The 57,671-nt window shown below is 69.4% G+C and carries 47 protein-coding genes, 2 tRNA genes and 3 rRNA genes (2 of these 52 cut by a window edge); 29 read left to right on the top strand and 23 right to left on the bottom strand.

Going from position 1 to position 57,671, the window contains the following annotated elements:
* Nucleotides 1-860, top strand: partial view of a peptide deformylase gene (locus tag O7631_RS04330; protein ID WP_278143118.1) — the 3' portion only. 670 nt of this gene lie to the left of the window's left edge; 860 of the gene's 1,530 nt are visible here — the last part of the coding sequence; the start codon falls outside the window, past its left edge; its stop codon occupies nt 858-860.
* Nucleotides 861-927: 67 nt separating this feature from the next.
* On the opposite strand, the gene O7631_RS04325 is transcribed toward O7631_RS04330, so the two are convergent.
* A complete protein-coding gene (locus tag O7631_RS04325; RefSeq protein ID WP_278143117.1) occupies nt 928-2,043 on the bottom strand; it encodes a globin domain-containing protein in 1,116 nt (371 codons plus the stop codon).
* A 144-nt stretch (nt 2,044-2,187) separates the two neighbouring features.
* Between O7631_RS04325 and O7631_RS04320 the strand changes: the two genes are divergently transcribed.
* Nucleotides 2,188-2,958: a CPBP family intramembrane glutamic endopeptidase gene (locus O7631_RS04320; RefSeq protein ID WP_278143116.1), complete on the top strand. Its 771-nt coding sequence runs from the start codon at nt 2,188-2,190 to the stop codon at nt 2,956-2,958.
* A gap of 30 nt (nt 2,959-2,988) precedes the next feature.
* Here the strand turns inward: O7631_RS04320 and O7631_RS04315 are convergent, their stop codons facing one another.
* Nucleotides 2,989-3,879 carry a hypothetical protein gene (locus tag O7631_RS04315; protein ID WP_278143115.1) on the bottom strand — a complete coding sequence of 297 codons (891 nt, stop codon included), beginning with the start codon at nt 3,877-3,879 and terminating at the stop codon, nt 2,989-2,991.
* Between the two features lie 662 nt (nt 3,880-4,541).
* Between O7631_RS04315 and O7631_RS04310 the strand changes: the two genes are divergently transcribed.
* Both O7631_RS04310 and O7631_RS04305 read left to right on the top strand, forming a co-directional pair.
* Nucleotides 4,542-4,632, top strand: a tRNA-Ser gene (locus O7631_RS04310).
* A 35-nt stretch (nt 4,633-4,667) separates the two neighbouring features.
* Nucleotides 4,668-4,740 (top strand) — tRNA-Arg (locus O7631_RS04305).
* 319 nt (nt 4,741-5,059) lie between these two features.
* Here the strand turns inward: O7631_RS04305 and O7631_RS04300 are convergent.
* Entirely contained in the window at nt 5,060-5,527 is a 468-nt protein-coding gene (locus tag O7631_RS04300) for a carboxymuconolactone decarboxylase family protein (protein WP_088987167.1), read from the bottom strand.
* Between the two features lie 186 nt (nt 5,528-5,713).
* On the opposite strand from O7631_RS04300, the gene O7631_RS04295 reads away from it, so the two are divergent.
* Nucleotides 5,714-6,181: an Rrf2 family transcriptional regulator gene (locus O7631_RS04295; RefSeq protein ID WP_278147838.1), complete on the top strand. Its 468-nt coding sequence runs from the start codon at nt 5,714-5,716 to the stop codon at nt 6,179-6,181.
* Nucleotides 6,182-6,504: 323 nt separating this feature from the next.
* Here the strand turns inward: O7631_RS04295 and O7631_RS04290 are convergent, their stop codons facing one another.
* Nucleotides 6,505-6,813, bottom strand: coding sequence for a hypothetical protein (locus O7631_RS04290; RefSeq protein WP_278143114.1), 309 nt, complete (start codon nt 6,811-6,813; stop codon nt 6,505-6,507).
* Between the two features lie 330 nt (nt 6,814-7,143).
* Here O7631_RS04290 and O7631_RS04285 point away from each other — a divergent pair, with 330 nt between their 5' ends.
* From O7631_RS04285 to O7631_RS04255, 7 genes are all read left to right on the top strand, one after another.
* Nucleotides 7,144-8,673 (top strand): non-reducing end alpha-L-arabinofuranosidase family hydrolase, encoded by a 1,530-nt coding sequence (locus tag O7631_RS04285; protein ID WP_278143112.1) that lies wholly within the window; start codon nt 7,144-7,146, stop codon nt 8,671-8,673.
* Nucleotides 8,674-8,829: 156 nt separating this feature from the next.
* Complete coding sequence (locus tag O7631_RS04280) at nt 8,830-9,084, top strand: hypothetical protein (protein ID WP_278143111.1); 255 nt, start codon at nt 8,830-8,832, stop codon at nt 9,082-9,084.
* Nucleotides 9,081-10,409, top strand: coding sequence for a type VII secretion integral membrane protein EccD (eccD, locus tag O7631_RS04275; protein WP_278143109.1), 1,329 nt, complete (start codon nt 9,081-9,083; stop codon nt 10,407-10,409). Before O7631_RS04280 ends, eccD begins: the two co-directional genes overlap by 4 nt.
* A gap of 268 nt (nt 10,410-10,677) precedes the next feature.
* Nucleotides 10,678-11,481 (top strand): hypothetical protein, encoded by an 804-nt coding sequence (locus O7631_RS04270; RefSeq protein WP_278143108.1) that lies wholly within the window; start codon nt 10,678-10,680, stop codon nt 11,479-11,481.
* Between the two features lie 78 nt (nt 11,482-11,559).
* Entirely contained in the window at nt 11,560-15,456 is a 3,897-nt protein-coding gene (gene eccCa / locus O7631_RS04265) for a type VII secretion protein EccCa (RefSeq protein ID WP_278143106.1), read from the top strand.
* Nucleotides 15,456-15,815 carry a hypothetical protein gene (locus O7631_RS04260; protein WP_278143105.1) on the top strand — a complete coding sequence of 120 codons (360 nt, stop codon included), beginning with the start codon at nt 15,456-15,458 and terminating at the stop codon, nt 15,813-15,815. Before eccCa ends, O7631_RS04260 begins: the two co-directional genes overlap by 1 nt.
* Nucleotides 15,800-16,777: a DUF6177 family protein gene (locus O7631_RS04255; RefSeq protein ID WP_278143104.1), complete on the top strand. Its 978-nt coding sequence runs from the start codon at nt 15,800-15,802 to the stop codon at nt 16,775-16,777. Before O7631_RS04260 ends, O7631_RS04255 begins: the two co-directional genes overlap by 16 nt.
* A 4-nt stretch (nt 16,778-16,781) precedes the next feature.
* Here the strand turns inward: O7631_RS04255 and O7631_RS04250 are convergent, their stop codons facing one another.
* The 8 genes from O7631_RS04250 to O7631_RS04215 form a co-directional block, all read right to left on the bottom strand.
* Nucleotides 16,782-17,477, bottom strand: coding sequence for a hypothetical protein (locus tag O7631_RS04250; RefSeq protein ID WP_278143103.1), 696 nt, complete (start codon nt 17,475-17,477; stop codon nt 16,782-16,784).
* Nucleotides 17,478-17,608: 131 nt separating this feature from the next.
* Nucleotides 17,609-17,944 (bottom strand): hypothetical protein, encoded by a 336-nt coding sequence (locus O7631_RS04245; protein ID WP_278143102.1) that lies wholly within the window; start codon nt 17,942-17,944, stop codon nt 17,609-17,611.
* 5 nt (nt 17,945-17,949) lie between these two features.
* Nucleotides 17,950-20,244, bottom strand: coding sequence for a YwqJ-related putative deaminase (locus tag O7631_RS04240; RefSeq protein WP_278143101.1), 2,295 nt, complete (start codon nt 20,242-20,244; stop codon nt 17,950-17,952).
* Nucleotides 20,241-20,600: a DUF6507 family protein gene (locus tag O7631_RS04235; protein ID WP_145778476.1), complete on the bottom strand. Its 360-nt coding sequence runs from the start codon at nt 20,598-20,600 to the stop codon at nt 20,241-20,243. The genes O7631_RS04240 and O7631_RS04235 overlap by 4 nt, the downstream gene beginning before the upstream one ends.
* Before the next feature lie 41 nt (nt 20,601-20,641).
* The gene (locus tag O7631_RS04230; protein ID WP_278143100.1) at nt 20,642-20,947 is read right to left on the bottom strand and encodes a pore-forming ESAT-6 family protein; all 306 of its coding nucleotides are present in this window, start codon (nt 20,945-20,947) and stop codon (nt 20,642-20,644) included.
* 21 nt (nt 20,948-20,968) lie between these two features.
* Complete coding sequence (locus O7631_RS04225) at nt 20,969-21,304, bottom strand: hypothetical protein (RefSeq protein ID WP_088987184.1); 336 nt, start codon at nt 21,302-21,304, stop codon at nt 20,969-20,971.
* Between the two features lie 152 nt (nt 21,305-21,456).
* The gene (locus tag O7631_RS04220) at nt 21,457-21,984 is read right to left on the bottom strand and encodes a class I SAM-dependent methyltransferase (protein ID WP_278143098.1); all 528 of its coding nucleotides are present in this window, start codon (nt 21,982-21,984) and stop codon (nt 21,457-21,459) included.
* A 222-nt stretch (nt 21,985-22,206) separates the two neighbouring features.
* A complete protein-coding gene (locus tag O7631_RS04215) occupies nt 22,207-25,431 on the bottom strand; it encodes a S8 family serine peptidase (protein WP_278143097.1) in 3,225 nt (1,074 codons plus the stop codon).
* Nucleotides 25,432-25,613: 182 nt separating this feature from the next.
* On the opposite strand from O7631_RS04215, the gene O7631_RS04210 reads away from it, so the two are divergent.
* Together O7631_RS04210 and O7631_RS04205 are read left to right on the top strand one after the other, a co-directional pair.
* Nucleotides 25,614-26,114: a sigma-70 family RNA polymerase sigma factor gene (locus tag O7631_RS04210; protein WP_278143095.1), complete on the top strand. Its 501-nt coding sequence runs from the start codon at nt 25,614-25,616 to the stop codon at nt 26,112-26,114.
* A complete protein-coding gene (locus O7631_RS04205) occupies nt 26,107-26,802 on the top strand; it encodes a hypothetical protein (RefSeq protein WP_278143093.1) in 696 nt (231 codons plus the stop codon). Before O7631_RS04210 ends, O7631_RS04205 begins: the two co-directional genes overlap by 8 nt.
* A 15-nt stretch (nt 26,803-26,817) precedes the next feature.
* Here O7631_RS04205 and O7631_RS04200 read toward each other — a convergent pair whose 3' ends face one another.
* A complete protein-coding gene (locus O7631_RS04200) occupies nt 26,818-27,453 on the bottom strand; it encodes a hypothetical protein (RefSeq protein ID WP_278143092.1) in 636 nt (211 codons plus the stop codon).
* On the opposite strand from O7631_RS04200, the gene O7631_RS04195 reads away from it, so the two are divergent.
* From O7631_RS04195 to O7631_RS04185, 3 genes are all read left to right on the top strand, one after another.
* Complete coding sequence (locus O7631_RS04195) at nt 27,425-28,879, top strand: HupE/UreJ family protein (protein ID WP_278143091.1); 1,455 nt, start codon at nt 27,425-27,427, stop codon at nt 28,877-28,879. The genes O7631_RS04200 and O7631_RS04195 overlap by 29 nt on opposite strands.
* 143 nt (nt 28,880-29,022) lie before the next feature.
* Nucleotides 29,023-31,002 (top strand): FN3 domain-containing metallophosphoesterase family protein, encoded by a 1,980-nt coding sequence (locus O7631_RS04190; protein ID WP_278143090.1) that lies wholly within the window; start codon nt 29,023-29,025, stop codon nt 31,000-31,002.
* Between the two features lie 91 nt (nt 31,003-31,093).
* Nucleotides 31,094-32,161, top strand: a complete 1,068-nt coding sequence (locus tag O7631_RS04185) for a DUF916 domain-containing protein (protein ID WP_278143089.1) — start codon at nt 31,094-31,096, stop codon at nt 32,159-32,161.
* Nucleotides 32,162-32,173: 12 nt separating this feature from the next.
* On the opposite strand, the gene O7631_RS04180 is transcribed toward O7631_RS04185, so the two are convergent.
* Nucleotides 32,174-32,872 carry a YoaK family protein gene (locus O7631_RS04180; RefSeq protein WP_278143088.1) on the bottom strand — a complete coding sequence of 233 codons (699 nt, stop codon included), beginning with the start codon at nt 32,870-32,872 and terminating at the stop codon, nt 32,174-32,176.
* A gap of 187 nt (nt 32,873-33,059) precedes the next feature.
* Between O7631_RS04180 and O7631_RS04175 the strand changes: the two genes are divergently transcribed.
* Nucleotides 33,060-34,031 (top strand): NADP-dependent oxidoreductase, encoded by a 972-nt coding sequence (locus tag O7631_RS04175; protein WP_278143087.1) that lies wholly within the window; start codon nt 33,060-33,062, stop codon nt 34,029-34,031.
* A 4-nt stretch (nt 34,032-34,035) separates the two neighbouring features.
* Here the strand turns inward: O7631_RS04175 and O7631_RS04170 are convergent, their stop codons facing one another.
* The 7 genes from O7631_RS04170 to O7631_RS04140 all read right to left on the bottom strand — a co-directional run bounded on the left by O7631_RS04170 (nt 34,036) and on the right by O7631_RS04140 (nt 39,438).
* Nucleotides 34,036-34,626, bottom strand: a complete 591-nt coding sequence (locus tag O7631_RS04170) for an HAD family phosphatase (protein WP_278143086.1) — start codon at nt 34,624-34,626, stop codon at nt 34,036-34,038.
* Between the two features lie 17 nt (nt 34,627-34,643).
* On the bottom strand, nt 34,644-35,900 hold the full coding sequence (locus O7631_RS04165) for a DUF6596 domain-containing protein (RefSeq protein ID WP_278143085.1): 1,257 nt from the start codon (nt 35,898-35,900) through the stop codon (nt 34,644-34,646).
* Nucleotides 35,901-35,902: 2 nt separating this feature from the next.
* Nucleotides 35,903-36,250: a YciI family protein gene (locus tag O7631_RS04160; RefSeq protein ID WP_278147837.1), complete on the bottom strand. Its 348-nt coding sequence runs from the start codon at nt 36,248-36,250 to the stop codon at nt 35,903-35,905.
* An 86-nt stretch (nt 36,251-36,336) separates the two neighbouring features.
* Nucleotides 36,337-37,557: a low temperature requirement protein A gene (locus O7631_RS04155; protein ID WP_278143083.1), complete on the bottom strand. Its 1,221-nt coding sequence runs from the start codon at nt 37,555-37,557 to the stop codon at nt 36,337-36,339.
* An 81-nt stretch (nt 37,558-37,638) separates the two neighbouring features.
* On the bottom strand, nt 37,639-38,697 hold the full coding sequence (gene trpS, locus O7631_RS04150) for a tryptophan--tRNA ligase (RefSeq protein ID WP_278143082.1): 1,059 nt from the start codon (nt 38,695-38,697) through the stop codon (nt 37,639-37,641).
* Nucleotides 38,698-38,786: 89 nt separating this feature from the next.
* Nucleotides 38,787-38,963 carry a hypothetical protein gene (locus O7631_RS04145; protein WP_278143080.1) on the bottom strand — a complete coding sequence of 59 codons (177 nt, stop codon included), beginning with the start codon at nt 38,961-38,963 and terminating at the stop codon, nt 38,787-38,789.
* 4 nt (nt 38,964-38,967) lie between these two features.
* Entirely contained in the window at nt 38,968-39,438 is a 471-nt protein-coding gene (locus tag O7631_RS04140) for a PRC-barrel domain-containing protein (RefSeq protein WP_278143079.1), read from the bottom strand.
* Between the two features lie 357 nt (nt 39,439-39,795).
* On the opposite strand from O7631_RS04140, the gene O7631_RS04135 reads away from it, so the two are divergent.
* The 4 genes from O7631_RS04135 to rrf all read left to right on the top strand — a co-directional run bounded on the left by O7631_RS04135 (nt 39,796) and on the right by rrf (nt 45,952).
* Nucleotides 39,796-40,050, top strand: coding sequence for a hypothetical protein (locus O7631_RS04135; protein ID WP_278143078.1), 255 nt, complete (start codon nt 39,796-39,798; stop codon nt 40,048-40,050).
* 698 nt (nt 40,051-40,748) lie between these two features.
* Nucleotides 40,749-42,263: ribosomal RNA gene (locus O7631_RS04130) — 16S ribosomal RNA — on the top strand.
* 377 nt (nt 42,264-42,640) lie between these two features.
* Nucleotides 42,641-45,749, top strand: a 23S ribosomal RNA gene (locus tag O7631_RS04125).
* A gap of 86 nt (nt 45,750-45,835) precedes the next feature.
* Nucleotides 45,836-45,952: ribosomal RNA gene (rrf, locus tag O7631_RS04120) — 5S ribosomal RNA — on the top strand.
* The 16S, 23S and 5S rRNA genes sit together here, the layout of an rRNA operon.
* Nucleotides 45,953-46,724: 772 nt before the next feature.
* On the opposite strand, the gene O7631_RS04115 is transcribed toward rrf, so the two are convergent.
* Entirely contained in the window at nt 46,725-48,545 is a 1,821-nt protein-coding gene (locus O7631_RS04115) for a VanW family protein (protein ID WP_278147836.1), read from the bottom strand.
* Between the two features lie 181 nt (nt 48,546-48,726).
* Between O7631_RS04115 and nudC the strand changes: the two genes are divergently transcribed.
* Both nudC and O7631_RS04105 read left to right on the top strand, forming a co-directional pair.
* Entirely contained in the window at nt 48,727-49,647 is a 921-nt protein-coding gene (nudC, locus tag O7631_RS04110; protein WP_278143077.1) for an NAD(+) diphosphatase, read from the top strand.
* A 73-nt stretch (nt 49,648-49,720) separates the two neighbouring features.
* Nucleotides 49,721-50,488 (top strand): FkbM family methyltransferase, encoded by a 768-nt coding sequence (locus tag O7631_RS04105; protein WP_278143076.1) that lies wholly within the window; start codon nt 49,721-49,723, stop codon nt 50,486-50,488.
* 9 nt (nt 50,489-50,497) lie between these two features.
* On the opposite strand, the gene O7631_RS04100 is transcribed toward O7631_RS04105, so the two are convergent.
* On the bottom strand, nt 50,498-51,745 hold the full coding sequence (locus O7631_RS04100) for a polysaccharide biosynthesis protein (RefSeq protein WP_278143075.1): 1,248 nt from the start codon (nt 51,743-51,745) through the stop codon (nt 50,498-50,500).
* 410 nt (nt 51,746-52,155) lie between these two features.
* Here O7631_RS04100 and O7631_RS04095 point away from each other — a divergent pair, with 410 nt between their 5' ends.
* The 5 genes in view from O7631_RS04095 to O7631_RS04075 are tightly spaced (at most 47 nt apart) and all read left to right on the top strand, a layout consistent with a single transcriptional unit that may run on beyond the window.
* Nucleotides 52,156-53,946: a hypothetical protein gene (locus O7631_RS04095; RefSeq protein ID WP_278143074.1), complete on the top strand. Its 1,791-nt coding sequence runs from the start codon at nt 52,156-52,158 to the stop codon at nt 53,944-53,946.
* Nucleotides 53,943-54,104: a hypothetical protein gene (locus tag O7631_RS04090; RefSeq protein ID WP_157742438.1), complete on the top strand. Its 162-nt coding sequence runs from the start codon at nt 53,943-53,945 to the stop codon at nt 54,102-54,104. The genes O7631_RS04095 and O7631_RS04090 overlap by 4 nt, the downstream gene beginning before the upstream one ends.
* Before the next feature lie 30 nt (nt 54,105-54,134).
* Nucleotides 54,135-54,944 (top strand): glycosyltransferase, encoded by an 810-nt coding sequence (locus O7631_RS04085; protein WP_278143073.1) that lies wholly within the window; start codon nt 54,135-54,137, stop codon nt 54,942-54,944.
* Nucleotides 54,941-56,383: a glycosyltransferase family 4 protein gene (locus O7631_RS04080; RefSeq protein WP_278143072.1), complete on the top strand. Its 1,443-nt coding sequence runs from the start codon at nt 54,941-54,943 to the stop codon at nt 56,381-56,383. Before O7631_RS04085 ends, O7631_RS04080 begins: the two co-directional genes overlap by 4 nt.
* 47 nt (nt 56,384-56,430) lie before the next feature.
* Nucleotides 56,431-57,671: the 5' portion of an alpha-(1->3)-arabinofuranosyltransferase family protein gene (locus O7631_RS04075; protein WP_278143071.1), read on the top strand. Its footprint extends 3,622 nt past the window's final position; only the first 1,241 of its 4,863 coding nucleotides appear in the window; its start codon is at nt 56,431-56,433; its stop codon lies off the right edge, out of view.

Below are 57,671 nucleotides of genomic sequence, written 5' to 3'. Positions count from 1 at the left end.
CGTACAGCGTCGGTCACGAGAAGTGGGGGCCCTGGTTCCAACGGGCGGTCCGGCTGCCCACCCGACAGCTCGCCGTACGCCTCGACCTGCCCGCGCCGCTCGACCCGCAGGTCTGGGGCGTGGAAACCTCCCTCTCCGCGGAGGAAGGCCCCCTGCGCACGGCACCGCAACGGCACGACGAGGGCGACCGGGCGATCTACGACTGGCAGACCGACGACCCCCCGCTCAACGCCCGCTACCGGATGCAGTGGCGTTTCCGGGCCCGACCGGAAACGGAACCCGACAGCGACCCCGGCGGTGCCCGGGTACGCCCCAGCGACCGGATGCGCGGTCTCGGCATCGTGCAACGCGGCGACGACCTGCTCCGCCAACACGTCCGCCCGTTCGACCTCCCCGTCGAGGAACCCGTCGCCCGGGACCTGGTCGACCGGCTCACCACGGCCCTGGCCCGGCTCGACGAACTGCACCCGTTCAGCAAGGGGGTGGGGGTTGCCGCACCGCAACTCGGCGTCGGCCGGGCGGCGGCGGTGGTCCGACCCCCGGACCGCTCAGCGGACCCGGTCGTGCTGCTCAACCCCCGGGTGGTCGACGCCGGCCCGGACACCGACGAGCAGTACGAGGGCTGCCTCTCCTTCTTCGACCACCGAGGTCTGGTGCCCCGACCGCTCCGGCTCGACGTGGAGCACGCCCAGTGGGACGGCAGCCGGGTCATCACGTCGTTCGAGTTCGGCATGGCCCGGCTGGTGGCTCACGAGATCGACCACCTGGAGGGCCGGCTCTACGTCGACCGGATGGCGCCCGGGGTGCCGCTGGTGCCGGTGGAGGAATACCGCGAGACCGGGCACCCCTGGCGCTACTGACCGTTGGGGACCGGGGCGCGTGCCCCAGGGGGCAGGGGCACGCGCCCCGGTGTGGGGGGAGGAACGTCTAGAGGTCACCGAAGGTGTCGTAGCGGATGTGCGGCGGCGGCACCTCGTCCGCGGCGAGCACCCGCAGCGTGGAGCGGACCATCCGGGCGGAGCCGGAGACGTAGCAGTCGTGCGTCGTCCACGGGCCGTACCGGGCCACCACGTCCGGGATGTCGCCCTGCTCCCCGTCGAAGTCCGGCTCCTCGCTGCACGCCGGCGTGACCGACAACCACGGGTGTACGGCCACCAACTCCTGCAACCCGGCCAGGCCGTACAGGTCCGCCGCCTGCCGGGCGCCGTAGAAGACGTGCACCCACCGGGTCCGGTTGTAGGTGGCCAACTCCTCGACGAGTGCCTTGATCGGCGCCAGGCCGACCCCGCCGGCGACGCACAGGACGTCCCGTTCGGAGTCGCGGTCCAGGGTCATCGACCCCATCGGCGCCGCCACGCGCAGCAGCTCACCCGGCCGCACCCGACGGACCAGCGCGCCGGACAGCCAACCGGCTCCGGGCGACCGCACGTGGAACTCCAGCAGGTTGTCGTCGTTCGGGGCGTTCGCGATCGAGTAGTTCCGCCACACCCGGGGGTGGTGGCGCGGCGCCTCCAGGCTCACGTACTGCCCGGCCTGCCACCGCAGCGGATGCTGGAGCGCCCGACAGGTCAGCACGGCGGTGTCCGGGCCGTACCGCTCGTGGGTCAGCACCTCGGCGTGCCAGAACGGCGGGTCGTCGTCGGCCTTCGCGCCGGCCACCATCAGGGCGGTGATCGCCGCGTACGCCTCCCGCCACGCCTGGTCGTACTCCAGGTTCCAGCCGTCGCCGGCGGTGCTACGAAGGGCATCCAGCAAGGCGACTCCCATCGTCGCGTAGTGCGAGTCGTCGACGTGGTACTTGCGGTGGTCGCGGCCCAACGCCCGGAGGAACTCGTCGAAGCTCTCCGGGTCGTCGACCGTGTGGATCGCCGTGATGATCGCTTCCAACAGGCGGTCGCCCTGGCCGGTCATCTGCACCGGGAAGAGTTGCCGCAGGGCGGGGTCGAGCAGGAACAGCCGGGCGTAGAAGTGCCCGCTCAGCCGGACCCGGTCGTCCTCGACCAGGGCCCAGCTCTCCTTCAGCAACCGCGCGAGGTTGTCCACGGGCGCTCCTTCTCCTGACGGCAGCGGATCGGGCGCCCATAGAATCTCCACGGAGAGTGTCGACTGGTCGCACAGAATGTGCGATCGGCTCATGCTGGCTGGTCGGCCGTGTCACCGGCGCCACCCGTCGGGCAGAGTGGTGCGGTGACCGTTGAGCTGTCCCGCCCGGTGTCCCGCCGACTGCTCGGCACCGAGACGTTGCTGGTCCTCGGCCTGTCCCTCGGCCAGTCCGCCGTCTACGCGGTCGTCTCGATCATCGCGAAGCTGACCGCTGACGGCCCGCTCTCCAAGCAGACCGCCTCGCTGAACACCTCGGCGTCGTCCCGACCCTGGCTGGACCTCACCTACCAACTGCTCGGCATCGTGTTCGCCCTGCTGCCGGTGCTGCTCGCCGCACACCTGCTCAGCCGGGACCCCGGCGACCCGGTTCGCACCCTCGGCCTGGACGCCCGGCGGCCCGGTCTGGACCTGGCCCGGGGTGCCGGCCTGGCGGCGCTGATCGGCCTGCCCGGGCTGGCGCTGTTCTGGGTGGCCGCCCAGTTGGGGGTCAACGCCACGCTGGTGCCGGCCGCGCTGCCGGACCTCTGGTGGACGGTCCCGGTGCTGATCCTCGCCGCCGTGCAGAACGCCGTGCTGGAGGAGGTGATCGTGGTCGGTTACCTGGTCACCCGGCTACGCCAGCTCCACTGGCGGTTGGCGGCGATCATCGCGGCCAGCGCGCTGCTGCGTGGCTCGTACCACCTCTATCAGGGCTTCGGCGCGTTCGTCGGCAACGCGGTGATGGGCGTCGTGTTCAGCCTCTTCTACCTGCGTACCCGCCGGGTGATGCCGTTGATCATCGCGCACACGCTGCTCGACGTGTTCGCCTTCGTCGGCTACGCGTTGCTGCCCCGGGAATGGTTCGACTGGCTCTGACCGGTCAGCCGGCCCTGATTCGTCGGCTGGTCAGCTTCGCCCCGGCCGGTAGACGGCCACCGCGCGGGCCGCGAGCCGGTCGGCCGCCGCCGCGTCGCCCAGTGCCGCCGCGAGCACCGCCGCGCCCGGCAGCAGTCGCGCCACCAGCCGCAACGCCACCCAGCCGCCGGCCTGCGCGGTGAGCGGTGCGGCCAGCCGCCAGGCGGCCTCCGCAGCCCGGGGCCAGCCTCCCTCGACGGGGTCGCCCGCCGCCCGCGCGGCCGCCAGTGCCGCCTCCGCGCTCGCCGCGTCCGGGTGGACCTGGGTGAGCACCAGCAACTCGACGGCCCGGTCGGGATGCGCCGGATCCTTCCCGTACGCGGCGGCCAGGTGCAGCACCAGATTCGCGTGCGTCCAGAGCACCGCGGCCAGCTCCGCCACCGGCGCGAACAGGCCGGCCAGCGCCGCCGCCGCCCCACCCGCGCCCGCCGAGCGGACGAACCGGCGGGTGGCCAACCGGGCCAGACCGTCCGCCGGCGCGTCCGGATACCGGTTCCGCAGCCGCGCGGCCCACTCGGCCGCGCCGGGCCCGAGCGCCCGCACCGCGGCCAGCGCCAGCAGCTCCGGCGCGAAGCCCGGGTGGTCGAGCACGCGCGTGGCCACCGCCCGCAGTTCCGATTCCGGGGTACGCCCCAAAGCCGGCACCGCCTGCTGCTCGGCGGGGCGTTCCAGTGCCGGGTGTTGCTCGACCACGGGTGCCGGGGTGGCCTTCTTCGGCGTGGCGCTCTTCCGAGGGGCCACCGCCCGCTTGGCGGGGGTCGCGGCGCGCCTGGTCGGTGCCGGTGTGGTCGGCGTCACCTCGGTGGCCGTCTCTGTCGCCTTCCTGCTGGCTGCCTTGCGGACGGGAGTGGTCCGGGCCTTCGGCGCCTGAGCCTTCGGCACCTGAGCCTTCGGAACCTGGTCCTCCGGCGCCTGGGCCTTCGATGTCCGGGCTTTCGGTGTCGCGGTCCTGGGTGCCGTGACCTTGGGCGTTGCGGTCGTCGCGTCTGGCTGCTCTGCGGTCGACGGGCTCGACTGGCCGGGCTCCGCGCTCACCCCGGCGGTCGGTGTCATCGACTGCTCAGCGTTCGTCTCGGTGGTCGAAGACGTTGGCTGCTGGGCGTTCGTGGTACTGCCGGTGGGGGTGTCGCTGGTCACGGCGGTCGGGGCGCGTCTTGGCTGCGGGGGCACGGCGCGGTCCGGCTCCGGTGGCTGGAAGAGCACCGGTGGGGCAGCCTTGGCCCGTCGAGGACGCTGGCCTGCCGGAGGCGCAGCCGGCGTCGCCTCCGCAGACGGCTCGGCGGACGTGGCGGTCTGCTCGGCGGCGACCGGCGGCGTGAAGGTGGCCCGTGGGGAGCGTCGACGCGCCCTCTCAGCAGGCTCTCGACGGGACGGCTCGCTCGGCGGCTGCTCCTGCATATCGATGGAGCGTAGTCCTGATCACCCGGTCGCACAGCGCGAAAAAACGGGGGCGGGCGGACCCGGTCGGCGTACCCCGGAAGTCGTTTTGCTCCCGGTGGGTGGCGACCTGTATCCTCGGGCGCGGTGGTCTGCAGGGCCACCAGGGAGACTTCGCCTAGTCTGGTCTATGGCGCCGCACTGCTAATGCGGTTGGGGTCTTAAAGCCCCTCCCGGGTTCGAATCCCGGAGTCTCCGCGCGAAAGCCGGGTGTGTATGCTGGCTGAGCACGAGCGCCCGTAGCTCAATGGATAGAGCATCTGACTACGGATCAGAAGGTTAGGGGTTCGAGTCCCTTCGGGCGCACAAACGATCAAGGCCGTGACCTGTGGACACATGGGTCACGGCCTTTTTCTTTCCCGCTTTTGGTCAACGCTGCGTGGATCTCGCAGCTCATGGTCACCCTAGATCTGACCTTGCCCGGCAAGTGCACGCCACGGGCGGGCGAGATTCAGCGCGATATGTGGCTGCGGGTTGTCGTAGGCCATCCGGATCAGCCGGGGCGGCACCGAACGTAGGCCGTCGCAAGGTGTTCTTCGCGGCCGAGACGCCGCCTTTCGGCTGGGTGTTAGGCCGGTCTGGCCCGCGGGCCCCGGGGCGGGCCCGCAAGGCCGTGGCCGGCGGGTCAGTCGCGCTGCTTGGCGGGCATGTGCAGCGGGACTCCGAATCGGTTGAAGGCGTTCATCAGGGCGACTTGGACGACCAGGGCGCCGAGTTCCTCGTCGCTCATGATGTCGCGGACGCCGGCCCAGATCTCGTCGCTGACGCCGTGTTCGGTGAGCTTGGTCGCGGCCTCGGCATACTCGAGTGCCGCCCGCTCGGCCGGGGTGAACAGCGCCGATTCACGCCACGCGCTGAGCTGGAGGATGCGGTCGAGTTTTTCGCCCATGTCCAGGGCGTCGTGGCTGTGCAGGTCGATGCAGTGCACGCAGTGGTTGAGCTGGGAGACGCGCAGCTTGATCAGTTCACGCAGGGTGGGATCGAGTGGCGAGGTGAGGATGGCCTGGTCGGCGGCGTACAGCGCTTTGGCCGCCTTGGGTGCGGCTGTCCGCAGGTCGAGGCGGGGCTGGCCGGTGTGCGCTGGCGTGGTCATGGGTTTCTCCTTGGTGGGGGTCGGTGGTTAAGCGTGGATCGTGGATCTAGGCGGCCTGCGCGGCGGACCAGTCTTCGAAGGTCGTCCGGCCGATGCGCATGACCTCACCTGTCATTGCGGATAACTCTTGTCCGTGATTCTATCCGGATAGTTTTTGTCCGAGTCAAGTAAGATGTGACGGTGAAGATGTCTGGTGGGGTCGAGTGGGGGCTGCACTGCTGCGTCGTGCTCAGCACGGCCGACGAGCCCGTCGTGGCGGCCAAGCTCGCCGAACTGCACGACGTATCGCCCACCTACCTGGCCAAACAGCTCCAACTGCTGTCGCGGGCGGGCCTCGTGCGTGCAGTGCCGGGGCAGTCGGGCGGCTATCTGCTTACCCGGCCTGCGACCGAGATCACGGTGCTCGACGTCGTCGAAGCGATCGACGGATCACAGCCGGCGTTCCGGTGCACCGAAGTGCGACAGCGTGGACCGATGGCTATCCCCCCGGAGCGGTGCGACACGCCGTGCCCGATCGCGCAGGTCATGGATTCCGCCGACCGGGCCTGGCGCGAATCCCTGCGCACGGTCACCATCGGCGCGCTTGCCGCCACTGTCGCCGCCACCACACCCCGCGAAGTGCTCGACAGCGCCCGCGCCTGGCTCTCCGCTTAGTGTCACCCTGAGAAGAAGCCGGCCTGAGGAGCCGCACCAGCGCTTTGCCCAGGTAGGAGGCGTGCCGTGAAGCTCTTCGAGAGTGGTGACCTCCTCCACTTCACCCGAGCGGCGAGCGTGCAGTTCTTGGATCGAGGGGTACGAGCTCGACGCGCGGGGTGAGGCGGTGGCCCGCGGGAACTCCTCGTCCAGCCGTCCGGCCTGAAGGTGCTCTCCCGTCATCCCGCAGGCAGCGGTGAGCCGGCGACCGGGTGCGCCCGCACCCCGGCCGACGCGGCCTGGACTGAGGCCGGACATCCCCCGTCCGCGCCCGGTCGCGCTGGTCACCGGAGGTCGCCCTCCGTCGCGCCGGACCTGCCCATGACGGTATGGGCGAAGGGGCGCGGGAGTGCCGTTCGGAGGGGCCGTCCCTCATGTAGGAGGCAGGGGTTAGTCCGCCAGGCGACGCGTCGGATCTGCCGCACGTCGGTGATCGTGATACCGGCCAGCGCGGTCGCGCTGGCGATCATGGTCAGTACCGGGGCCAGCATGGTCAGCACCGGCGTCGTGGCGAGCAACAGCGCCAGCCAGGCCAAGCGGGTGGGCGGTAGCTGGTTGAGGAGTACGTACTCCGAGCCCACCCGTCCGAGCACGAACAGGACCGGCCCGCCGGCGATGAGGAGGACCCAGCTCCACGGGGTGGTGCCGTGCGATCACGTCGCACCCAGCGCGGTGGCAGCCATCGATGTTCCCAGCACGTTACGTCTTGACGAACGCCATGTTATCGCTCACAGTCGATGCCTAAGGACGACGAGATGCTGGCTTCCCGGGCAAGCCCTGCTTCGTCGATCTCGAATCAGGCGTGCGTTGGGGCATCCAGGCGTCTTGTTAACGCTAACGCTGGGATGTCTGGTCCCGGCCACGCGTCGCGGTGGGCCCAGCTCCGGGCAGGCCGTTCGGCTCTTGGTCATTTGAGGAGGATCATGTCTGCCCTAGATAGGTCTCCGTCGATCGCGCCGCCCGCGCGGCGGCGCTCATGGCTGCCCCGGCTTCTCGCCGCCGGCGCGGCGGCGGTGATGGCCGGTGGTGTCGCCGTGGCGGTGGTGCAGTCACCCGCCGCCGCCGCGACTGTCGACACGAGCGCGTGGTACGTGTTGGTCAACCGCAACAGCGGTAAGGCCCTGGACGTGTACAACCTGGCCACGAACGACGGTGCCCGGATCACCCAGTGGACCCGCAACAACGGCAACCAGCAGCAGTGGCAGTTCGTGGATTCCGGTGGCGGTTACTACCGGCTGAAGTCGCGGCTGTCGAGCAAGGTGCTCGACGTCTACCAGCGTTCGACGGCCAACGGCGCGAGCGTCGTGCAGTGGAGCGACAACAACGGCACCAACCAGCAGTTCCGGTTGGCCGACTCGGACGGTGGCTACGTCCGGCTGATCAACCGGAACAGCAACCGGGTCATGGAGGTGCAGGGCGCCTCGACCGCCGACGGCGGCAACATCGTGCAGTACGACGACTGGAACGGCGCCAACCAGCAGTGGCAGCTCGTCCGCGTCGACGGGAGCACCCCGCCCACCACCACGCCGCCGCCGACCGGCACCTGCGACCTTCCCTCGTCGTACCGGTGGTCGTCGACGGGTGCGTTGGCGCAGCCGAGGCCCGGGTGGGTGTCGCTGAAGGACTTCACCGTCGCGCCGTACAACGGGCAGCAGCTCGTCTACGCGACCACGCACGACTTCGGGTCGAGCTGGGGTTCGATGAACTTCGGCCTCTTCAGCAACTACAACCAGATGGGCTCGGCCAGCCAGAACGCGATGAACTCGGGAACCGTCGCGCCGTCGCTGTTCTACTTCGCGCCGCGCAACATCTGGGTGCTGGCCTACCAGTGGGGTGGACCGGCGTTCTCGTACCGGACGTCGACTGATCCGACGAACCCGAACGGGTGGTCGTCGCCGCAGACGCTGTTCAGCGGCAGCATCTCCAACTCGGGGACGGGACCGATCGACCAGGCGGTCATCGGTGACGACCAGAACATGTACCTGTTCTTCGCCGGTGACAACGGCCGGATCTACCGGGCGAGCATGCCGATCGGGAACTTCCCGGGCAGCTTCGGGTCCAACTACACGACGATCATGACCGACACGACGAACAACCTCTTCGAGGCCGTCCAGGTCTACAAGCTCCAGGGCCTGAACAAGTACCTGATGATCGTCGAGGCCATCGGTTCGCAGGGCCGCTACTTCCGGTCGTTCACCGCCAGCAGCCTGGGTGGTTCGTGGACGCCGCAGGCCACGTCCGAGAGCAACCCGTTCGCGGGCAAGGCCAACAGCGGTGCCACCTGGACCAACGACATCAGCCACGGTGAGCTGCTGCGGACCAGCGCGGACCAGACGATGACCGTCAACGCCTGCAACCTGCAACTGCTCTACCAGGGTCGTTCGCCCAACTCCAACGGCGTCGACTACGGGCTGCTGCCGTACCGGCCGGGTCTGCTGACCCTGCAACGCTGAGCCGGGTCTGGTGGCCCTGCGACGCTGATCAATGCAAGGTGGCCCGCGACGGACGACTCCGTCGCGGGCCCATCCTTGAGGAACGACCAGATGGAGGGGCCGCCGCCACCCGATCGTCACCTCCGGTGGATTAGCGATCGTGGATAGAATCGGGCCGTGGCTCGTGAATACGACACCCAGCTCATCGAGTCGGTCGCGGTCCGCCGTGCCCGAATGCGTGAGTTGCTGCTGTGGGGCAGGCAGCGCCGCGTCCGGGCCACCGGTGACGGGTTGCGCTGGTTGCGGATCGGGCTCGTGTTGACGGCCGTGGCCTGCGCGGGGTGTGTGGGCTGGTCCTTCCTCAAGGGTGTCATCGCCGACCAGCAGAAGGCGCGCAACCCACCATCGGTCCAGTCGGAGGGGGCGCGATGACCCAGACGCAGCCCTCCACCGCCGCTGGCCAACTCAGCCGGGTGACCCTGGCCGGGGCGCGCCGTCGCATCGACCTCGTGCTGCCGGCCGACGAGCCGCTGGGCCTCCTGCTGCCCGAGATCGTCGCCATGGTCGGGCACCAGCCGGTGGACGACTCCCGGGGCTACCAGATCAGCACCCTCGACGGCACGGTGCTCGATCCCGCCGGCAGCCTGCGGCAGGCGGCCGTCGCCGACGGCGCGATGCTGCGGGTCGACCCGATCTCCGAAGCGCCACCGGCGGCGATCGTGCACGACGTCGCCGACGAGGTCGGCGACGACCTTGCCCGGCGCCACGGACGATGGGGGCTCGCCCCACGAATGTGGACCGCCACCGCCGTCTGCCTGGTCGCCGCCAGCCTGGCGGCGGTGCTCGCCGCCCCGCAGCTCGGGCCCGTGGGGGTCAGCGTCGTCGGGGGCGTTGTCGCACTGACCGGCCTTGTCGTCGGGCTGGTGGGCAGGCGGGCCGTCGGGATCGCGGCCCTGCTCAGCGGTGCCGCGATGACCATGACCATGGTGCCCGGGTTGACGAGCGGGGGCACCCTGCGCTGGGCGCTCTGGGCCATCGGCGTCGGCTGCATCGTCATCACCGTGGGAGCGGTGACGGGCAACCGCCGTGCTGGCGTCCTCGGTGGCGGCACGCTGCTGATCCTGGTGGCCGGTTGGGGCGTACCCCTGGCGTTCGCCGTGCCCGCCGAGCGCGTCGCTGCGGTGCTGACTGTCGTGTCCGTGGGAATGCTGGGGTTGCTGCCCCGGATCGCGATGATCGCGTCCGGGCTCACCCGCCTCGACGACCGGCGGAGCAACGACGACGTGGTGAGCCGCGTCGCGGTGTTGGCCGCAGTCGACTCCGCACATCGTGGGCTGGCCGTGGCGACGCTGGCGACGGCGACGTCGGCCGCGCTCGGCGGCCTCGTCCTGGCCGTCGCAGCGGGTCCCTGGGTTCTGGTGTTGGCCGCCCTGGTGGCGGCCGCGCTGCTGCTGCGGATGCGGGCGTTCCCGCTGACCGTCGAGGTGGTGGGGCTGGTGGCTGCCGCGCTGGTGATCGCGGGCGGCCTGCTGACGCGCTGGGCACGGGATGCGCCCGGCCTGTGGTGGGGCCCGCCGCTCGTGGCGCTGGCCTTCTGCGCGGCGACTCTCGTGATCCTGGCCTACCGGCCGCCGTCGCACGCTCTGGCCCGAGCCCGGCAGTACGCCGACCGCGTCGAGGCGCTGACGGTGATGGCACTGGTCCCCGTCGCGGTCGGGGTGTTCGGGCTCTACTCGCGACTACTCGACACGTTCTGATTAAGGCGGTGGCATGAGTGCTCCACCGGTTCCCGGGCCGACCCATTCCGGGGGGCACGGATCGCACCCACCTCAGCGGCGGCTGACGAGAGGCTCGACCACCCCCGCCGCGGCCCCCCGCCCGCCGTCGTCGGCGCCGGCCCGACCGGCTCCGACCCCTCGGACGCCCGGCGAGCCGGCGAGGTCGGAGGCGGACGACCTGTCGCTCGTGCGGCGCGTCCTCCCCGGCGACCCGGCCCTGCGGCGTTTGTGGCGCACCGCCAGCCGCATGTTCACAAGTGGCCGGGCAACCCGGGAGCTCGCCGACCTCGCGGCCGAGGTGCAGGTGCCGGTCCACACCGGCCGGCGCATCGCGGTGGCCTCCGTGCACGGCGGGGCGGGAAAGACCACGGTGGCCGCGGTGTTGGCGTCGGTCTTCGCGACGCGGCGGGCGGATCCGGTGCTCGTCGCCGACGCCGACCCGTACGAGGGGTCGTTGACCTGGCGGCTCGGCGCGCCCGGCGAGCCGCCCCTGGAACGGCTTGCGCCCGACCTGATCGCGGCGCGGGGCGGCGACCTCCGCGCTCTCGAGCCACTCCTTCCGCGTACCGGAACGGGTTTGTGGGTGTTGCCGAGCGGCACCTCGAACCCGACGCTGTGCAGCGAGGTGACGCGGGCGTTGTCGCGGCTCTTCGCTGTCGCCGTCGTCGACTGCCCGCCCGGCCTGGAGTCCCGCACCTCGGCGGCGGCCATGGCCGACGCCCACTCGGTGGTGCTCGTCGCCGCCGGGACGCCGGACGGGGTCCGGGCCACCTACCAGGCGCTGCGCCGGATCGTCGACGGCGGGTACGGGGCGTGGCTGGCACGGGTGGTGGTCGTCCTGAGCACCAGTAACCCCGACGGGCGCACCGCGCTCCTCGGCGACGCCGCCCGCGAGCTGATCGAGAACACCGGCGTACCGGTGGTGGTGTTGCCCTACGACCGTCACCTGGCGGCCGGGGCGCTCATCACACCGTCGCGGATCGGCGAGGCGACGCTCGTCGAGGCGACCCGCGCGGCCGGCCTCGCGCTGGCCACGGCCCGGCGGACGTGACCGGAGGACGCCCTGATGTCGACGCGTATGGTGCACCGCCCAACCCGGGTTGCGAGGCCCGTGTCCACGATGGAACCAATGGTGCTGGACGCGCCACCGCAGCTCCCCGACGGCCGATCCGCGGTGGGGCTCCAGGCGCTGCTGCCGATGGCCGGCGCGGGCGTGGCGATGAGCATGATGATGTTCATGCGCGGCTCCGGCTTCGCGGCGCTGGGCGCGGTCGTCATGGTCGTCGCGCTGGCCGCCGCCGGGGCGATGTACCTCACCCAGCTCGGTAAGGCCGGTCGACAGCGTCGGGTGCAGCGCGAGCGGTACCAGGACTACCTGGAGGAGCTACGCGAGCAGCTCCGCGAGGACGAGCAGCGCCTCCAGGAACAGGCGACGGTGCTGGATCCGCCGGTCAGCCGGCTGCTCGACGTGATCCGCAGCCCGGCGCGCCTGTGGGAGCGTCGTCGCGCGGACATCGACTTCCTGCAGGTACGGGTGGGCATGGGCGCGCTACCCGTGCGGCCGATCCAACTGCGCGAACAGAGCACACCGACGAACCCGCTCGACCCCTTCATGCGTCACGAGGCGCAGTCGCTGATGCGCCGATTCGAACTGACTCCAGGGCTGCCGCTCCGGGTCGACCTGGACTGCGCCGGCGATGTCAGCGTGATCTCACCGGACCGGGACGCGGTGGTGGCCCTCGCCAGCGCCATCCTCGTCCAGGTCGCCGCGTTCCACGCCCCGGACGACGTGACGCTCGCGATCGTCACCACGCCGGAGCGGGCGACGAGCTGGCAGTGGGCGCGTTGGCTGCCGCACCTGCTCGACCGGTCCTCGATCGGTCCGAGCGGCCCGACCCCGCTGCTGGTCACCGCACCCGAGACGCTTGCCGAACTCCTCGCCGGGGATCTGGAGGAGCGGGCCACGAGCGCGCTCAAGTCGTTCCGCCACAACGCCGGACGGGCCGAGGCCCGTACGCGCTCGCGGCTGCTGGTCATCGACGACGCCCACGGGCAGGTTGCCCGGGCGCTGGCGAGCCCCGACCAGTTCGTGGGCCTCGGGAGCCTCGGTGTCACAGTGGTCCACCTGCTCGCCGACCGGCTGCACGAGCCCGGTGACATCTCCCGGCGAATCACCATCGACTCCGGTTCGCTCGTCCTGGAGGATCTCACGGCGTCGCCGCCGATGACAGTGGTCGGCGCTGTCGACGAGGTGCCGGTGCCCCTGGTGGAGGGCCTCGCACGGGGGATCGCACCGCTGCGGCTGTCGGCCGACTCGTACGACGACGGCACCGGCACGCCGCCGGCCGACTTCCAGGACCTCCTGGGGTTGTCCGATCCGACGAACCTGGACCTGGCCACGCTGTGGCGGCCCAGGGGCGAGCGGGACTTCCTGCGTGTACCGATCGGCGTCGACCCGGTAGGACGCCCGGTGATGCTCGACCTGAAGGAATCCGCGCAGCTCGGCATGGGCCCGCATGGCCTGTGCGTCGGCGCCACCGGGTCGGGCAAGAGCGAGTTGCTGCGGACGCTCGTCCTCGCCCTGGCGGCGAGCCACCCACCCGAACGGTTGGCGATGGTGCTCGTCGACTACAAGGGTGGTGCGACGTTCGCACCGTTCGCCGAGATGCCGCACGTGTCCGGGCTGATCACCAACCTGGTCGCCGACGCCGCGCTCGTGGAACGGATGTACACGAGCCTCGACGGTGAGGTGCAGCGGCGCCAGCAGTTGCTCGCCGACGCGGGCAAGGTCACCGACATCGTCGAGTACCACCTGCTGCGCGCGGTGCAGGGCGAGCGCAGCACCCTGCCCCCGCTGCCGCACCTGCTCGTGCTCATCGACGAGTTCGGCGAACTGCTCGCCGCCAAGTCGGAGTTCATCGACCTGTTCCTCCGGATCGGGCGGATCGGCAGGTCCATCGGGGTGCACCTGCTGCTGTCGAGCCAACGGGTCGAGCAGGGCAAGATGCGCGGCCTGGAAAACTACCTGGCCTACCGCCTCGGGTTGCGCACCCTCACCGAGATGGAGTCGCGCACCGTTCTGGACACTGTCGACGCGTTCCAGCTTCCACCTCTGCCCGGCAACGGGTACCTGAAGGTCGACGTTTCCATCTACCAGCGGTTCAAGGCCGCCTACGTGTCCGGTCCCCTCACCGACGGAGCGGACGCCGAACTCGCCCCGATCGTCGGCCCGATGGCGAAGCCGATGCCGGTGTTCGGCACCGTCCGCCGGGACACCGACGACGACATCCCCGAGGAGCCGAAGGCGACCAGGCGCACCACCGGCCCGACGTTGCTGTCGACCGTGGTCGAGCAGATGGCCACGAGTGACCAGCGCGTCCAGGCGATCTGGCTGCCGCCGCTGCCACCCGCACTCACCCTCGACCAGGTGGCCGACGGGATCCGCAGCACCCCCGAAGGTCTCCGGCTGGACCTCGCCGGGCAGTCCGGCACCGGGCTGCGGGTACCACTCGGACGCCTCGACGACCCGGCCCGTCAGTGGCAGGGCCCCTGGCTGGTCGACCTGGCCGGCAGCGGTGGCAACGCACTCGTGCTCGGTGGCCCCGGCACCGGCAAGACGACAGCGCTGCGCACCCTGGCGCTGGGTCTGGCCACCACCTACCGTCCGACCGACGTCGGCATCTACGGCATCGACCTGCTCGGCAACGGACTGGCGGGCCTGGGCGGGTTGCCCCACGTCGGCGGCGTCGCCGCTCGCGAGGACCGGGAGCGCATCCGCCGCACCGTCGACGAGGTGCACGCGATGCTCGCGCAACGCCAGCGGATCTACACCCAGCACCAGTTCGACACCATCGACGACCTCCGGGCCGCCGACGAACGCGTACGCGCGGAGGTCGGCTGTGTCGACGTGGTGCTGCTGATCGACGGGTACGGCCAGCTCAACACCGAGTTCGAGAGCCTCGAACCCAAGGTGCACGACCTGCTCGCCAGAGGCGGCCGCTACGGCATCCACGTGATCGGCACCGCCCGGCGGTGGAACGAGGTTCGCGCCGCCCAACAGGTCGCCTTCGCCAACCGCATCGAGCTGCGGCTCACCGAACCCGCCGAGTCCAGCATCGACGGCAGGCTGGCCCGGGGCATCCCGTCGGACCAGGCCGGCCGGGCGCTGACCAGCGGCAAGCTGTTCGCCCAGATCGCTCTGCCGCGCCTCGACGGTCAGCCGGATCCGGCGAACGCCGGCCTGGTCGCGGCGGCCGAATCGGTACGGGGATCGTGGTCGGGGCCACTGCCGCCACCCGTGCGGGTGCTCCCCGCGGTGCTTCCGCTGGCCGACCTCGCCGGCACCCCCGCCGGGCACGGAGTGGTGCCCTTCGGCCGGTTCGAGAGCGACTTCACCCCCGCCGTGCTCGACCTCTTCGGTCAGGACCAGCACTTCTTCGTCCTCGGCGACCCCCGTACCGGTAAGACGAACCTGTTGCGGCTCGTGGCCGAGGAGTTGATGGGGCAGTACACCTCCGACGAGTTGGTGTTCGCCGTGTTCGATCCACGTCGAGGGCTCGCCGACGTGGTGCCGGACGCCTACTGCGGTGGGTACGCCACCAACGCGACGCTCGCCCAGCAGTTGTCGGCAGCGGTGTGCAAGGAACTCGCGACGAGGCAGCCGTCCGAGTCGGCGCGGCCACGGATCGTGCTGCTCATCGACGACTACGACATCCTCGCCGCGTCGGCCAGCCAACCGCTCGGCGCGTTCGTCCCCTACGTGGCGGCCGCGCGCGACACCGGGCTGCACGTCGTCATGTCACGTCGGGTGGCCGGCGCCTCGCGCGGCCTGTTCGAGCCGTTCCCACTGGCCGTGCGCGAGGCCGGTTGCCTGAGCCTGCTCATGTCCGGTGACCGCACCGAGGGGCAACTGTTCACCGGGGTCCGGCCGACGGTCCTGCCGGTGGGGCGCGGGCAGCTCATCCGCCCCGGTCACCCCCCACGCATGACGCAGACCGCGTACCTCGGCGAGACCAAGGAGCGCTGATGACGTACGACACGGTGGCCCTGTGCCGCTCCGAGCCCGACGCCGCCACGATGATCGGTGCCCTGGTCGCTGTCGGTTCCGACCTCAAGATGGACACTGTCGACTCTGCCGGGTTGGTGCAGTTGTTCGACCCTGCCGACGGTCGGTTGTTGCTGACCGTCGAGACCGCGCGGCTGGTTCAGGTGCCGGGGGAGGCGGAACGGTTGCTCGGTGTCACGCTCGACGACTCCTTCGGCGGCAGAGTCTGGTGGGTGGAGAGCCGGGCACCGGACGGTGACCCGCGGGCCGCCGAGGTGACCCGCCGCTTCACCACCGCGCTGGTCTCGATAACGGGAGGACTGACATGGGCGGACCGATGACCGGCGCGACCGACACGATCACCGACCGGGCCGTCGTCCTGCACCAGAACCGCGCGGTGGTCGGCCTCTCGCCGTGGCTCGCCGAGGCGGCCGTCGACGCGGTCCGCAACGGGTTGCTGCTCCAACTCGTCACACCGGCCGACGGCGCCATCACGTACCCGCTCGAAGTGATGCTGGCGCAGGCACAGGGGCAGTGGGTGGTGCGCGCCGGCGACCAGTACCGCGACGGGCTCACCGGGCTGCCCCTGCGCTGGGACGGCCGATGCTTCTCGGCGTCCAACGGGTCGCCTACCGGTGGTCCGCTGCCCACCGCCGTACCCTGGTCCGGCGGCCTGGAGATCCAGATCGTCACGCTGCACCCGGCCACCGAGGCCCTGGACCTCGGCGCCAGCACCGAGGCCGCCGTACGCGCCCTCACCGGCAACGATCCGGTCGGGTGGGGCGTCGCCGAGCCGGTCACCGAGCGGTGGTCGCGCCGTGAGCTCACCTCGTTCTGCCGTACGCGGGCACCGGCACCATCCAGCGTGGCGATCGTCGGCGGGGAGCGACGTTCGGCGCTGCTCGGGGTCCTGACGGTCGAGCGGGTCGACGTCGGCGTCCGCGAACAGCTCCGACTCGCCGGCCCTCCGCTGTCGGAGGTCGATGAGGAAACGGTCGAGGCACTCGCCGAGAAGCTGGCGACGACAGTACGCAGCATGATCGTGACCGTGCACCCGGGCCGATCCGGCGGGCTGCGGTCGAGCACGCCGAGCCTCCCCGCGCTGCCGCTGGGCATCCTGGTCGGCCGTCAGGAACAGGCGCTCGACTCCGAGCCGGAGGTTATCCCGGGCCGGGCGCTCGGCCGGGGCGCGCGTCGCGCGTGGTGGTACAGGGTGGACAGGGGGCCGGGCGCCCCGTACGAGAACCTCACCGCCGTGTTGCGCAGGTACGGCCTGAGCACCGCCGGCCAGGGCGCCGGCTGACCGACTAGATCGGTTCGGGTGCGCGGTCGATGCACGAGCTGACACTCTCCGCCTCGGCACGGGTCCTCTCGTGCAGACCCGGCTCGTTGGCCAGGCGATCGAAGTAGCCCTTTTCGTCGGGGCCGCCGAGATCGAGGATCGTCGGGATAGTGATGATCGTCAGGCGCCACTGCAGACGAGGAGTCACCTCCTTGAGCAGGTCGACCACTCGGGCTCGGTCCGACTCGTCCAGGTGTTCGGGCCCGACCCGGCGGAGCCACCGAACCAGGCTCTCCGTCGCCCCTCGGAGGATGAAGAAGACCCAGGACCGACCGATGCGGTCGATGACGTCGTCCGGCGGCGTCGTCCAGGTGGCGCCGAAGACGGCCCCCGCGTCCAGGTACGCCTCAGCCCAGTCACGGACCCTCTCGGGTGTGACGTCGGCGAGGGTCGGCATCGACTGCTTGAGCCTCGCGTACAAGACGAACCAGTAGTCGTCGAAGAACGCCCGGGGAAGACCCCAGTCGGTCTCGTCGCCGTATCGGTCCTTGACGTCCATCAGGTAGGCGAGACACAACTCCAACGCCCGTACGGCGTCGGCCCGCTGCTGCGGGTCGGGCGGCAGTTGTCGCGTCGCTTTGCCGCGCGCGACGGGATCCGCCAAGCCCCAGGGTGCTGGCAGGGCGGCCAGCAACTCGGGGGCAACCCAGGGACCGGTCACAGGAAATCAACTCCGTAAGGGCTGACGACGTCACAGGCTGCGCGTCGGGCTCCCCGCGAGCACTTGCGGGACTTCGACGCGCAGCCTGTTCATCGGATGCGTCCAGGCGGACGTGCTCAGCTTCCTGTCACCTAGCTCTCGATCGGAGTGCCGTCCTCGGCCCAGCGTTGCTGGCTGAGCATCCTGCCCTGGTCGTCGAACTCGACCCGGCTGGCAAGGTTGCCGTTGCGGTGCCACTCCTCGTGGACGCCGACAGCCGTGCCGTAACGAACGCTGCCCTCAGCCTTGCGCTCGCCGGTCGGGTACCACTCGGCCGAAGGGCCGTCCTCCATGCCCTCGAAGTACGTGGTGAGGGCGACGACCTGACCCTGCGGCGAACGTTCGACCACCTCGCCGGTGAACGGCTCGCCCTGGTAGGTCACCCGCAGGTCGTCCTCGGTCTCGACGTCGTCGTAATCGACTCGCATAGTGCTTACTCCGGGATGAACGCGCTGTCGGGGTGGCCACTGTCATAGGTGAGACGCCCGGCGTTGCTGGGCGTGCCCGCCAGCAGCCTATGGCAGTTCGCGCAGCATGGTGCGGGCACTGGCCCCTCGTTTCGGAACGGGAATCGGTTGTCGACACGGAACTCGGACATCACTGAGGCATCGACGTCCGGACCACGCCTATTCAACATTTCATTGACGGCTTTGACCTCTGCGTGCCGCAGCGGGTTGTCACCGTGCGGGTACGGGGTCATTACCTGCTCACCGTCGCGCATCATCGGAGTGCCGTCGCGGTTGTACTGCGGGTACGGGCCGTTGGCGCGCATCTCCTCGAGGCGCTCCCGGAGAATCGGATGCAGTTTGTCGTCGGGGATGACGTCTCGGGGACGCCCGTTGATGCCCTCGAAGATCTCGCCGGTACGCAGGTCCACCGCGACCGAGTTGACCGGCCCCGCGTCCTTCGCCGAGAACGCGCCGTTGGTGCGCATGTCCCGGATCTCGTCCGTGCGTCGGGTGGCCGTGTCACGCAGGTACTCGTCCAGTGGCTTGCCGTCGACGTGTGTGATGAGACCGTCGGCGTCACGGGTGAGGTCGCCCTCCACTCGGCCGATTACCTGTGGCTTGGTGCGGTCTTCCGGGATGCGCTGTGGCGCCTCGGCCGATCCGTTGTCGTCGGGAGTGGTGCCCGGGCTGTCGTCCGGGAGGTTGCCGGGGGTGTCGTCGGGAAGGTTGCCGGGGGTGTCGTCCGGGAGGTTGCCGGGGGTGTCGTCGGGAAGGTTGCCGGGGGTGTCGTCGGGAAGGTTGCCGGGGGTGTCGTCCGGGAGGTTGCCGGGGGTGTCGTCGGGAAGGTTGCCCGGGGTGTTGTCCTCCGGCAGGTTCCTGGTCGGTGGGGTGTCGCCGGGCAGGTCTCGGACGGGTGGGGTGTCGCCGGGCAGGTCTCGGACGGGTGGGGTGTCGCCGGGCAGGTCCCTGAGGGGTGGGGTGTCGCCTGGGAGGTTGGTGCCGGGGCCGGGGTTGTTGCCTCCGGGACGGTTGCCGCCGTCCATGTTCATCTGATTGCCGCCGCGCTCGTTCGGCATCTCGACGTCGAAGCCGCGGGTGGTGGGTACGTCGCCCGCGATCGAGGGCACCAGCCCGAGCTGCGGAATCTGGATGTCGAACTTCTTGGCGAAGTTGATGGCGACCTCGCCCACGGTGGGGAGGTTGTCGAGCCAGTTGCCGGCGCGGACCAAGCCGGCGCTGATGCGGGCGGCGGTCGCGCTGCCCCGGATGCCGTTGACGGCTGCGCCGGCGCCGCGCAGACCGGAGGCGGCGCCCTTGGTGCCGACGACGGCGGAGACGATGTTGAACGCGGCGAGGCCACCTGCCCTCGACTTGTCCTCACCCCACATGTCGTAGGCGATGATGGTCTTACCCGCGTTGAGCAGGAGGTTGCCGGCTTCGCGTTTCTCCATGAACGGCATGCCGACCGTCTGGTCGATCACGATGGTGACCGGGTTGACGTAGATGGAGACCGCCCAGACGAACTTGCCGAGGCCCAACCATGACTGACCGGCGGTGCCCCAGCTCCATTCGCCGGTGGTGGGGTCGCGGCCGATCAGCGCACCGAGGTCTCCGAGCATGGTGACGAAGCCTTCGCCGATGCCGCCGAAGAACGCGCCGACGTCACCGAGGAAGCCACGGTCGTGTTCCTCGGTGCTGCCCCAGGGCAGCGCCCCATCCTCACCCGCCGCGGCGTTCAGGGTGTTGGCGTCGAAGCCGTACTCGCCGTCTTCGACTGTGCCGTCGGCGTTGTCGGCCCGGTACTGGCGGCCACCGTAGAGGGCGTTGATGGTGTTGGCGCACTTGCGTTGCGCTTCGAAGAACGCGGCGACCTGCGTGTTCACCGCGGAGATCAACCCGTTGTGCTTGTCGACCTTGCCTTCGTCCTCGCGCCAGTCCTCGTCGCCGTTGGTGGAGGCGACGAACTGTTCGGCTTGACCCTTGAGCGCGGCGAGTTGGGCCTTGATCTCCTTGACCTCGCTGGCGTACGTGGCCAGGGCGGTGCCGACGGCCTGGACGTCCTCGCCGACCGACGCTGACACGGTGCGGATCGGGCCGGAGGCGGCGAACAACTGCGCCGCCTCCGGTGCCTCGTAGACCGCGGCCAGACCCTGCCAGGTGGTGTCGACAGCCTGGCCGGTGTTGGCGAAGTCGACGCCGGTCGTCTTGATCGTTTGTGCGTGGCTGGCCAACAACTCCATGTTGCCGGGGATCTGCGGGATCTCACCCGGATTGATCATCGTGGCACCGCCTGACGGCCCGGGCCCGGCATCGTGGCCGACGGGTCGGGTGCCGCCGAGGCGCTGCGCTGCGCGTTGGCTGCCATGTCCAGATCGCCCTGGACATAGGCGTTCGTCGCCTGCGCCGCCGCATTCATACACGCCCCCGTGCGAGTGAACACGAACTCGAGGTCCTTACGGATCGACTCCACGAAGCCCTGAAGCGCCTGCCCGACGATCTCCGAACTCGACTGGACGGCAGAACCCTCCAGTGCCGAGTTGAAGTTCTTCATCTGCCCCTCGAACGGGGCGGCCGCGGCATGCGTGCGATTCAGGACGTCACGCACTCCACCGGGGGAGATATCCCAGGCGCTCACGCTAGTGCTCCCTCGTCAACACTGGTAAGTAGAAGCCGGGCTCAGCCGATGGACTGCACCGCCGTGCGCGCCTTGGCCAACGTGGTCGTCGCCGTGTCGTCGTTCTTCACCATGGTGGTCTTGACCAGATCGATGATCGTGCGCACCTCACTCGCGGCGCGGTTCCACCGATCCTCGACCGTCCGGTACTCGTCCGAGACGCCATCGGCCTGGAAGTCCGCCATCGCCGCCGAGACGTCGGCGCTGCGTTGCGAGATCACCGCCTCCAACCGGGCGATGATCCCGGCGAGGTCACCCTGAACCTGCTGCGAGGTGCTCACGTCAAAACTGCGTCGGTCCGTGCTCATAACCTGCCCACTCCCCCGGGATCAGCGGCTGCTCGAGAACCTGGCGGCGTCGAAGTTGGCGGTCCCCGCCGCCGACGACGCGTTGTCGGCCATCTCGGTGTCACCCTGACCGAACGCGGAATCCATTCCGCTCTGACCGCCGAGAATCGCGCCCAACGCAGAATTCAGCGCGGCGGTGATCGAATCAGCGTTGGCCTTGAACGAGTCGAAAGCCACCCGACCCGCACCGTTGAAGTTGCCCTGCAACGGCTCGGCGGCGGCAATCAGCTGCTTGATCAGACTTCCGAGATCATCTGACGAACCCTGCGTCTGCTTCGTGAGGCTGCCGAGAGTCTGCGCCCCCATGTCGAACTTCATGCCGATCCCTCCCCGAGCCGGGATGAATAACGTTCGCGGTCAATGCTACGACACCTCTGCAAGCCGGATAGGGCATGCACCGGGGGTGATAGATCAAATTGACGGTTGCCCCGCTGAGTCCCGGAAATGGCGGCGGCCAGTGGGGCCCTGGCCTAATCGTTCGGTGTGCCGCTGACGCAGGTGAGCACACGGCCCTTGCCGCGAACGACGCTCGACCTGGTTGTCGCGAAGCCGTGGGCTTGGAGCAGCAGCTCGGTAGCGGTGAGATTCGCGGTGGCGTGTGCGGCGCTGGGTCGCTCGCCGAAGACGTAGAGCTGGCCACCGGGCGCGAGCAGGCTTCGTGCCCGGTTGACGTGCTGGGTCGCGTCGCCCAACCAGAAGAGGCTGACGTTCACCGCGAAGATCTTGGTGAAGCGGTGAGCGGCGAGGTCGGCAGACTCGAAGCCGGCACATCGGATCTCGGCCCTACCGGCGTCGATGTGGCTCGCGTTCCGTTCGACGGCGAGTCGGACCATCGTCGCCGAGCGATCGACGGCGATGATCCGACCGGCCTTGAGCTGGTCGGCGACCAGGGAGACGGCAGCTCCTCGACCGCAGCCGATTTCCAACACCTGGTCGTCGGGTGCGACGGCCATCATCTCCACCGCCCAGCGTTGTCGGTGCGCTGCGGTCTCTCGCACCGGTTCGTCCGGCGTGGGGGCGTCGTCACCGTCGGTGGAAGCCGGAGGGCGGTTCGGCAGAGCGCGCGTCCCATCCTCACTCGTGGTGTTTGCTCTGCTCACGCATCTGATTCCACCCTGCCGGACGGATCCGCGCACCGTGTCCTCGGTCACCGGTGCGGCGTGTCGGGGGTCGATCCGGGGCGGCGGCCGACGCGGGCACCGCCCCGGACCCGGCTGCCGTCAGGTGATCCGGTACGCCCGTTTGATCGTCTGGGTGACCGTGTTGCCGGCCGTGTCGGTGGCGGTCATTCGCAGCGCGACGAATCCGGGCCGGCGTGGATGGCTGATCAGGGCGACGTCCCGGAGCACCGGCAACGCGACCCACGTGCGGCCGTCGTCGAACGACGCGGACACCGTGAGCGAGCGGTTGGCCGCCGCCTTCGAGTCAGCCTGCCGGTCCAGCGTCACCGGAATCGTCATGATCCGGCCCGCGCGGGCCGTGTTGGTGTCGTCGAGCACGGGCATCGGCCGGACCGTCGTCAGTGGCAGCCGTTGTGGCGACGCCGTGTACGCCGAGGTGAAGGTCCAGGCCACCGAGACCGACGTCGACAGGGTGTCCGGGGCACCCCGGGTGATGGTGGCCTCCAGACGGTAGGCGGCCTTGGCGGCGGGTACCGCGAACTCCGCCCAGGGGCTGTCCGAGGTGCCGACCTCCTTACCGTCGCGCAGCAGGCGGATCTGCGTCGGCCGGTCGTCGCGGCTCGCCGGGCGGCCCATGGCGTCGCCGAACAGGGGCAGCGCCGCGACCGAGATGGTGTCACCGTCGCGGCCGGCGTACCCCAGGGGTGCGAGGGCCGGGGCCTGGGCCACGGTGGGGCCGAAGGGCGCCGCGTTCCAGGTCTGGGTGTACGACCTACCCGCCGTGAAGGTCGACTCCTGGGTGGTGCTGTTGTCCCCCTCGACGAGGGTGGACGTCCAGGTGATGCCACCGTCGGTGTTGTAGTACTCGGTACCGTGGAACGGCAGGTCGACCGGGGTGCGCGAACCGATCGGGCCGGAGCCGCCGGGTGCCGAGGCGCGGTGGAACCGGGTGGCCGTCGTCGTCGTGGACTGGCTGCGGTAGGTCGTCCGGACGGTGGCGAGGTTCTTCGGTGACAGCTTCCTGGCGAGGCCCGTGAACATGTCGCCCTTGCTGACGTACGCCATGTCGTAGGTGTAGGGGCTGTTCCGGAAGGTGCCGTCGCGGCCCGGCCGGGCGAGCCCGACGCCCAGTGTGGCGGTGAACTCGGGTGCGGTGACGGCCGGTCCGATCCGGCCGAAGAAGACATCCGCGACTGACGTCCCGCTGAGTTGCACGCCCGGGTAACGGAAGCCGTCGTCCCAGTTGGCGCTCACGTTGATCGAGGTTGCTGCGGCGTCGCGCTCGGGCACGGTCACCGCCACCGGCTTGGCGCTGCGGGCGTCGACCGCCTCGGTGACCGGGCCGCCTACGTCCAGCACCGGCTGGACGAGCATGGTCGAGACGTCACCCTCGTGGATGGTGCTGTACAGCGCGTAGCGGCCCTTGGGAAGCCGTAGGGTGCCGCCGCCCGGGGCGAGGGTGCTGAACTCTCCGGTGGTCAGGTTCGCCGCCACCGTCGTGTACTCGGTGGCGGGCTTGCCGTCCCGGCCGGTGTGGTCGAGTCGTACGTCGTAGCTCTCGATCTCACGGTTGAGCACGAAGGGTGTGCGTACCCGCAGGTCGCCTGCGCCGCTCGCGGTCAGCGCCCCCTGGTAGACACCGTCCGGGGCGTCCGCCCGGGTGTCCACTGTGATCGTCGCCTCGGCACGGCCACCGGCCGGCACCACGAGCGTTGCCGGGCTGACGGTGAGCATGCCGGCCGGAGCGGGAGCGACGGACAGGGTCAGGGTGACCGGGATGTTTCCCGTGTTGCGGTAGCCGACGACCTGGGTGAGCGGGGTGTCGTCGGCGTGCGGCCAGCGTTGGACCGGAAAGTCGATGGCGGCGACGTCGGCGGCGACCGGCTGGGCGACAGCCCGGGCGATGTCGACCCGGCCGGCGCCCTGCTCGTAGACGGTGTCCTCGCCGGTCGGTCTGGCCGAGCCCATGAGGGCGGCCTTGAGCTGCGGGCCGGTCCAGTCCGGGTGCTGCCCGGAGAGGATGGCGGCGGTGCCGGCCACGTGCGGGGTCGCCATCGACGTACCCGACATGGTGGCGTAGTCGCCGCCGGGGGCGGCGGCCACGATGTCGACGCCGGGCGCGCTGATCTCGGGCTTGATGTGGTTGTCGCCGACGCGCGGACCCCGGCTGGAGAAGTAGGCCCGCTGGTCGTCGGCGTCGACGGCGGCGACGGCGAGGGCGTCGTCGGCGGAGGCCGGCGAGGAGATCGACTTCGGCTTGCCCTCGTTGCCGGCCGCCACCACGAAGAGGGTGCCGTGGCGGTGGCTCAGCTCCTGGACCGCGGTCTCCAGCGGGTCGAGACCTGGTGCGTCGGTGCCGCCCACGCTCAGGTTGACCACCCGTGCCTGCGGCGCGAGCCACTGCATGCCGGTGATGATGTCCGAGTCCTGGCATTCGGTGGTGGCGCAGACCTTGCCGACCAGCAGCTTCGCTCCCGGTGCCACACCTCGGTACCTGCCACCGGACGCGGCGCCACTGCCGACGATCGTCGACGCCACGTGGGTGCCGTGGCCGACCGCATCGCTCGGGTCGTTGCCGCCGGTGAAGTCCCGGACCTCGGTGAGGTGCCCGGCGAAGTCGGGGTGGTCGACGTCGATCCCGGTGTCCAGCACGCCGACGGTGACGCCGGTTCCGTCGAACCCTGCCTGCCAGGCCGCCGGCGCGCCGATCTGCGGCACGCTGCGATCGAGAGAGACCTCGCGCTTGCCGTCCAGCCAGACGTGCGTGACCCCGGCGGCGAGGGTGCGCGCCGACGTCGTACCGCGGGTGAGCGAGGTCCAGAGCGTGACCCGGTCGTCGCGGTCGGCCCGGACCGCCAGTGCGTGCGCGGCCGGCAGGTCGGCCCGCACCCGCCCGTCACCCTCGGCGGTCGCGGTCCGCGCCTGCGCCGGCCTGTTCTCGGGGTACGCGACCAGCAGCGGCAGTTCGGCCGCCCGGTCGTCGTAGCCGAACTCGCCGAGCGTGGTGAGGTCGAACAGCCGCCGGTCGAGCCGGCCGTCGCGCAGCAGTGGCATCGCGTCGACCGGGACGACGTACTGGTGGCCGTCCTCCCGGCTGCTGACGAAACGCATGCCGGCCCGCCCAGGTCCCCGCTGGATCTCCGGGTGGCCTGTCGCGTCCAGCGAAACCCGGTCGCCGGTGATCAGGGTGAACGTCCCGGGAGTGCCGGAGACCGCAGCCGTCGGCTGCTCCTGCGCGCTCGCCGGTTGGGCCGTCAGGCTCACCGTGACCAGCACGGTCGCGAGTACGCCGGCTGTCAGGGCGCGTCGTTGCCGTCGTCGCACATCGTCCTCTCCGCCACGGGCCTCTCCCGGGGCGGCACGTTGACGTCTGGCTGGGTCGTCAGGTTGATCACTTCGGTGTGACGGTGGTCACAAATCCGCCCCGCGCTGCTCGGGCCGGTCCACCCCGGCGGGTTGCATGCGGGCGGTGACCAGGGGACGAGGCGTGGGAGGGCACCGGTCGGATGCGTGACGCCGAGGAGTTCGACGCCCTCTACGCGGCCTGTGCGGGGCGGGTCGTCGGTCACGTGTACGCGCTGACCGGCAACCGTGCCGAGGCGGAGGACGCTGTCGCGGAGGCGTTCATGCGAGCCTGGCAGCGTTGGCGGACGGTCCGGGAGACGGACAGCCCGGAGGCCTGGGTCCGCCGGGTGGCCTCACGGATCGCGGTGAGCAGTTGGCGCAAGGCGTTCAACCGGGTACGCGCCCATCGTCGGGCTGCCGTCGACCAGGGGGTGCCGGGTCTGAGTGAGGACCACGTCGCGCTGTTGCAGGCGCTCCAGCGGTTGAGTGCCAACGAGCGCCGGGCCGTCGTGCTGCACCACCTCAACGACCTCACCGTCGCAGAGGTGGCAGCGGAGATGCACGCGCCGGTCGGGACGGTGAAGACGTACCTCGCCCGTGGGAGGAGAGCGATGGCCGGGCTGCTGGCCGACGAGCACCAGGAGGAGACCTCCCATGGCTGATCCGCGCGACGATCTCGCGGCGATCGCCGACGAGGTCCGGCGAGTCGCCACGCTGCCGGGGGCCCAGACGTTGCGCCGTCGCAGCGATCAACGGCGGCGACGCCGGGCAGCCGTCGGCACCGTTGGCCTGGCCATCGTGGCTGTCGCGGCTGGCACCGCCGTGGTGCGGGCGCGTGCCGACGTCGAGACGCCCGCTGGTGGTCCGGCGAGTCAGGCCCCACCGTCCGTGGTTCCGTCCGCGACGGCCTCGGCCGGACCACAGGAGATCCTCGCCGGCGAGCGTCAGGTCCGCATCGTGGTGCCGGGCATGAAGGGTGCCGCGTTGGCGATCAGCGTCGGCACCGACCAGGTGCGGGCCATCAGTGAGCCGGGCGTCGACGACGCGGTTCGGTGGGTGCTCCGCCCGCAGGGGGACAGGTACCGGATCGTGCTTGCCGCACCGTCCGGCGGCGGTGAGGTCTGCATGACAGTCGTGCACGACGCCGCGCCGGGGAGCGTACGCGGTCGGACGTGCGACGCGGCGGCCTCGACGCAGCTCTTCCGGATCGACCAGGTCGCCGACGGGAGTTATTCGATCTTTCAGGGCAGGCGCTACGTCCAGGTGGTCGACGGCACCAACGCTCTGGTCCCCGACCTGCCCGAGGGCCTGACCACCACATATGAGTTCGAGGACCGTGGGCCGAGGTAGGCCGCTTCCGTCCGTCTAGAGCCAGACCACGATCCCGGTCAGGTCGTTGAGCACGGCGGCCACGCCCGCCCGGACGGCGGCGGCGCACCTCTCTCCGGTGAAGGAGGCCGGGTCGTACGTCGACGACGCCCCGAGCCCTTCGCCACGGAACGACGCGCCGTCCCAGTCGACGGCTGTGACGTTGTGGGTGGGCTCGGCCAGTTCCGCGCCCACCACCAGGAACTTCTCGTCGAGGTGGCTCGGGGTGACTAGCGCGAGGGGGTCGATGAGGTCGTTGCCCGCGCTGACGATGAGGTCCGGACCCATCTCCATGGCCTTGGCGATGTGGGAAACGGCGTCGTGTGCGTTGCCGACGACGATCGTCCGGAGGTCGACGTGCTCGTCGTCCGCCCACTCCTCGACGGCTGTCACGAGGGCCTTGGTCGGGGCGTCGTCGCCGGCGGTCAGCAGCACCACCCGGTAGTCCTTCGGCGGGTGGACGTCGTCCCAGGAACCCGGCCGCGGAGTGATGGTCGCTTCCGGAGCGGGCTTCGTGGAGGGGTCGACGAACCCGGGGCCGAGTGTGCCGATGGCGCTGGGCGCCGGACGCGGCTGGGACCAGTCGTCGCCGGAACTGCAGGCGGTGACCAGCGCGGCGGTCGCGGCCAACATGGCAACGGCCCGAAGCGGGGGGCGCAAAGTGATCGTCCTCCGGAAGGTGGCGGGGAGTGCGCGTACTTTCTCGTATTCCTATCGCAATTCCGGCCGGCGGCAATCTGTGGGTGCCCGTTCGAGGATTTTGTTTTCCGGTGGTTCGTCGGCGCGCGGGTTGGAGTTCACCCACGGCATGCAACGTGCACTGGCCAACCGAGGGAGTCGCATGTTGGGCCGCGTCCGCCGCACCGTTATCGTCACCGCTGTCGGGATCGCCGCGGCCGTGATCCCGTTTTTGGGCGCCCAAGCGGCGTCCGCACACGGTTTCTCGTCGACTGTGTACACGAAAATCACGTCGGGAGACGAGGGTCACATTCGCACGGCGGTCGAACTCGAATACGACCTCCTCGTCGTGTCGGCCGCCGATGCCGGTGGCGACGATCCGCTCTTCCAGGCGGGAACCGCCGCCTTCGAGGCTGGCGACTCCGGTGCCCAGGCCGCAGCCCTGAAGAGCCACGCGTCGACGGTCCTCGGCTACGTCTCCGACCGTCTCTCGGTCACGTCGGGGAGTACGGCGTGCCGGCCGACGCAGGTGGGCGACGCGACGATCGGCGAGCGCGAGGGCGTGCCGTACGCCGATCTGCTGTTGGACTGGACCTGCGCCCAGCGGGTCGACGAGCACGAGGTCCGCAGCGACCTCTTCCCGGACGGCGAGGGCTACGTCAAGGGCACCAAGACGATCGTCACCTATGAGATCGACGGCCGTACGGGCAGCGCGGCGCTCGACGCGGCCCACCCCTCCTTCTCCACCGGTCAGGCGTGGTACGACCGGTTCGGGGAGTTCTTCCTGCTGGGCGCCGATCATCTGCTGTCCGGGATCGACCACATCCTGTTCCTGCTGGCGCTCATCGCCGGGTCGCGGCGGCTTCGCGAGATCGTGCTCGCGGCCACCAGCTTCACCCTGGCGCACTCGGTGACGTTCATGCTCGCCGCCCTCGGCCTGGTCGAGGTGCCGGCGACGATCGTGGAGCCGGTGATCGCGTTGTCCATCGCCGTCGTCGCGGGTTGGCACCTGTGGGGGATCTGGCGGCGGGGCACCCACGCGGCCGACCTGGAGACGGCCGGGCACGGGCACTTGAGCCTGGACCGGGCCGGTTGGATCCGCTTCGGCGTGGTGTTCTGCTTCGGTCTCGTGCACGGCCTGGGCTTCGCCGGCGCGCTGGGCATCGACGAGGCGTGGTCGTGGACCCTGCTGTGGTCGTTGTTGGTGTTCAACGTCGGCATCGAAGTTGTGCAGTTGACCATTATCGCGGTCGTCTTCCCGCTGTTGCTCGTGCTGCGTCGCCGTGCGCCGAAAGCCGGTATCTGGGCGACCGGGGCCGTTTCGGGGGCGGTGTCCATCATGGGGCTCGTCTGGTTTGTGCAGCGCATTTCCGGGTCCTGAGTAAGGCTAAGTAGTTCGTGAAGTGCAGTCTTTCGCAAGATCATGTTCATGATCGGTTCATCGGGCGGCGAAAGCGTGGATTCGCTTCCCCAGTGTCGGGTGAAGACACATCCATTTCTCTATTTGAAAAGGGAACAATGTCGATGACATTGAGCACCTCGACACGGGCCTCCGGGCTCGTGCGGCGGCGCCTGGTCGCCGGAGTCGTCGCCGGCTTCCTGGGAATGGGAGCGGCCCTCGGCAGTGGCCTGACGGCCACCGCGAGCGCGGCCGAGTCCACCACGATCAGCAGCGTGATCCTCGGCGTCGGCGCCAACGAGACCCAGCGCATCGTGACCTGGTACTCCTCCGCCGACACCGCGCAGAAGATCCAGCTCGCCCCGACCGCCGAGATCGTCAACGGCGAATTCCCGGCGGGCGCCGTGAGCTTCGACGCCGTCGGCGCGGCGAACACCTCCACCACCGGGTTCAACCGGCACGCCACGATCAGCAACCTGCGTGAGAAGACGGCGTACTCGTACCGGGTCGGCGCCGAGGGCAACTGGTCCCCGACGTACGCCTTCAAGACGCAGGACTTCGAGGGCGACTACGACTTCCTGTTCTTCGGTGACCCCCAGATCGGCTCCTCCGGCGACCGGCTGAAGGACCAGGCCGGCTGGGAGGACACCCTGAAGGTCGCGACCGCGGCCAACCCGAACGCGGAGCTGCTGGTCTCGGGCGGCGACCACGTCGAGTCCGCCAACGACGAGGGTCAGTGGACCTCGTTCATGGCGCCCGACCAGCTGCGTCAGTACCCCGTCGTCGCCACCATCGGTAACCACGACGTCGGCGGCAAGTCGTACGAGCAGCACCACTTCACCCCGAACACCGACCGCACGGCCCCGTACTACGACAACGGGAACCCGGCGGGCACCAAGTCCGGTGGCGACTACTGGTTCGTCTACAAGGACGTGCTGTTCATCGACATCAACAGCAACAGCTACAAGCTGCCGACCGACGGCAGCAACGCCGGTGACGCCGCGCACGTCGCGTACATCACCGACGTCGTCAACAAGCACGGCTCCGAGGCCAAGTGGAAGGTGCTGGTCTACCACCACTCCGTCTACTCGCCGGCCAGCCACGCGACCGACACCGACAACAAGCAGCGGCGGGAAGACTTCACCACGGCCTTCTCGAACCTCGGCATCGACATGGTGCTGCAGGGCCACGACCACAGCTACTCGCGCAGCTACTCCATCAAGAACGGCCAGAAGGAGAACCCGGCCGAGAAGCCGGGTGCTGCCGACGTGTTCCCCGGCCCGGGTGGCGTCATCTACGTGACCGCCAACTCGGCCTCCGGCTCGAAGTACTACGACATCAAGAAGCCGGACACCACCGGCACCGGCATCCGTGGCAACGGCCCGGACCCGCTGGACCCGAACAAGTACTGGTACAACTCCGTGCAGAACCAGGAGCACGTCCGCAGCTACGTCAAGGTGCAGGTGCGCGGCGACAAGCTGGTCCTGGCCAACATCCGCAGCGGTACCTGCGCGGCGCCGAACGCGTCGGTCGAGAACGGTCTGTCCTGCGTCAACACCCCCGAGGGTCAGCCGGTCGGCTCGATCGTCGACAACGTGACGGTGCACCCGTTCAACGGTGACGGCCAGTCCATCCAGGTCAACGTGCCGAACCCGGCTCCGGGCGAGTTCGGTTGGACGATCGACGGCTACAACGGTCTGGTGGACCTGGGTACCGCGCAGGAGCGTAACGGCACCTACTTCCAGGCGAACGGCAAGATCAACCCGATCCTCGTGTCGGACAGCCGCCGCTCGCTCGCCCCGTGGTCGATCTCGGCCAACGTCGGTGACTTCACCGACGCCGAGAAGACCTTCTCGGGCTCCTACCTGGGCTGGACCCCGTACGTGCTGGACGCCGGAGCGGGTGCCGAGGCCGGCGCGCCGATCCTGTCGTCCTACGACGACCAGGGCAAGGGTCTCTCGGTCTCCAGCGCCCTCGGTGCGGCGGCCCAGGGTCACCCCCGGGGTGGCGCCAAGCTCGGCGCTGACCTGGACCTGAAGATTCCGGACAGCATCGCGAAGGGTAGCTACCGCACCACCCTCACGATCACCGCGCTGAGCAGCTGACCGGACCGCTCCACTCGGCGGGGTAGGCACCTTCGGGGGCCTGCCCCGCCACCCATTTGCACCCCTCCCAAGATCACCTCAAGGAACCGACATGTACCCGTCCGTAACGCGCTGGAAGACACTCCTCCGTACGACCGCACTGTCAGTGCTCGCCGCCGCTGCGGCCGTCGGTGTCGGTGCCGTCCCCGCCTCGGCGGCGGAGGGCAACGTCGCCTGGACGGTCCGGACGGCCTCCAACAGCTACGGCGAGGCCCGGTCCAGCTACAGCTACAACGTCAATCCCGGTGGTGCCGTCGAGGACGCCATGGTCGTGGCCAACCGCGGTCCCGCGCCGCTGACCCTGGCCGTGTACGCGGCCGACGGCTTCACCACCGACGCCGGCCAGCTCGACCTGCTCACCAGGGACAAGAAGTCCGTCGCGATCGGTGCCTGGGTGAAGGCGAACGCCGAGAGTGTCGTGGTCCAGCCCGGAAAGACCGCACAGGTGCCCTTCACGATCGGCGTGCCGGAGAACGCGACCCCCGGTGACTATGTCGGCGGCATCCTCACCGCGCTGACCCAGACCGACCAGGCCGAGGGCATCAACGTCGACCGTCGCCTCGGTATCCGGATCAAGTTGCGGGTCGGCGGCGAGCTGAAGCCGAACCTCGCGATCGAGGACCTCCACGTCGCGTACGCCGGCTCCTCCAACCCGTTCGCCAAGGGCGACGCCACCATCACCTACAAGGTCCACAACATCGGCAACGCCGCCCTGTCCGGGCAGCAGGGGGTGACGGTCTCGGGTCCGTTCGGCCTGCTGCGGGTACGGGCCGGAGACATCGCCGCGCCGCCGGAGCTGCTGCCCGGTGAGAGCTGGAACGTGACAGTGCCGGTGCACGGGGTGGCTCCCACCATCTCGCTCGCCGCCACCGCGACCCTCACTCCGCTGCTCACCGACGCATCCGGCTCCACCACCTCGCTCAAGCCGGTCCAGGTCACCGCGCACGGCTGGGCCCTGCCGTGGATGCTGGTGCTGGTGCTCGTCGTACTGATCGCGGTGCTCGTCGGCGCGTACCTCTACCGGCGTCGCAGCCGGGCGCAGCGCAAGGTGCGCGAGGACGCCCGCGTACGCGACGCCGTCGAGCAGGCGCTGCGCGGCCCAAAGCCGCAGACGTCCTGATCATGGCTCTCGTCACCGCCGCCGGCCCTGGTCGGCGGCGGTGACTGCCCGACGGCGGGTCAGGCCGGCGGCGACGGCGATCACGGCGAGCACGAGCACAGCCGCCGGCACGGATGCCCAACCGGGGGCGGTGCGAAGCACCACAGTGCCGAGCACGGCACCTCCCACCAACCCCGCGAGCCGCCCCACACCACCCAGATCGGCGAACCGGTGCGGGTCGACGACGCGACGCCGAACCAACTCGGTCAGCGAGCCGGTCAGGTAGGTGGTCGACGCGCCACGTACGCCGGCACCGACAGTGATCACGCTCTGGATGCCGCTCGCCACCGCCGCCGTCCCCAGCAGTACGAGCCCGAAGCCGTACCCGGGACGCGCCGAGCAGGCCATCCAGCCGACGGTGAAGCCGAGCAGCAACACCGCCTCGGCCGCCGTCACCACTGCGGTACGGCGATTCCAACCCGGCATCGTGTGACGCAGCGGCAGCGTGGCGGCGGCGACACCCACCGCGTATCCACCGACCGCCACCACGGCACCCACGAGTGAGCGGACGTCCGCCGTGGCGAACGCGTGGCCGAAGTGCACCAGGTTGCCGGTGATCACACTGGCGAAGTACCCGTCGAGCCTGGTCAGGCAGATCACGTCGACGCAGCCGGAGGCTGCGGCCAACGCCACCAGGAGCCAGGCCGTCGCCCGTACCGACGGAGCCTGCACGGCTGTGCTCCCTCCGTCGTCCTGGTCCGCCCGCCCGCCTTTCCCATGTCCCGACCGGCTACGCCCTGTCGCGGGGCGTCGGTCCGGCCCGGTCGTCCTTGTGGGTGAACGGCGTTCGGCACCCGGTCAGGGCTGTCCCCGAGGCGGCATGCTGCGACGGGAACGCCGGCACGGAGAGGGAATCCACATGGTTGACGGGGATGTGCCAGAGCGGATGCAGGCCGCGGCCTTCGACGAGTTCGGCGGACCGGAGGTGATCACGCTGCGGAAGCTGCCGATCCCCGAGGTCGCCGACGACGAGGTGCTGATCAAGGTCTTGAGCGCCGGCGTGGGGGTGTGGGACGCGTACGAACGACAGGGCACCTTCGTGCCGGAAGGGTCTTCCCTCCCGATCGTGCCCGGCTCCGACGGCGCCGGAACCGTCATCGCGGTCGGCAGCAAGGTGTCCAACGTCGCGGTCGGAGAGCTGGTCTACGTCTCCGCCACGACCCGACCGAAGGGCGGCTGCTACGCCGAGTACACGGTCGTCAAGGCGGAGTACGCGGCGAAGGTGCCCGCCGGGGTGCCGGCCGAGCACGCCGGTGCCATGCCCACCGACGCGCTGACCGCGTTGGCCGGGCTCGACACGCTCAGCCTGTCGGCCGGCTCGTGGTTGCTGATCTTCGGGGCGAGCGGCGGGCAGGGTCACCTGGCGGTGCAGTTGGCCAAGCGTCAGGGGCTGAACGTCATCGCCGTGGCCTCCGGGGCGGACGGCGTCGCACTGGTGACCCGGCTCGGTGCCGACATCTCCCTCGACGGCCACGGCGACCTGGACGACGTGCTCGCCCGGATCCGGGACGCGGCACCGGCCGGAGTGGACGCCATCCTCGCCATGGCCGGCGGCGCGACGGTGGACCGGCTCACCGAGGCGCTCGTCGACGGCGGCGTGGTCGCGTACGCCCACGGGGTGCAGCCGGAGCCGAGCGAGCGCAACGGCGTCGTGGTCCGGGCGTACGACGGCGAGTCGAACCCCCGGCAGTTGCAACGCCTCAACGAACTCATCGAGGCGGGACCGTTCGTGGTGCACGTCGCGGAGACGTTCCCGCTGGGCAAGGTGCGGGAGGCACACAAGCGTCTGCAGACCTCCTACCTGGGGAAGCTCCTGTTGACGGTGGCCTGAGACCTCAGCGTGTGCGCTGCTGCGGGACGCGTACCGATGCCATGCCGGCCGCGGTCGCGGCCTGAATGCCCAGGTCGGTGTCCTCGAAGACCAGGCACGACTCCGGGGGTACGCCGAGGTGCTCCGCCGCGAGCAGGAACGCCTCCGGGTCGGGCTTGGCCCGCGTGTAGTCGTCGGCGCAGACCAGCACGTCGAACCGGTCCAGCAGGCCGAGTGCGTCGAGGGAGGCGGTGACCGAGGCGCGGGTGCTGCCGGAGACGACAGCGAACGGGACCCGCCGGTGCGCGTCGTGGATGTGCGCCAGCACGTCGGGCACGGCCTCGATCTGCGGCAGCAAATCCTGGTAGATGCGCTCACGGGTCTCGACCACGCTCGCCAACGGCATCGCCAGACCCTGCTGCTCGTTGAGGGCCACGATGATGTCGGCGGTCGGCCGGCCACCCCAGGCGTAGAAGAGGTCCTCGGGGAACTCGCAGCCCCACTCCTCCAGAGCCCGCTGCCAGGCCACGTAGTGCAGCGGCATCGAGTCGACGATCGTGCCGTCGCAGTCGAACAGGTACGCGGCGAACTCACCGGGAGGCAGAGGCAGACTCACCCGGGCAAGGGTACAGCTCACTCGGTCGTGACGGCTCTGAGCTGGCCGAGCAGGTACGCCCGCTCCGGCTCGGTGCCGACCAGCGCCAACGCGCTGCGGTACGCCTCGGCCGCCTCCTCGTAGCGGCCGAGCCGGCGCAGCAGGTCGGCCCGCGCCGCCGGGTAGGGATGGTGACCGCGCAGGTGCGGATCGTCGGCCAACCCGTCGAGCAGGGCGAGCCCTGCCTCCGGCCCGTCCCGCATGGCCACCGCGGCAGCCCTGTTCAACGCCACGATCGGCGACGGCACCAGGTCGAGCAGCACGTCGTAGAGCGCCACCACCTGCGGCCAGTCGGTGCTGGCCACGTCCGCTGCCTCGTCGTGCAGGGCCGCGATGGCAGCCTGCACCCCGTACGGGCCGGGGGCGGGGCCGGTCAACGCGACAACGACCAGCCCTCGCCCCTCCTCGATCATCGGGCGGTCCCAGCGTCCGCGATCCTGCTCGTCCAGGAGGATCAGCGCGCCGTCCGGTCCGGTACGCGCGTCCCGTCGGGCATGGACCAGCAGCATCAGACCGAGCAGCCCGGCGACCTCCCGCTCGGCGGGCAGCAGCCGCCGGAGGATCCGGCCCAGCCGGACGGCCTCCTCGGCCAGGTCGATCCGTTGGAGATCCGGGCCGGAACTGGCCGCGTACCCCTCGGTGAACACCGAGTAGACGGCCTGGAGCACAGTTGGCAGTCGACCGGGCAACTCGTCCTCGCCGGGCACCCGGAACGGGATCCGGGCGTCCCGGATCTTCCGCTTGGCCCGGACGAGCCGCTGGGCCATCGTCGCCGGCGGCACCAGGAAGGCCCGCGCCACCTCGACGGTGGTGAGACCGGCGAGGAACCGCAGCGTGAGCGCCCCGCGATCCGGCGCGGCCAGGGCCGGATGCGCGCAGGTGAAGAAGAGCGCCAACCGGTCGTCGGGGAGGTCACGGTCCGCGTCGGCCGGCGGGGCGGGGTCGGCCCGTTCGGCCTCGGCCCGGAGTACGGCGAGCCGCGTCGCCAGCACCTTGTCCCGTCGCAGCCGATCCACCGCCCGACGCCGAGCCGTGGTGAGCAGCCACGCGCCCGGTCGACTCGGCACACCGTCGGTCGGCCAGTGCACGAGCGCCGCCTCGATGGCCTCGGACGCGACCTCCTCGGCCAGGTCGAGATCTCCGAAGCGGTGCACGAGCGAGGCGAGCAGTCGACCGCGTTCCTCCCGGAACACCGCCTCCACCGACGACCCGACGGCCGACTCCCCGTCCGGCATGATCAGCCCAGCATGTCGAACTCGGCGATCGGACGAACCTGCACCGATCCGGTACCGATGGCACCGGGGCTGCGGGCCGCCCAGTCCAGCGCGGCGTCGAGGTCCGGCACGTCGATGACGTCGTACCCGCCGAGCAGTTCCCGGGTCTCGGCGAACGGCCCGTCGGTGATCGTGCGCTCACCGCCGGGGCCGACCTGCACCGTCGTGCAGGTGGTCAGGTCCTGTAGCGGATACCCGGAGACCCAGACCCCGGCGTCCTTCATCTCCCGGTCGTAGCGGATCCAGTCCTCGACGGTGCACCCGTTGTCGACGGCCTCCCCGTCGGCCAGGGGACTCATGAACAGCAGCATGTACTTCACGTTCCGGCTCCTCTCGGTGCGGCGTGTCGCCGTACAGCATGACGACGAGCGGAGACCAGGGATCTCGACACGGCACGTCACGATTTTTCTGCCTGCACTGGCCGCGCGGGTTTCAGCTGCTCGTCGCGCCGGTCCACCCGTCTCTCGAACCAGGTCACCCCGACCAGGAGGACGGTCAGCAGGGCGAGCGCCGCCAGCGGAGGCAGGGATCGGCCGACCGGCAGCAGGACCAGCGGCAGCACAGCGACGACGACCTGCGTCGGGTAGATCGTCCGGAGGGTCAGTCGGCGGAAGACCAACCTGCTGAGCAGGTAGACGGCCGCGCCACCGTAGAGCGCGGTGGCCGCCTCCCAACCGAGTGGATCGGCATGCGCCGACTCCTCGGTGAGCCGGTCGATCACCTCCTCGATGCCGAGCGCGACGTAGATCGTCCCGATGATCAACGGCGAGTGCCCGAGGCCGTACGCGTCACCGGCGACGTCACCGCGTCGGGCATCCGGCACGTTGCTGACGGCCTCCCGCGCGGCGGGCGCCAGCCGGTCGAAGTAGAGCCACCACAGACACACGGTGCTGGCGAGACCGAGCAGCGCGGCCGCCACTGCCGCACTGACCGGCGCCATCGTCCGTGGCCCCGCACCGGCCGAGATCAACGACTCGCCCAGCGCGATGATGAGCACCAGACCGAACCGCTCGGTGAAGTGGCCCACGCTGCGTAGATGCCACGGCCGGAACGCCGATGCGATCCGGGCACCACCGATGTCCACCAGCAGCGCGACCGTCCAGAGCGCGGTCTGGCCCGCACCGCCGAGCAGCGCTCCACCGATCAGCGGGAACCACGCCAGCACCACCGGCACGACGAAGAAACGCAGCGTCGAACGAAGTGGCTGGTCCGTCGTGCTCACCCAGAACAGGACCACGAGCTGCACCGCGCGTCCGACGACGTAGGCCACTGCGAGCGCGAACGGCGCGTCCACGAGCCCCGGGCCCTGGGTCCACGCGTCCGGCATGACCAGGGCGACCACGAAGATCGCCGCCATCGCGACCAGGGTGGCCGCGCGGACCAGGCCGACGTCCGCGCGCACCAGGTTCCCCACCCAGGTGTACGGCCCCCAGGAGTAGAGCAGCAGCAAAAGCAGGAGCAGCCCCTGAGCCAGCGTGAGCGCGGTCGACGACCCGGCCATGAACGTGATGACCCGGGTGAGGGCGAAGACGAAGACCAGATCGAAGAAGATCTCGAACATCGTGGTCCGGTGCGCCTCCGCCACCGGTACCGGCCGACCGCCCGAAATCCCCCTCATCCCCGCATTCTGCGTCACGGTGAAGGGGGAACCGGCCGACCGTCCACCCGGTCCCCCCGCCGAGCACCGGACGCCCCGGCCTCAGGCCGAGGTCTGCGTCCGCCGCCGGCTCCGCTCCGCCCGCCGCCGCACCTGCTGGTACGCGCCGGTCAACCCCATCGCCCGGCGTACCTCGATCAGGGTCTGCCGGACTTCCTGACGCGTCCGTTCGGTGCCCTCGACGATCAGCCGGTCGACCAACCCCCGGTCGGCTTCGATCTCGGCCCGACGCTGCCGGATCGGCGCCAGGAACGCTTCCAACGCGACGACCAGGCGTTCCTTGACCTCCACGTCACCCACCTGCCCGGCCCGGTAACGCCGGGCCAGGCCGGCCACCTCGTCGCGGTCCGGATTGAAGACCTCGTGGTACGCGAACACCGGGTTGCCCTCCACGGTGCCCGGCACGTCGGCCCGTACCCGATTCGGGTCGGTGTACATGCCGAGCACCTTCCGACGCACGGTGGCGCTGTCGTCGGACAGTGCGATCGTGTTGCCCCGGCTCTTGCTCATCTTGGCCGCGCCGTCGGTGCCCACCAGGCTCGGTGTGTCCGCGGGGATCAGCTCCGGCACCGGGAAGACCGGCCCGTACAGATGGTTGAACCGGCGCGCGATCTCCCGGGTCACCTCGACGTGCGCGGCGTTGTCCCGGCCGACCGGGACCACCTCGCCCTTGACGCAGAGGATGTCCGCGGCCTGGAGCACCGGGTAACCCAGCAACCCGTACGGCATCTCCTCCTTGCCGGCGTCGCGGGCCATGTCCTTGAGCGACGGGACCCGTTCCAGGCGGGGGACGGTCACCAGGTTCTGGAGGAGTGTGTTGAGGTCACCGACCTCCGGGATCGCCGACTGGAGATAGAAGATGGCCCGCTCCGGGTCGACGCCGGCGGCCAGGATGTCGGTCACCATCTCCCGGGCGTTGCCGGAAACCTGGTCGATGTCCTCGCGGCGGTTGCGAGTGGTGAGCATGTGCAGGTCGGCGATGATGAAGAAGCTCTCGTAGCGCCGGTGCAGCCGTACCCGGTTGGCGATGCTGCCGACGTAATGGCCGAGGTGAAGGCGGCCGGTGGGCCGGTCGCCGGTGAGCATTCGTGCGACGGACATGGCGGTGTGCCTCTCGTATCCGAGGGTGGGGTGACGCGGGCGCGCGCCGAGCGGGCCCCCTCCGGGACCCCTCGGTCAGCGGGATCGGCTCAGCGAGCCGTCCGCCATCGCGCGCCGGCGCGGTACCGCAGACCACCGGCACGGAGGACGTTCAGAAGTTGCTCCCGACCATCGGCGGGGCTGGTTGCGATCCCGGGCAGCGCGCCGAGCGGGAGGCCGTCGACCGTGTCGACCGCCTCCGACGCGCAGGTGCCCAGCCGGACCACGAGCTCAGATTACCCGCGGTATGGCTCCCGGCGGGGGAAGGTAACTGTCGGCGTAGTAGCTGCCGACACGTTCCCGGTACTCCGGGTCGGCCGGATCCGCCTCGAACGGCGGTGCGTCCTTGATCGCCTGCCGAGCCCGGTCGACGTGCACGACGCGTTCCTGGTGGTCCACCCGGACCACAGTGCCGGCCGGCAACAGCACCTTCTGGCCGAAGATCCACGGGCCGGTGTCCACCACCAGGTATCCCGCATCCGCCTCGTTGCTCGCCTCGTCGATGGTGCCGATCCGCCCGTCGGTCGCCTCCACGTGGTAGCCCACCAGGTCGACCGGTGTGCCAGGGCCGGGCGCGTCCGGGCCGTCGTGCCCACCGTCCGAGCCTTCCGGCGGTGTGACCGAGGGGGTGGTCTGCGTGTATCCGCCAGCGAGGGCGGACGGGTCACGCCATGCCCAGGGATTGAAGATCGAGGGTTGCACCGGGACACCTCCGGGGGGACGGTCGGCAACTGTCCTCTTTCGCAGTGCCCAGCTCGCTGCCGTCGGAAACGAACCGAGCCGGGTCGGTTGCACGCCTCCCCCAGTCCCTGATGCCGACGGTCCCCGCCGGCGGGCCGGGTCGCAGTCGGGTCGCGCGCCCCGCAGCCGCGATTAGGGCCGGTCGCCGTCAGGCGGCCTGTTGGTCCGCCCATCGGCCGGGTTGCGGGCCGGTCTGTCGCTTCGGGCCGTCGGTCCGTTTGGTCCGCCCGTTGGCCGGGTTGCCGGCTGGTCTGTCGCTTCGGGCCGTCGGTCCGTGTCCGTGCTGGTGGGCAGGTCGCGCTGGCATACTCGGCTGCCATGGTGTTGTCGCGACGGTGGGCCGTCTTCCTGGTCGGGGTCGGAATCTGGACCTGGGTGATCTGGCCGAGGTTCGCGGTCGCCATCTGGCAGGACCCGAGGTCCTGGGCGTCCGGCACGGTCGCCGACGGCGCGGCCACCAGCTTCCTGTGGGTGCACGCTCTGTTGATCGGGGCGTCACTGGCCATCGGAACGACGGTAGGTGTGCTCGGCATCCGGGCGTGGCTGGTCGCCCGCCGACGCCAGGCATCATGATCTGCGCATTCGGTGGTCTTTCTGCCTCCCCGTTGGTGTGGGTGGGCGGGCACGAACCCGAATGTGACGCGCGCCGCTACCCGCGGATTTGACGATCAAACCCGCGGACGCGTAACTTTCTCTCTGCCAGCGCGGAACGGGGCAAACGGGACGAAAGTTCTGAGGCCGCGAAACGGAGCTGGTGACCGGGTCAGGCAGGGGTTCGCTCCCGTGGGGCACGGCCGGGCGGGGCTCGCCAGATTGGCCGCGAGGCGGATTTGGTGCGGCGAAGCCGACCGGGTAAGGTTTACGACCGGCAGGGCACCGGGCGAGCTTGCGGGAAACCGCAGCGGCCGGCCTGCCAAATCCGACGACCTGACGCAGCGGTTCGCTGCTGCGTGAGTGCGCCGGGACCAACCCGCACGAAGCATGACAGACCGGGACACACGGTTTGACACGGCCGAGACGGTGAGGTAACGTAGTAAAAGTGCCCGGCGCGAGAGCGGCGGGGACACGGAACGAAAAGCCCCGGTTGGGGTTCCACTGAGTGTGGGGCTTCTGGTCGGTGTGTGGTTGTTCTTTGAGAACTCAACAGGGTGCTTGTAAAGCCAGTGCCAATTATGATTTATACCCCGGACTGGTCAGGCCTTTGGTTTGGCTGGTTGGGATTCCTTTGGCAACAATTTGTTTGTTGCCGGGATTGCTGTTCAACTAATTTTTTGTTGGAGAGTTTGATCCTGGCTCAGGACGAACGCTGGCGGCGTGCTTAACACATGCAAGTCGAGCGGAAAGGCCCTTCGGGGTACTCGAGCGGCGAACGGGTGAGTAACACGTGAGCAACCTGCCCCAAGCTTTGGGATAACCCTCGGAAACGGGGGCTAATACCGAATAGGACCTGGCCCCGCATGGGGTTGGGTGGAAAGTTTTTCGGCTTGGGATGGGCTCGCGGCCTATCAGCTTGTTGGTGGGGTGATGGCCTACCAAGGCGACGACGGGTAGCCGGCCTGAGAGGGCGACCGGCCACACTGGGACTGAGACACGGCCCAGACTCCTACGGGAGGCAGCAGTGGGGAATATTGCACAATGGGCGGAAGCCTGATGCAGCGACGCCGCGTGAGGGATGACGGCCTTCGGGTTGTAAACCTCTTTCAGCAGGGACGAAGCGAGAGTGACGGTACCTGCAGAAGAAGCACCGGCCAACTACGTGCCAGCAGCCGCGGTAAGACGTAGGGTGCGAGCGTTGTCCGGATTTATTGGGCGTAAAGAGCTCGTAGGCGGCTTGTCGCGTCGACCGTGAAAACTTGGGGCTCAACCCCAAGCCTGCGGTCGATACGGGCAGGCTAGAGTTCGGTAGGGGAGACTGGAATTCCTGGTGTAGCGGTGAAATGCGCAGATATCAGGAGGAACACCGGTGGCGAAGGCGGGTCTCTGGGCCGATACTGACGCTGAGGAGCGAAAGCGTGGGGAGCGAACAGGATTAGATACCCTGGTAGTCCACGCTGTAAACGTTGGGCGCTAGGTGTGGGGGGCCTCTCCGGTTCCCTGTGCCGCAGCTAACGCATTAAGCGCCCCGCCTGGGGAGTACGGCCGCAAGGCTAAAACTCAAAGGAATTGACGGGGGCCCGCACAAGCGGCGGAGCATGCGGATTAATTCGATGCAACGCGAAGAACCTTACCTGGGTTTGACATGGCCGCAAAACCTCCAGAGATGGGGGGTCCTTCGGGGGCGGTCACAGGTGGTGCATGGCTGTCGTCAGCTCGTGTCGTGAGATGTTGGGTTAAGTCCCGCAACGAGCGCAACCCTCGTTCGATGTTGCCAGCGCGTTATGGCGGGGACTCATCGAAGACTGCCGGGGTCAACTCGGAGGAAGGTGGGGATGACGTCAAGTCATCATGCCCCTTATGTCCAGGGCTTCACGCATGCTACAATGGCCGGTACAATGGGCTGCGATACCGTGAGGTGGAGCGAATCCCAAAAAGCCGGTCTCAGTTCGGATCGGGGTCTGCAACTCGACCCCGTGAAGTCGGAGTCGCTAGTAATCGCAGATCAGCAACGCTGCGGTGAATACGTTCCCGGGCCTTGTACACACCGCCCGTCACGTCACGAAAGTCGGCAACACCCGAAGCCGGTGGCCCAACCCTTGTGGAGGGAGCCGTCGAAGGTGGGGCTGGCGATTGGGACGAAGTCGTAACAAGGTAGCCGTACCGGAAGGTGCGGCTGGATCACCTCCTTTCTAAGGAGCACCTTCCACCGAAAGGTGGTAAGGAGCCCGCGGCCTACGAATGTTGGGTCGGGGTGCTCGAATGGCGGAGACACTGGCAAGTTTTGCCCTGGCAACGGCCGGCGGCGCCTAGTACAGCCACCCTCGGGTGGTGGGAACGGATGCTTCTGGTGCGGCTGAGGGAGAATGTAAGCACCCTGTTGGGTCCTGAAAGAACAACCATCGTGTTGTTGTTTCAGAGCCTTGTGCGTGGTCTGTGGATCACGCGAGGTTGCCAGGCATGGCCTGGCCTCGCATACCGCCGGCGGTTGCCGGGTTTGGTGTGAGGCGGATCGGGTTGTGGGTTGGTCGTTTGTTGAGAATTGCACAGTGGACGCGAGCATCTTTGTGGTCAAGTTGTCAAGGGCGAACGGTGAATGCCTTGGCACCAGGAGCCGATGAAGGACGTGGGAGGCCGCGATAGGCCTGGGGGAGCTGTCAACCAAGCTGTGATCCCAGGGTGTCCGAATGGGGAAACCTGGCACCAGTCATGTGGTGTCACCCACACCTGAACACATAGGGTGTGTGGAGGGAACGCGGGGAAGTGAAACATCTCAGTACCCGTAGGAAGAGAAAACAAATAGTGATTCCGTGAGTAGTGGCGAGCGAAAGCGGATTGAGGCTAAACCGGCTGCGTGTGATACCTGTCAGGGGTTGCGTGGTCGGGGTTGTGGGACCCTGCTGAACAAGCTGACACTTGTTCGAGGAGTTACAAAGTTGGTGGCTAGTCGAACAGTCTGGAATGGCTGACCGTAGACGGTGAAAGTCCGGTAGGTGAAAGTTGCTGACCTTCTGTGGGTGTTCCCGAGTAGCGGCGGACCCCTGAAATCTGCCGTGAATCTGCCAGGACCACCTGGTAAGCCTAAATACTTCCTGGTGACCGATAGCGGACGAGTACCGTGAGGGAATGGTGAAAAGTACCCCGGGAGGGGAGTGAAATAGTACCTGAAACCGTTCGCCTACAATCCGTCGGAGCCTTGCGGGGTGACGGCGTGCCTTTTGAAGAATGAGCCTGCGAGTTAGTGGCATGTGGCGAGGTTAACCCGTGTGGGGGAGCCGTAGCGAAAGCGAGTCTGAATAGGGCGATTCAGTCGCGTGTCCTAGACCCGAAGCGGAGTGATCTAGCCATGGGCAGGCTGAAGCGCGGGTAAGACCGCGTGGAGGGCCGAACCCACCAATGTTGAAAAATTGGGGGATGACCTGTGGTTAGGGGTGAAAGGCCAATCAAACTCCGTGATAGCTGGTTCTCCCCGAAATGCATTTAGGTGCAGCGTCGCGTGTTTCTTGCCGGAGGTAGAGCACTGGATGGTCTAGGGGGCCCACAAGCTTACCGAAATCAGCCAAACTCCGAATGCCGGTAAGTGAGAGCGCGGCAGTGAGACTGCGGGGGATAAGCTTCGTAGTCGAGAGGGAAACAGCCCAGATCACCAGCTAAGGCCCCTAAGCGTGTGCTAAGTGGAAAAGGATGTGGGGTCGCATAGACAACCAGGAGGTTGGCTTAGAAGCAGCCACCCTTTAAAGAGTGCGTAATAGCTCACTGGTCAAGTGGTTCCGCGCCGACAATGTAGCGGGGCTCAAGCACACCGCCGAAGCTGTGGCATTCACATTTTAACCACGCGTGCCCTTGATGGTGCGTGCAGGTGTGTGGATGGGTAGGGGAGCGTCGTGCCGCGAGTGAAGCAGCGGGGTGACCCAGTTGTGGACGCGGCACGAGTGAGAATGCAGGCATGAGTAGCGAAAGAAGGGTGAGAAACCCTTCCGCCGGATGACCAAGGGTTCCAGGGCCAGGCTAATCCGCCCTGGGTGAGTCGGGACCTAAGGCGAGGCCGAGAGGCGTAGTCGATGGACAACGGGTTGATATTCCCGTACCCGCGAAAGAGCGACCCTGACGAACCTCGTTGTGCTAACCACCCAAACTGACGGAGACCTTCGGGTTGATGTTGGGGAGCGTGGGAACCTGGCGGGTAGTAGTCAAGCGATGGGGTGACGCAGGAAGGTAGCTGAGCCCGGCCGGTGGTTGTGCCGGGGTAAGCGTGTAGGCCGTGGTGTAGGCAAATCCGCACCGCATGAAGGCTGAGACGTGATGCCGAGCCGATTCAGGTGAAGTCAGTGATCCTATGCTGCCGAGAAAAGCCTCTAGCGAGTTCTTAGCGGCCCGTACCCCAAACCGACACAGGTGGTCAGGTAGAGAATACCGAGGCGATCGGGCGAACTGTGGTTAAGGAACTCGGCAAATTGCCCCCGTAACTTAGGGAGAAGGGGGGCCGGAGACGTGAAGCCCCGCGCGGGTGGAGCGTTGTATGGCCGCAGAGAGCAGGGGGAAGCGACTGTTTACTAAAAACACAGGTCCATGCGAAGAAGTAATTCGATGTATATGGACTGACGCCTGCCCGGTGCTGGAACGTTAAGGGGACCTGTTAGCTCTTCGGGGCGAAGCGGAGAACTTAAGCGCCAGTAAACGGCGGTGGTAACTATAACCATCCTAAGGTAGCGAAATTCCTTGTCGGGTAAGTTCCGACCTGCACGAATGGCGTAACGACTTCCCCACTGTCTCAACCACAGGCCCGGCGAAATTGCAGTACGAGTAAAGATGCTCGTTACGCGCGGCAGGACGGAAAGACCCCGGGACCTTTACTATAGCTTGACATTGGTACTCGAATTAGCTTGTGTAGGATAGGTGGGAGCCGGTGAAGTCCATACGCCAGTATGGGTGGAGGCAATCTTGAAATACCACTCTGGTTGATTTGGGTATCTAACTTCGGACCGTTATCCGGTTCAGGGACAGTGTCTGGTGGGTAGTTTAACTGGGGCGGTTGCCTCCTAAAAGGTAACGGAGGCGCCCAAAGGTTCCCTCAGCCTGGTTGGCAATCAGGTGTTGAGTGCAAGTACACAAGGGAGCTTGACTGTGAGACTGACAGGTCGAGCAGGGACGAAAGTCGGGACTAGTGATCCGGCACTTGCGAGTGGAAGCGGTGTCGCTCAACGGATAAAAGGTACCCCGGGGATAACAGGCTGATCTTCCCCAAGAGTCCATATCGACGGGATGGTTTGGCACCTCGATGTCGGCTCGTCGCATCCTGGGGCTGTAGCAGGTCCCAAGGGTTGGGCTGTTCGCCCATTAAAGCGGTACGCGAGCTGGGTTTAGAACGTCGTGAGACAGTTCGGTCCCTATCCGCCGTGCGCGTAGGATACTTGAGAAGGGCTGTCCCTAGTACGAGAGGACCGGGACGGACGAACCTCTGGTGTGCCAGTTGTCCTGCCAAGGGCACGGCTGGTTAGCTACGTTCGGAAGGGATAACCGCTGAAAGCATCTAAGCGGGAAGCCTGCTTCAAGATGAGGTATCCCACCCACTTTGGTGGGGTAAGGCCCCCAGCTAGACGACTGGGTTGATAGGCCGGAAATGTAAGCCCGGTAACGGGTTCAGTTGACCGGTACTAATAGGCCGAGGACTTGACTACTAAGCTGCTACGCGTCCACTGTGCAACTCTGAACAAGCGAACACCTACCGTGTGTGTGCCGGGGTTGTTTGATATGTTCATAGAGTTACGGCGGTCATGGCGGAGGGGAAACGCCCGGTTACATTCCGAACCCGGAAGCTAAGCCCTCCAGCGCCGATGGTACTGCACTCGTGAGGGTGTGGGAGAGTAGGACGCCGCCGGACAATCTTCCAGAAAAGGCCACCCCCGTTCGGGGGTGGCCTTTTCTGCGTTCCCGCACCCTTGTGCAGGCGGTCGACACCCCGCCGGGGGCGTACCCTCGACGTGATCCACTCCAGGTCGCCGGTATGGCGGTATCTCCCGCGGTGGATACCGCCGTATCGGCGAAACGAAGTCGATCACCGCGACGCGAGGCTCGATAACCTCGCGCAACGGTGCGAGTAGCTTCCGGTGGCACGCCTCCGGCGAGATCTTGGACAGTTTCCGTCCTCGCTTGACGGAAACTGTCCAAGATCTAGGGGTCGGCCTTCTTGAGGTCGGTGTTTCCCGCCCGCTGGATGCCCGACATCAGGGAACCCGAGTCGATCAGGCGCTCGCGTCGCTGCCAGGTGTGTTCACCTGCGATAAGTCGGGTCGCCGGCGGCACGGCAGCCGGCACATCCGGCGCACAGTTGTTCCACTCACCGATGGTGAGCGCGGAAGGCGCGATGGCGCGCCAGCGCTGAGGCCTTGAGGACCCAGACGAAGGCGATCCGGGCGGCCCGACCGCCCTGGCGTGCCGACGAACCAGGCGGCCGGCGCGGCCCGACGAACCAGGCGGCCCGTTCGGACCTGGAACTCAGCCCGGACCCCAGCGGCCTTGGACCCCAGCGGCCTTGGACCCCAGCGGCCTTGGACCCCAGCGGCCCTGGACCCCAGCGGCCCGGGAGCAAGGGGCACCCGGGACCGCCTCGCTCAGGAAAGTTGCGGGTCAGGAGGGCGTAAGGCCGTTGCGGGTCAGGAGGGCTTGGGGCCGCACACGTAGCGGGGCTCAGCGTCGTAGCGCCAGGTGAACTTCTCCCGCTTGACCACTGCCCCACCCTTCTTGATGACCCGGAAGGCGTCCTGGGTGAAGCCGTTGATCCCGTTGGTCGCGATGCACGACGGTCCGGGTGTCAGGTGGATCAGCTTTGGTGTGGTGATGTTGCGGCGGGGACCGTATTCCGTCTTCACGCTGTCGTAGATCTTCGTGCTCCAGATCGACACGGTGATCGTGCTGGACGTGTACGACGTGTCGATGAGGACGCCGTACTCGGTGTTGTTGCGGAACTTGAAGTCCAGGTCCGGCCAGAAGATCGTCGACTCGATGACCGCCGGGTACCTGTCGAACCAGTACGAGTGCGGCTTGTGTTCGACGTCCTCCAACCCGGCGTAGTAGGTCGCGTTGAAGAGCGTGGTGGTGAACTGCGAGGTGCCACCGCCGACACCCGGCACCAGTTTGCCGTCGAGGATGACCGGCGCGTCGCGGTAGCCCTGTGCGTAGCCGCGTTCGCCGGTGTGGCCGTTCAGGGAGAACGTCTTCCCGGGCAGGACGACGGTGCCGTCGACGTCCTTGGCGATGGTGGCGATGTTCTGGCTGCGCGACGAGGCCAAGCCGCCGGTGAACCGGGTGGTGAAGGTGGACACCTGCTCCTTGATGCCGAGGCCGGACAGCTTCTCGGCCGTCAGTTCGGGTTGGGTCGGCTTCAGCTCGCCGGTCACCTCGCGACCGTCCGACTTCGGTAGCACGGCCAGCAGGTCCTGCCCCAGAGCCGCCGTGTCCAGTTGCTGGCCGGGGCGCCCGTCTTTGACGGTGGGGCGGCCACCGGAGATGCTCATGGTGGCGTCCTTGGCCGGAACCTCGATGGTGTTCAGGTCGTCGCCGAGCGCTGCCCGCAGTCGCTTGACGTCCACCGACGGGGTCAGCTTGCCGGTCTTGTCGGCGGTGAACCGCAGGCTCTTCGCGATGACGGCGGGTGGGACCTTCACCGACCCCTTCGTGGTGCGGAGGGTCACGGGGGCGGCGACCGCCGGCTTCGCCAGCTCGTTGACGAGGCGGTCCAGCTCTTCCGGGGTGGTCGTCGGGTGGGTCTCCACCAGCGGCACCGTGATCGGTGTGCCGGCCAGCCAGCCAGCGCGGACCACCTCGGCGGAGCGTTCCGGGTCGAGGGCAAGCCCGGGCTTGGGCTGCACGACCTTCGGTTTGGTGCCCTGATAGGTGATCGCCGGCATGGTCATGCCCTGGGCCTGGTCGCCGAGGACCTTGCGGAGGGCGTCGTCCAACCGGGCCACGTCGACGCTGACCACCGGGTCGACGGTGCGGGAACCGACCAGTCGGCTGACCGGGTGCGCGTCGGCCGCTGCTGCTGCCGCGACGGTCGCCGGCACGTCGACCTCAAGCCCGACGTCGGCCGGGTTGATCTCGGCGGTGCGCCCGTCGACGGTGACGGTCAGCGGCTTGGCGTGGTCCGCCGCCCGCCGGGCCAGCTCCGCCCGCAACTCCCGGTCGGCGTCCGCGCGGCTCCGGCCACCCAGTTCGGCGCCGAGCACGCTGGTGCCGCGCGGAACATCCCCGGCGTACGCCCAGGCGCCCGCACCTGCCACCGCGGCGAACACACCCCCGGTGACGCCGGCGGCGAGCAACATCCGCATGCGGCGGGGGCGGCGCGGGCCGGCCTCCGGCTCGGCAGGGCCGGGCGCCGCCGCGGTGGCCGGCCCGTCGTCGGGCCAGGTGACCGCGGTGACCTGCACGGTGGGCCGGTCGTCGGCGGGTGGAGTCTTGTCGCCGTACAGCGTCACTGGAACCTCGATCGCCAGGGTGCCGCGGGAGTTTCCCACTCCCGGAGGCACCTACGGTAACGAATGCCCGGGGGACCTTCGCGGCTACGCCCACCGGACCCAGGTACGGCGTGTCGTCCGGCGTGTCGTACGGCCGGGGGCCGCTGCCGGCCGGGGACCGCAGACGTGGCACGGTGACCTCGTGGACACAGCGGAGCGGGTGTTGGCGTACGGCGGCGGTTGGCTGGACCGGGCAGGCCCGCTGCGCACAGACCAGACCCGCATGGATGCGCTGCTGGCCGAGCCGACCACTGTCGTGCTGCCGATGTGGCGGGACCGCTGTCTCGTCGACGGGGACGGGCCGGTGCGGCTCACCGCCGACCGTGCGTCGCTCGTCCGGTCCGCTGCCGGTGAGATCGTCTTCCTCGGGCTGGACGGGGACGTGGCCGTGTTCGCCGCGGACCTGTCCGCGCTCCCCGAGCCGTCCGCCGCCGAGATGGCTGGTGCGGCGCGGGCCGTGGACGTACGGGCGCTGGTCGGGCGGCTCGAACCGGGCGACGCGGCCGTCCAGGCGTACGCCAGGGGGTTGTTGCACTGGCATCGACAGCAACGGTTCTGTGGGACGTGCGGTGCGTCGGCCGTCGCCGGTGGTGGCGGACACCTGCGGACCTGCACCGGCGGGGAGTGCGGGCGGCTGCTGTTTCCCCGGATCGAACCGGCGATCATCGTGCTGGTCGAGGCGCCCGGATCGCCGGGGCGGTGTTTGTTGGCCCGGCACGCGGGCGCGCCCGAGGACGCGTTCTCGACGCTGGCCGGCTTCGTCGAGGTCGGCGAGAGCCTGGAGGACGCGGTCCGTCGGGAGATGGCCGAGGAGGCGGGCGTGACCGTCACCGACGTGACCTACCAGGGGTCGCAGGCGTGGCCGTTTCCCGCCGGCCTGATGGTGGGGTTCCGGGCGACAGCCACCTCGGAGGAGGTACGCGTCGACGGCGAGGAGTTGTTGGAGGCGCGTTGGTTCACCCGGGATGAGTTGCGGGAGCGGGTGGCGTCCGGCCGTTCGCTGGGTCGGGTGGACGCGATCGACCACCGTCTCCTGGAAGACTGGTTGGCAGGGGTGTCCTGACCGATCGGCCTGGTCCTACTCGGCGGTAAGTACAACTTTCCAGGTGTCTCGCTGACCCGTACCCTTTGCGCTCATGCCGTCTTCGACCGGTCTGGTGACCGCAGTGAGTTCGCGTGTGGCGTCGCTCCTACCCGACCAGGTCGTCGCGGGAGCCATCCGGGCTGTCTATCCCCGGGTGGAGCCGGAACTCGCGTGCCTCGCGGAGTTCATGCCCGCCGGTGGCACGGCCCTCGACGTGGGCGCCTGGTACGGGCCGTGGACCCAGCGGATGCGCAAGCGGGCCGACAACGTCGTCGCCATCGAGCCGAACGAGGAACTCGCGCGCAGCATTTCGGGTGCGTTCCCCGACGTGCGGGTCGTCCGTGCGGTGGCGTCGGACCACGAGGGCAGCGCGGAGCTGTTCCTGCCGAAGGACGGCCCGGCTGTCGGCACGTCGTCCCTCGAACTGGCTGACGGCAGTTCGACGTCGGTCACCGTCCCACGGATCACGATCGACGGTCTCGGCCTCCACGACGTGCGGTTCCTGAAGATCGATGTGGAGGGTCACGAGCTGTCCGCGTTGCGCGGGGCGGCCGGCACCATCGACCGGGACGGACCGGTGCTGTTGATCGAGGTCGAGGAGAGGATCCAGCCGATCGCGCCGATCTTCGACCTGCTGGACGAGTGGGGCTACCGGGGTTACGTGCTGCCGGAGCGCGAATGGGTGCCGCTCGCCGACTTCGACATCCGCGCCAACCAGCGGGGCGCGATTGCACGGGTCACCCAGAGCCTGGCCCGACGGGTCGTGCTTCCCCGGCCGCGCTACGTCAACTCGGTGTTGTTCAAGCGCGAAGGCAGGTGACCCGGGCGGTCAGCCGACGGCCTGGTGTTCGACGGGGCTCGTCGACGAGGGCCGGTGCGGCGCGTCCCGCCGTGTCGGCGTGCAGACCATCACCAGCGCGGTCACCGCGGCGACGCCGAGAGCGCACCACATGATCCCCTGGAACGTCCGCGGTACGACGAGCATCGTCAGGACGGCCAGCACACCGGCGGCCACCCAGAGCGGCGCGGAGGGCCACCGCGCGCCAGCCGCGATCTTCGCGTTGACCACCGCGAAGACCAGCGCGTAGAGCGCTCCGGTGGCAGCGAAGAACGGGGCGTACTCGCCCAGTTGCGCGTAGTCCTCCCCACCGGCCAGGCGGAACGCGAAACCGCCGGCCAGGGCCGAGGCCACGACGAGGACGGCACCGCAGGCGCCGATGATCGCGAGCATGGTGGTACGCAGGCGGCGGTCACCGACGGCGAGGCGGGGCAGCGCCAACACCGTGATCACCTGAGGTGCCCAGAGCGCGCCCTTGGTGAGCACGGTGCCGACGGAGTACGCCCCGGAGTCCGCGGGCGACAGCAGTTGGCGGGCGAAGATCAGGTCTGCGTACGACACCACGAGCATCGCCAGCGCGGCGGTCCCGGCGCTCAGGACCTGCCGGACCCGCAGGGCGGCCCCGACGTTCACCGCGTCGCCCCCGGCCGCTGAGGCCGGGCGGGCGATCCAGGCCAGGACCGGCAGGACGAGGTACGCGGTCACCAGGCCGGCGAGCAGCGTGTCCACGACGCCGGCACCGAGGGCCAGCGTGACGACCATGCCGGCGTACCGGCCGACGGCGAACGCGACCATCGCCCAGGCGAGGCGCAGGAACCGTTGCTCGCCCTGTAGCTCACCGAGCCACCGGCCGGCGAGGACGACCGCGAAGGTCGTGGCGGCCACCAGTGCCACGACCGTCACCGACAGCCGGAGAGCGGTGACCATCAGCGGCGTGGCCACGACGACGGCGCCGGCGGCGACCGCGGCCGTGACGACTGTGACACGCATGGTCGGCGCGCCGGGATGACGGGCACGATGGACGGCGACCGCCATCTGCAGCCCCACGCCCGCCACACCGGCGATCGCGACGAGCGCCAGCACCGTGGCCAGCACGCTCAGTTCCTCAGCCGCAAGGTGCCGGGCACCGACCATGGGAAGCAGGTAGGCCAGGCCGTTCGTCACCATCGCGGCGACCGCCACCGCCGCACCGGCCGCTCCCAGCCGGCCCGGACCGGAACTGGCCGTCGTCTCTGTCATCGCGCCTCGTGTCGGTTCGCCGGGGGATCGGCTGTGCCCTGAGCCTCGCGACCTCGACGCGGTCAGCTCGTCGCCGTCGTCAGGCAAGGTACCCCCCGTTCTCGCCCTGTGCCTAGGGCATGTGTCAGCGAGGACTGCTCGGCCTGCAGCGGGGCCCGCCCTCCCGAGACAGGCCCTAAGGCCTGCTTCATAAGGACTGGCCGGCCTGCGGCGGGCCCGGACGACGCCCGGCGGCGTTGCGGTTTCGTCTGGATACGACACCGGTATCCGGACGAAACCGCGCCTTGCCGGGTCGCCGCCCGGACTCCGCCTCGGCTCGACCGCCCTTATGAAACAGGCCTTAGAGTGCTGTCCGGAGCCCCGGGGTGCGACGTCGGGAGCGCTTTCCGTCCAGGTCTGTGGGGGTCCGTGTGCGCCGACCGATACCGGAGTTCGGCACGCCGCTGCGCCGGGCTGTCGTCGTACTCCGTAGCTGGTGGCCGGAGATCGTGCTCGGTCTCGGCGTGGTCCTCGCGATCCTCGGCCCGGTGCTCCGCCGGGGTTACCTCCTCCGGTACGACCTGGTGTTCGTGCCGGACCCGCCGTTCGGCGCGACGGTCTGGGGCAGCGGCTCGGAGCTGCCGCGTGCGGTGCCCAGCGAGCTGCTCGCGGTCGGCCTGTCCCAGTTGCTCCCCGCGGACGTGGCGGAGAAGGCGCTCCTGGCCGGCTGCCTCGTGCTGGCCGCGGTGGGTGCCGCCCGGTTGGCTCCCGTCGGTCACCCGTTGGCGCGGGTCGCGGCCGGGCTCGGGTACGTCTGGAATCCCTGGGTGTATGGGCGACTGCACCTCGGGCAGTGGGCGGTGACCGCCGGGTACGCCGCGTTGCCCTGGGCGTACGCGTGGGTGCTGGGGGTGCTGCGACGGCGGTCGGACGGCAGCGATCCGGCGGACGCCGCGGGCCCGCGCCGGCGCTCGGCGGTGGCCGGCGGCCTGGCGGTGGTGCTGGGCGGTCCCGCGATGGTGTTGGCGGCGGTGCTGACCTGCGCGCCGGCGTTGGCCCTGGCCCGCCAGTGGCGGGCGGTCGTCGCGGGCGCCGCGACGTTGGCCGGTCTCACCGCCCCGTGGCTGCTGGCGCTTGGCGAGCGCGGAGGCGGGATCGATCTCGACGAGCGGGGAGTCGCCGCGTTCGCCGCCCGGGCCGACACGCCACTCGGAGTGCTCGGCAGCGTCGTCACGCTCGGCGGTGTCTGGAGCCGGCACGCCGCGCCGGTCGGCCGTGACCAGTGGCCGGTCGCCCTGCTCGCGTTGGTGCTCGCCGGGGCTGCGGTGTGGGGGTTCGCGTTGACCCGTCGTCGGTGGCCGTCGGCGGCCTGGTGGGGGCTGCTCGTCGGTGCCGTGCTGGGCACCGCGATCGCCGCCGTCCCGGCCCTGCCGGCGGGTACGGCGTGGATGACGGCGCTGGTCGAGCATGTTCCGCTGGCCGGGTCCGTGCGGGATGGCACCCGCCTGCTCGCGCCGCTCGCGCTGCTCCAGGCGGTGGGCCTCGGGATGCTGGTGGAGTCGCTGGCCAGGACGGGCGCTCGCGCGTTGGCCCCGCTGGTGGCGTTCGCCCCGGTGTTGCTCCTCCCCGGTCTGGCCTGGGGTCTCAGCGGTCAACTCGACACGGTGCGGTTCCCCTCCGAGTGGACGGAGGTGCGTTCGGTGGTGAACCAGGACCCGGCCGGCGGAAGCCTGGTCTCGCTGCCCTGGTCGTCGTTCCGTGCCTACCGCTGGGGAGGCAACGTGCCCGTGCTCGACCCGGCGGCACGGGCGTTCCGCCGGCCGGTGATCGGGGACCAGGATGTGTTGGTCGGTCGGGACCGGATCAGAGGTGAGAGCCGGGAAGCCGATCGGGTGGCGGCGGTGTTGGCGGAGCCGGGTGACCCCGGGTCGGCCCTTCGTCGTCTCGGCGTGCGGTACGTGCTCATCCAGACCGATCAACCTGGCGGCGCCGAGGTGGAGGCGCGGTTCACGGACGGCGAGGTGGTCCGGCGCGACCGGACATTGACGCTGATCCGTCTGCCTGATGGTGGTTCTTCCCGCTCGGCAGGGACTGTCGGCATTGGTCCCACGCTGGGGTATTCGGTACTCGGGGGCACCCTGTTGATCGCCCTTTCGTACCCCTCAGCACGGCGGCGGTGCATGTTACTGTCCGGTACCTCTTGTCGAAAGGATCGTCAATGAAGGCATCCTTCAATCCCCTCCTGACTGCGGTCGTCGCCGCTGCGGTGGGGGCTGTGCTGGGAATTCTGGCCGTCTCGATCGGGACGTCCACCATCACCAACAGCAACACCAAGCCTGCAAACGTGGAACAGCCCATCATCGTGTACGGCGAGCGCTGACGGCCCTCCATGGAGGTCCTACCTCCTGACGTGTCGTCAGATGCGGTCGTACTCGACGTCGTGGTGCCGGCCTTCAACGAGGCGGACCGACTGCCGGACACCCTGCTCCTGCTCCGGGCGGCGCTGGCCGGTCTCGGTGTGCCCTGCCGGGTGACAGTTGTCGACAACGCCAGCACGGACGCAACCGCCGAGGTGGTGTCGTCCGCGATGCCCGGCACGGTCCCCGTCCGGTTGTTGTGGTGTGGCGAGCGAGGAAAGGGGTTCGCGGTGCGGACCGGTGTGCTCGCCAGCGACGCGCGCTACGTCGGCTTCTGCGACGCGGACCTGGCCACCGCGCCGGACAACCTCGGGCAGGTGCTCGGCCTGCTGACCGGAGGCGTCGACGTGGTGGTCGGTTCGCGGGCACACCCCGAGTCGGTGGTCGAGGAACGGCACAGCCTGCTCCGCCGGTGGGGCGCGGTGGCGTTCCGGGGCGCGGTCCGGCAGGTCGTCCGCAGCGTGGGCGAGACGCAGTGCGGGTTCAAGTTCTTCCGGGGCGATGTCGCACGGCGGGCGTTCGCGCCACTGCGGTGCGGTGGATTCGCCTTCGACGTGGAGGTGCTGGGACGCGTCGAGCGGGCGGGTGCCCGGCTGGAGGAGATCCCGGTCAACTGGGTGGACGTGCCCGGTTCCCGCTTCTCCCCGGTCCGCCACGGTTGGCAGAGCTTCGTGGACGTCGCGAAGATCCGCTGGCGGCTCCGTCACGCCAATACCGTCTCCACCACGCCGCTGCCGGTCGTCGCCATGCCGGTGGCCCCTGACGTGTCCGCTGGTGCCGCCACTGTTGGATTGCGGCCGTGAGTGTCGGATCTTCCCCGGTCGCTGCGGCTCCCACCACCGACGTCCCGGTGGTGGGCCGCCGGATCGCCGTACTCAACTGGAAGGACCCCTGGCATCCCGATGCCGGGGGTGCCGAGGTCTACGCCTGGCAGGTCGCTCGTGATCTGGTGACCGCCGGCGCGCAGGTCACCTTCCTGACCGCCCGGCCCAGAGGTCAGCGTGGCGACGAGGTTCGGGACGGCATCAGGATCGTCCGGGTCGGTGGCCGGTGGAGCATCTACCCCCGGGTGCTGGGTTGGTTGTCGCGCCGCCGACGTCAGTTCGACGCCGTGCTGGACTGTCAGAACGGCATCCCCTTCTTCAGCCCGGCGGTCCTGCCGGCGAGCGTGCCGGTGGTCTGCGTGATCCACCACGTGCACGACCGGCAGTTCCGGCTGTACTTCGGGCCGTTGGTCGGTCGCTTCGGCGCGTGGCTGGAGGGGCCTGTCGCCCGGCGCGTCTACCGCCGTTGCGTGACCCTCGCGGTCTCGCCCTCCACCGCTGCCGCCGTACGGGACCGGCTCGGCTGGGCCGGCCCGGTGGTCGTGGTGCCGAACGGAGCGGACGCCGACCAGCCCCCACGCGGGTCTCGGGACGAGCACCCCCGACTCGTCTGCGTCGGCCGGGTGACCCGGCACAAGAGGGTCGACCTGGTGCTCGACGCCGTCGACCGGCTGCGGTCCGAGCGACCTGAGCTGCGCCTCGACATCGTCGGCGGCGGGCCGGACGTGGAGACGATCCGCAGGCAGGTCGACGAGCGTGGGCTGAACGACGTGGTGACGGTCCACGGTCACCTGCCCTCCGCCGAGCGGGACGCGTTGCTGGCCGCCGCCTGGTTGCACGTCTCCGGCTCGTGGGGCGAGGGTTGGGGCCTCGTGGTGGTGGAGGCCGCCGCCGCCGGGCTGCCCACTGTCGCCTTCGACGTGGACGGTCTGCGCGACGCCGTACGACCCGGTCGGACCGGGTGGCTGGTGACCGAGGGCGAGCACCCGGCCCGTGATCTCGCCGCTGGGCTGGACCTTGCGCTGGACTCCGTCGCGAGCCCGGCCGAGGCGGACCGGATGGCGAACGAATGTCGACAGTGGAGTGCTGCGTTCCGCTGGGCGGACACCGGTCGGCGGGTCCGCGCGGTCCTCGGGGACCTGCTCGCCCCGCGAGCGGTGCCGTGGGCGTCCGCGGACGCCTGTCTCGTGGTCCGGACGCCTGACCCGAGCGACCTTCTCAGCCGGATGGCACCACTGCTGCCCCACACCCGGCACGTCGCGCTCGACCAGCGGAGTCTGTGGATTCTGGTGCCGGGTGCCGATCCGGCGGCGATCCGGCAGGTCCTCCGCGACGTCGGCGTACCCGAGGACGCCGTGACCGAGTCGAGGGCGAGTCGAGACGAACTCCTCACCGGAGTTCCGGTACGGCAGTGCTGACCGCGTGGTCGACCGCTCGTCGTGCTCCCGGGGTGCCGTCCGCGACGGTGTCCCGGGCAGTGTGGCGCCTGCGTGAACTGCTGGTCTGCCTTGCGCTGATCGGCCTGTGCGTCACCCAGAGCCCGGGTCTCATCGTGCCCGACACGAAACTGGACATGGCCCTGGACCCGGGCGGGTTCCTCGCCCGCGCCACCCATCTGTGGGTCGTCGACTGGCAGTTCGGAACCCTGCAGAACCAGGCCGTCGGCTACTTCTTCCCGATGGGCCCGTTCTTCCTTTTCGGTGAGGCGATCGGTCTCCCGGCCTGGCTTGTCCAGCGGCTCTGGATGGCGACACTGCTCTGCGTCGCCCTCACCGGAGTGGTTCGCCTGGCCCGTGCCCTGGACCTCGGTGGTCCCGCGTCCCGCCTGGTGGCCGGCGCGGTGTTCGCCCTCTCGCCCCGGGCGTTGACCCTGGTCGGCACCGTCTCGGTGGAACTGCTGCCGTACTGCGTCGCACCGTGGGTGTTGCTGCCGTTGGTCAAGGGAGCTGCGGGCGGCTCGCTGCGGCGGGCGGCAGCGCTCAGCGGCCTGGCGGTGGTCTGCATGGGTGGGGTGAACGGCGCGGCCGTCGCCTGTGCCGTCCTCCCGGCCTTCCTCTTCATCGTGACGCGTGCCCCCGGAAAGCGGCGATTCCGCCTGCTGGCCTGCTGGACGGTGGCGATGGTGGCGGCCACCTTCTGGTGGCTCGCGCCGTTGCTGCTCCTCCAGCGGTACGGCTTCGCGTTCCTGCCCTTCACCGAGAGCGCCGCGGTGACGACCGGCGTGACCAGCCTCCCGGAGGCCGTGCGCGGCGCCACCCACTGGGTGGGCCATCTGGTTGTCGACGGTCTGCCCTGGTGGTCCTCGGGCTGGGCCCTTGCCACGGTGCCCTGGATGGCCCTGCTCACCGGCCTGCTCGCCTGCGTCGGGCTGGCCGGCCTGGCCCGCCGGGACCTGCCCGAGCGGCGGTTCCTCCTCGTCGCGGCGCTGGTCGGGCTGCTGACGCTGACCGCGGGAAACCTGTCCAACGGTGGAGCACCGTTCGCCGCGTCCGTGCGGGAGGCCCTCGACGGCCCGCTGGCCGCACTGCGCAACCTGCACAAGTTCGACGTCGTCGTCCGTCTGCCCCTGGCCCTGGCCATCGCGCACATGCTGGACACCGTCGGTCTCATCGCCGTCATCCGCCGGTTCTCCCGACCCACGGGGATGGCGCCCCGGCGGGTGGCGCTGGGAGTCACCGCCGCCGCCCTCGTGGCGGTGACTGCGGG

The organism is Micromonospora sp. WMMD967 (assembly GCF_029626165.1).
Lineage (GTDB): Bacteria > Actinomycetota > Actinomycetes > Mycobacteriales > Micromonosporaceae > Micromonospora > Micromonospora taraxaci.
This window is presented reverse-complemented; position numbering and strand designations above follow the sequence as displayed.

Coding starts and splice junctions, on each gene's coding strand:
- O7631_RS04300 (WP_088987167.1), bottom strand. CDS start 5,527: ATGACCACGCCAGCGCACACCGGCCAGCCCCGCCTCGACCTGCGGACA.
- O7631_RS04295 (WP_278147838.1), top strand. CDS start 5,714: ATGTCTGGTGGGGTCGAGTGGGGGCTGCACTGCTGCGTCGTGCTCAGC.
- O7631_RS04285 (WP_278143112.1), top strand. CDS start 7,144: ATGTCTGCCCTAGATAGGTCTCCGTCGATCGCGCCGCCCGCGCGGCGG.
- eccD (WP_278143109.1), top strand. CDS start 9,081: ATGACCCAGACGCAGCCCTCCACCGCCGCTGGCCAACTCAGCCGGGTG.
- O7631_RS04270 (WP_278143108.1), top strand. CDS start 10,678: ATGTTCACAAGTGGCCGGGCAACCCGGGAGCTCGCCGACCTCGCGGCC.
- eccCa (WP_278143106.1), top strand. CDS start 11,560: ATGGTGCTGGACGCGCCACCGCAGCTCCCCGACGGCCGATCCGCGGTG.
- O7631_RS04260 (WP_278143105.1), top strand. CDS start 15,456: ATGACGTACGACACGGTGGCCCTGTGCCGCTCCGAGCCCGACGCCGCC.
- O7631_RS04255 (WP_278143104.1), top strand. CDS start 15,800: ATGGGCGGACCGATGACCGGCGCGACCGACACGATCACCGACCGGGCC.
- O7631_RS04245 (WP_278143102.1), bottom strand. CDS start 17,944: ATGCGAGTCGATTACGACGACGTCGAGACCGAGGACGACCTGCGGGTG.
- O7631_RS04240 (WP_278143101.1), bottom strand. CDS start 20,244: ATGATCAATCCGGGTGAGATCCCGCAGATCCCCGGCAACATGGAGTTG.
- O7631_RS04230 (WP_278143100.1), bottom strand. CDS start 20,947: ATGAGCACGGACCGACGCAGTTTTGACGTGAGCACCTCGCAGCAGGTT.
- O7631_RS04225 (WP_088987184.1), bottom strand. CDS start 21,304: ATGAAGTTCGACATGGGGGCGCAGACTCTCGGCAGCCTCACGAAGCAG.
- O7631_RS04210 (WP_278143095.1), top strand. CDS start 25,614: ATGCGTGACGCCGAGGAGTTCGACGCCCTCTACGCGGCCTGTGCGGGG.
- O7631_RS04205 (WP_278143093.1), top strand. CDS start 26,107: ATGGCTGATCCGCGCGACGATCTCGCGGCGATCGCCGACGAGGTCCGG.
- O7631_RS04200 (WP_278143092.1), bottom strand. CDS start 27,453: ATGTTGGCCGCGACCGCCGCGCTGGTCACCGCCTGCAGTTCCGGCGAC.
- O7631_RS04190 (WP_278143090.1), top strand. CDS start 29,023: ATGACATTGAGCACCTCGACACGGGCCTCCGGGCTCGTGCGGCGGCGC.
- O7631_RS04185 (WP_278143089.1), top strand. CDS start 31,094: ATGTACCCGTCCGTAACGCGCTGGAAGACACTCCTCCGTACGACCGCA.
- O7631_RS04175 (WP_278143087.1), top strand. CDS start 33,060: ATGGTTGACGGGGATGTGCCAGAGCGGATGCAGGCCGCGGCCTTCGAC.
- O7631_RS04165 (WP_278143085.1), bottom strand. CDS start 35,900: ATGCCGGACGGGGAGTCGGCCGTCGGGTCGTCGGTGGAGGCGGTGTTC.
- O7631_RS04160 (WP_278147837.1), bottom strand. CDS start 36,250: ATGCTGCTGTTCATGAGTCCCCTGGCCGACGGGGAGGCCGTCGACAAC.
- O7631_RS04155 (WP_278143083.1), bottom strand. CDS start 37,557: ATGAGGGGGATTTCGGGCGGTCGGCCGGTACCGGTGGCGGAGGCGCAC.
- trpS (WP_278143082.1), bottom strand. CDS start 38,697: ATGTCCGTCGCACGAATGCTCACCGGCGACCGGCCCACCGGCCGCCTT.
- O7631_RS04135 (WP_278143078.1), top strand. CDS start 39,796: ATGGTGTTGTCGCGACGGTGGGCCGTCTTCCTGGTCGGGGTCGGAATC.
- O7631_RS04105 (WP_278143076.1), top strand. CDS start 49,721: ATGCCGTCTTCGACCGGTCTGGTGACCGCAGTGAGTTCGCGTGTGGCG.
- O7631_RS04100 (WP_278143075.1), bottom strand. CDS start 51,745: ATGACAGAGACGACGGCCAGTTCCGGTCCGGGCCGGCTGGGAGCGGCC.
- O7631_RS04090 (WP_157742438.1), top strand. CDS start 53,943: ATGAAGGCATCCTTCAATCCCCTCCTGACTGCGGTCGTCGCCGCTGCG.